Origin of the sequence: Desulfatibacillum alkenivorans DSM 16219 (assembly GCF_900142135.1) — a bacterium.
Taxonomy (GTDB): domain Bacteria; phylum Desulfobacterota; class Desulfobacteria; order Desulfobacterales; family Desulfatibacillaceae; genus Desulfatibacillum; species Desulfatibacillum alkenivorans.
The window spans coordinates 1-57671 of sequence record NZ_FQZU01000009.1; the positions used below are offsets into that span (position 1 = coordinate 1).

Genomic DNA, 57671 nt, shown 5'->3' on the forward strand with positions numbered 1-57671 from the left:
AAAGTTATTGAGTTTTTGAGAGACGTCCCGCTAATCCTGATGGCGACTGCCGATGATGAAGTTAGTCAATTAATCAAAGACGTCCCCAAAAACACAAAAACACAGGACTGGCGGTTGAGCCTGCTGCCGATGACGATGGAGTTAGTCAAATAATCAAAGACGTCCTCAAAAACACGTTTGCCCTGGCTTTCAATCTGCCCATACATTTTTAAAAAAAGAATCCTTACGGACCCCGGCAGCATAAAACAAAGACGCTGCCGCGGCCACCCTACTGACAATGCCGGCGCTTGCCGCGCCCGCGTAGGGGCGATCCTTGTGATCGCACAAATTACCGCCGTTGTTGGGGCGAATACAAGATTCGCGCCCTACTGCCTGGGCGAACACAAAATTCATACCCTACGTAATGCGCCTCTGTAGGGGCGATCCTTGTGATCGCCCTGGAGGATGACGGGCGACGGGAGCAATCATTAGCGGATGGAGAGGGCGCCGTCCTACCAAACGGCGCCTTCTCGCTATCCATGTCCAGGCTGAGTAATAACCGTTTTAGGGGACGCGTTTTAGGGGACGTCTTTGCTTAATTGACCGTTTTAGGTTTTAGGGGACGTCTTTGCTTAATTGACTAACTTGGGAATTACGTTATTGCGAGGCAATAAATTACTTGTGGCTGTATACCGCGGCCAGGCGGACCAGACCTTCGGCCCATTGGGGGGCGCCTAACGCGTGGATGTGGGTGTAGGTGGCCAGGACGTTTTTGTATATCATGCCGTCCCTGCCGTTATAGAGGCCTCTGCCGCGGACCATGGAAAAAGCCAGGTCCGACTCCTTGCCGTTGAACTCCAGGACCGAGGAGTAATGGAACTCGTGGCCCTTTAGCTGCGTGCCCGACTCGTAATAGGGATTGGTTCCGTCCACCTTCACCACGGTGTATCCGTGGCCCTGGGGCTTTTTGGAAAGGCCGAACACAATGGGCAATATCCCGGCCATGGGATAGCGCTCTTCCTCCAGAACCAGTTCCTTTCCCAAAAACATAAGTCCGCCGCACTCCGCATAGATGGGTAGTCCTGCGTCGGCCAGGGCTTTGATTTTATTTCTGCCTGCGCTGTTGGCGGCCAGCTCCTTGGCATGGGTTTCGGGAAATCCGCCGCCTATGTACAAACCGTCCAATTTGGGTATCGGCTCGCCGGATACCAGGCTGAAGGAAACCACCTCCGCGCCGGCCTCCTCCAAGGCCTCCAGGTTTTCGGGATAATAAAACTGAAAGGCCGAATCCTGAACCACGCCGATCCGGGGCCTGTACCCGTCCAGCTGAGGCTTGGGTCTGGCCATGGGCAATTTGTCCGTGCGAGGCACGGCGACCAATGGGCTTCGGGCGATTTGGCGGACCATGTCCAGGTCAAGATACTTGGCGGCGATGTTTCCGGCTGAGTCCACGGACTCATAGGCCCAGTCATGCTCGGCCGTGGGAATGAGCCCCATGTGCCTTTCGGGAAAATCCTCGGAAGTCAGTTTGGGGATGGCTCCTATCACGGAAATTCCGGTGAATTTCTCGATGTTTTTTCTGAGCTTGGATTCGTGCCTGGCGCCGGCCACGTTGTTCAGGACCACCGCGCGTAAATCCACGTCCGGGTCGAAATGGGAGCACCCCATGACCAAAGCGGCCATGGTGCGGGTGCTTTTGGTGCAGTCCACAATCAGGATTAAGGGAGAAACCAGGAGCTTGGCCAGCTCAGCCGTACTGGTGGATCCGTCCGGATCTATACTGTCGTACAGGCCCCGGTTTCCTTCGATGATGGAAATGCCGTCTTCTTTGGAGTGGCTGACAAAGGATGCAACGGTGGTGTGGGGATCTACCAGAAAGGCGTCCAGATTGTGGCACGGCTTGCGTGCGGCAAGGGCGAGCCAACCGGCGTCTATGTAATCCGGTCCCTTTTTAAATGGGATGACATTCTCGCCCGCTTTGGACAAGGCGGCTGAGAGGCCGACGGAAAGTATGGTTTTCCCAGATCCTCCGCGCAGGCCGGATATTGTGATTCTAGGGAGTACCATATTCCCCGCTGAATTCTTTTTAGCGCTTGGGACATGAAAACGGCCTAAGCCTAAGCCGTTTTCATGAATATCCCAGTTGATTAATCTTCGTCTTCAGCGTGAGCTTGTTTGCCGACGCCTTTGAGCCCGATCAGGGTGGTGCTTCCGGAAGACCAGTACTCCAAGGTTCCTTCGGATACCATGGTGTTGACCAGCTTCTTCACCGTACGGGGTTTTTCTTCCGGGAAAAATGCGTAGAAATCTTTCAGATAAAACTTGGATTTTCCTTTTTTACCCTTCAATTTCTCGACAATAATGTCTCTGGCTGCAGCTTCGTCCATTTTATTACCTCTTTAGTTTTCTCCTGAAAGGGCGGCCCAAAGGCCGCCCTCCAGGAAAAGTTGTTCAATATTTTAGAACTTGAACTGAGAGGTCTGGCGCCACGTGTAGTAGGCCGGATCCCTGAAGTCGTCGATCAGGTGATGGGTGAACTCAAGGCCGGTTACGTCGAAGAAACGTTCCCAACCAATGCGCTCGGCCCATTCGCCGAAACGTTCGTACTTGTTGGCGCCAGCAGCATAGGCTTCCACCATGTTCTTGATGCAGTCGGTCGTGGACTCCCAACGCGGTACTTCGTTGGGCAGGAAGGCGACGACGACCTTGGAGAACTTGGGATAGCTGATGCGGTTGGACACCTTGCCGCCGGCCATGATGACGATGCCGTCACCTTCGGTGTCAGCCAGGGGCATGGAGGGGCACATGGTGTAGCAGTTGCCGCAGAACATGCAGCGTTCCTGCTTAACGGCGACGGAATTCAGTTTCTTGTCGCCGATTTCCACCTTGGTGGGGCGGATGGCTGCCGTGGGGCATGCGGCCACTGCCAAGGGGATTTCACACATTTTGTCCAGGTATTCATGGTCCAACATGGGCGGCTTGCGATGGTAGCCCAGGATGGCGATGTCAGAGCAGTGCACAGCGCCGCACATGTTCAGGCAGCAGGCCAGGGACACGCGCAGGTGAGCAGGCAGACGCATGGATTTGAAATCGTCGAACAGAACGTCCATAGCCGCCTTCACGGGACCGGATGCGTCGGTCGCGGGAGTGTGGCAGTGGATCCAGCCCTGAGTATGAACGATGTTGGTGATGCCGGCGCCGGTGCCGCCAACGGGGAACTTGTAGGATCCGCCGGCGAACTTGCGGCTTTCCAGATCGTCGATCAAGGGTTTAACCTTGGCTTCGGCGTCCACCATGAATTCGATGTTGTTACGGGTGGTCCAACGGACGTAGCCGTCGCAATGTTTATCAGCGATTTCACAGATTTCACGGATGTGGGTAACGCTCATGAGACGGGCGCCGCCGCAGCGAACCGTGTAAACTTCGTCTCCGCTTTCAGCCACGTGCTTCAGCACGCCAGCCTGCAGGACTTCATGGTATGCCCATTTGCCCTTGTTGGCCTTGATGACCGGCGGGTAGAATTGTTCGTAATGTTTGGGACCAATATCAGTGATCCGGTTCTCCATGGGTTTTTCGGGATTATATCCTGAGGATACAAATGCCATTATGGTCACCCCCTATCTCTGATGGTATTTTCTGAATTCATTAACGTCACGCTGCCAGCCGCCGGGAACTTCGTCTTCCTTCCAGAAGATGTAGGGGTTGGAACGAGGTTCTTTGACGTGTTGCGGAACAGGATCGATACCGACGGCGTCCAGCATTGCCTGGAAGCCCTGGCGTTTGATCAGTTCGCCCAAACGCTCGCGGTTCTTGCCTTCTTCCATCCACCAATCCCAGATAGCTTCGATGACTTCGGTGATTTCCTCGTAAGGTTCTTCCACCTTGACGAAGGGAACCAGCAGGGAGCCCATCTGAGCGCCGTCCAGAATAGGAGCCTTGGCGCCGACCAGAATGGACAGGCCGGTTTCTTTGCCTTTTTTCAGAGCGCGAGGCATGACGTTGATGCAGTGCATGCAGCGGGTGCACTCTTTGTTGTTGATTTCCAGCTTGCCGTCTTCGTACTTCATGCAGTCGGTGGGGCACAGGTCGATGACTTCCTTTTGGATGTCGAAGGGTCCCCAGTTGCCGTCTTTATGAGCGCCGGCGTTGGGCGGGAACTCGCCGCCGACGTAAGCGGCGACAGCTTCCTGATCCACTTGGATGTCGTCGCGCCAGGTGCCGATGAAGGACATGTCGGAACGAGCGATGGAAGCCACGCAGCAGTTGGGGCAGCCGTCAAACTTGAACTTGAACTTGTACGGGAAAGCCGGGCGGTGCAGTTCGTCCTGATACTCATTGGTCAGGAAGTGGCACAGAGCCTGGGTGTCGTAGCAAGCATATTCGCAACGGGCTTCGCCGATGCAGTCAGACGGGGTGCGCAGGTTGGAGCCGGAGCCGCCAAGGTCCTGCCCATGCTTGTGAGTCAGTTCAAAGAAAATTTCCTCGAGCTGCTCGGTGACGGTTCCCAAAAAGACGATGTCGCCCGTGGAACCGTGCATGTTGGTGATGCCGGAGCCGCGGAATTCCCACAGATCGCAAAGATTGCGGAGCCATTCGGTGTTGTAGAACTTACCGGCGGGCTGGTTCACGCGGATGGTGTGAAAGTGAGCAACGCCCGGGAACATTTCGGGCTGGTCGCAGTAACGGCCGATAACGCCGCCGCCGTAACCGAAAACGCCGACGATTCCGCCGTGTTTCCAGTGAGTCCGGCCATGCTTGTAAGAAAGCTCCAGTACGCCGAGAATGTCTTCGCAGACATCCTGTTTTACCTGAAACTCTACGTTGTTTGCATTCTTGGCCCGGTTTTCAGCCTCCTGCTTGATGTCGGACACAAAGCTAGGCCAGGGCCCGCTTTCCAGTTGGTCCAACAATGGAGTCTCGTGTTTTGCCATGTTTACCTCCAGTTAACAGTTAATTGTGTTTATGGGTCATGCTAAATACTATAAGGGCTTTGGCCTGCCCTTAGACGCCAAAAACGTCACCTCCTCTCCAAAGTCTTTGTATTTATTATTTATATTTAATTTTTTCTAATTCTTATCCTTTTTTAGGTTCAAGTGAAAAATCGTACAAATGGGCAACATTTATAAAAGCACGGCCCCTTTGTCAACAAAAAACGGGTCTTTTCGGCTTTTGAAAAAAGCCTCCACAAGGGCTTGGGCGTGCTCCCCGCCCCGAGTCAATAAAAACGGCCGGTCCGGCGACTGGGGGGAACTGGCGGCGACAAGCTGAAAGCAGAGCTCCTCCCAATACTCCCGGGGCATCTCACGGCAAATGCCCAATAACGCCGCAGCGAATTCCGGGTCCTGGCCCGCATCCAAGCCGCGCAGGGCGAACCCCTGAAAGGCCCCCCGCAACGTGGGGTATACGCTGGCGCCGTCCGCCCAGGCAAGGTCCCCCACGCCGTCGATCCGGTCCAGGCGCATGTGCATGGTCAGGTTGACTAGAAAATACAGGGCGGCTTCCAGACGGGTTTCCGGGTCCGTGTCTCCTTCGGCCTCCAGCATGCCTTGGTATTGCCTCACGGTGATCAGGCGCACGTCCAGGTCGTCCTGCAGGGCTTTCACCACAAAGTCGCCGGCGGCGTGGTGCCAGGGAAAGATCTGCCTGAAATCGCCCGGGTCATAATAATAAGCCAGGATAGCTGCGGCTTTTTCGTATAACGCCGCGGCCTGGCACGGCTTCATGAAAAAATGGCCATGGGCGTTGTCCCAGACCACGATCTCCTGGGCCTGGCTGGCGGGATTGCACGAAAGATGGAACTCGCAATAGCCCTCGTACCACTGGCAGAAAAAAGCCTCCGCCTCCACCACGCCTCCCTGGCTTAACAGGCAGGGAGCGCGGCCCTTGCCGTAAGCGGCCGGCGTGAAAGAGCGGGAGAATCCCCTGCCAAGGCTGTCCAGCACCTCAAACTCTCTGGACGCCGCCGCGATGCCTGAATCGGATAAGGCCACATTGGCCGCAATCAGAGCGGTTCCCCTGTCCGTGACAGCCTCCACCCGCGCGGGGTGGTAAAAAGCGCCGTGCTTCTCGGCGACCACCCGCCATTCACGAACCTGGTCAGCCTGGGCGTCCTCCCCCAACTGGTGGCGCACACCGGCCAAAGGCAGGGCGAAATGGTTGTCCGAAAGCATTTTTCCCAAGGATTGGAAGTAGCCTCCAAAAGTGACGGAGGCCTCCGCCGGACGCTCCCGCCCGCTCCGCTCCATGGGCAACAGGGTCCGGGCGACTTCGTCGTTTAAGGGAAGCTCCCCTCCGGGCATTGCCACATAGTACGAAATGGAAGGCGTCCGGCTCATCTTATCTGTGCGCCTTCAATTCTTCAAGAAGCCCGGGATGCACCTCAAACCCCATTTCCAAAGCCTTGTCGCAATGCTCAATGGCCCGGTCGTATTCTTCCCTTTCCAGATACGCCAAAGCCAGGTTGTTGTGCGCCGGGGCGAAGTTGGGGTTCAGCTCCAATGCCTTTTCCGCGGCGGCGATGCTTTCCTCCACCAGCCCCTGCGTATAGTACACGCTGGCTAATGTGGTGTAAGCCTGGATGAAATTCTGGTTGTAGTTGATGGCCTTGCGCAGATTCCGCACCGCCTCGTCGAAATCGCCTTTTTGAGCCAGGCAAAAGCCGATGTTGGCGAATCCCTCGGCAAAACCCGCCCGCGATTTGATGGACTGCTTGTTCCAATCCAGACATCCCTCCAAATCCCCGCGGTCCAGGGCGATGCCGCCCAGGGCCACATAGGCTTCCGCCAGGCTGGGGCTGCAGCTGATGGCTTCCTTTAACTCGATTTCCGCTTCATTGAACAGCCTTTTGCCAAGCAGGCCCATGGCCAGGTTATAGTGGGACTGGCCGCATTCGGGATTCATGTCCACGGCTTGGCGGTATTCCGCAATGTATTGATCGATGTTTTCAAACTCTTTATACTTCGCCATTAGTTAACTCCTTATGGTTTTTTGCAAGAATATCATGCAGGCCCATTTGTTTTCGGACTTTTTGCCTGTGCATTCAAAGCCGTATTCACGGGCTCTTTCTTCCATAGCATCGCTTTCATGCCTTTGTATGCCCGTGACGATCATATGTCCGGGCCGTGAAATTACCCGGTCAAAAACCGGCATCGCCTCCATTAGGGTGGGCAGCCGAAGATTCGCCAGGATCAAGGAAAAACAGCCCTGTATTTCAGGGATAGGCGTGTCCGAAACGGACAGCCTATGCTCCATTCCATTGAGTGCGGCGTTCTCCCGGGTGTCGAACACCGCACACGGGTCGATGTCCGTGGCAACGCCTTTGTCCATGCCCAAACGCAATGCAGCAAGGCCGAGAATTCCGGTTCCTGAGCCGACGTCCAGGACCCATTCCCCCGGCCGAAAACGCGTCCGGCCCTGCGGGGCTAAAATGTCTTCAATTGCCGCTATCGCCATACGCGTGGTCGGATGCCGGCCCGATCCAAAAGCCGCGCCCAAGCGCATGACAACCTCCGCTTCCCCCGGCTTCAGCATTGAATTACTGCATAGCGGGGGAATGACAACTATGATCCTGCCCAGGCGAGTCAACCCCATGTAAGACTCGCACACAAACGAAGTGCCCAGTTCATAAGTGTACATGAGCCGGCCGTCTTCTAAAAGGTCCCGGATGATCCTTCGGATCTCCATGCGGCTTCCCAGTGCAGCCCCGACCGCTTCCTTTTCAAGCAGAGGCTGGGGGATGCGCACCGCGCGAGCTACGCGCTCCAGGATCCATTGGGGAGCGCCCAGGTCAGTCTGTATGGCCTTCACGCGTTAGAAGCTCCTGGTACCACACGGCGAACTCAAACATGCCTTTGATGCGTTCTTCTTCGTTCACGATGCCAAGGGCCATTTCCAGGGCGCCTCCGGAATACGAGTTGTTGTGAACTCCGTCAGGCCGCGTTTGCAAAAACTCCCTGACCAACTGCTGGGTCGTGCGCTTGGATTTATCTTTGCGGATGTCAATGGGATCCTTGGGCTCCTGGAATGGGTCCCATTGTTCAAATGTCATTTTTTTGAGGACGCCCTTTTTACGCCTTTCGGACATGGCGTTCCAGATGGCGAGTTTGCGTTCCTCTTCCTGTTCGGGAGTCAGGTTGCTCATGGGCTTATTCCTTCTCCTCTTTTTCCTCTTTAATGCCCAGGTACTCCTTGTTGTACTCGGTCAACAAGGCCATGGACAACGGCACCAGCATGTCCGCCATGCCCACATACTTGGTGGGAATGCTCGCCACAATCTTTTGGCTTAGCTGGTACAGCATGGCGTTCAGGGAGTCCAGATTCACCGTGGGGTAGGGCTTGCCTTCTTCAAATCCCGACTCTCCGCAAGTGTGCCCCTTGCCGCCGATGGCCGTGGGAATGCCGTACAAACGGCAGGTGATGGGCCGCTTGTCGTACAAAATGCACTTTTCGTCGTCGTCCAAAAGAGGGCACCGCACCCGCTCCCAAGCGACGCGGGACAAAATCTCGTCCGTCTGCCTGCCCTTCTTGGTGGCCTGGTAGGCTTCCTTTTTGATCATATGGATTTTGCGGTCCGCCCGGTCCGCCCTCTCCAGCAGCCGGTCCTTTTCCTTGCCTTCAAAACGCTTGTTGAAGTGATGATTGATGTACAACGCTTCCACCAAACTCAAGTCAAATAAGGCGTAACAGCAGTCGGAACAACCTGGCTTGCACTTGACGCAGTCGGAGTGAGCCTCTTCCACGGTCTTGAAGGCTTTGTCCACGCCTTCCACCACTTTTTCATATTCTTCAAATATTTTTGAATGATCCAGTTCCATCGTTGCGACTCCATAAATAAGTTGACGGGCCAATCTGATTGGAAGCCCGGTTTCGGCTAAACCGAATTTTTAATTATGCCCGCAATATAACACATCGTCAAGGACTTCCAAACAGGGGCGGGGCGATTGCCTTGCCCCAAGCCCCCAAACCCCAAGCCGGACCGGAGCCGCAGCGCTTTATGATGGGGGGTTAAGACCTTTCCTCCCCGCCTGCCCGGGGCGGCCCCGGGCGAAAAAAACGGACAATGCGGTTTAAAGCTCAAAATTTATTTTTACTCAAAAATTTTGAATAATATTTATCTAAACTTAATTTCGCCCTTACCTATATTTATACCTATATAAACGTTTGACACAAGCCTTCGGGTCTGCTACTCACTGTCCCGTCGCGACTCCCGCGCGCCCTTGAGTGATAAGTGTTTAGAGCGATCAAGGGAAAAAAAACGCAATTTATCCGACGTGGCGTATTGGTGACCCGGTGGCGAAACTCTTTAATTTCAAAGACAATAAACCATGGGCCCAGGATATGACCATTGTCATGCAGTTGGGCCTGACCATGGCCGGCTGCATAGCCTTCTGCTTCTGGGCCGGTTATGAACTGGACAAATGGTTGGGGACCAGGGGGGTCTTCATCACAATCGGAACCTTGTTGGGAGTGGCTGGCGGAGCGAATGTCTGCTATCGCGCGATAATGGATTTAACCCGGGATTCCGGGAAAGGGGACGCGGGCGAAAAACCGCCCGAAGACAAACAGGATGGAACAGGTTAATGAACTGCGGAGGCGTTATTGCCCCAGGGCGCTGGCTCTGGCGGTTATGGCAGGCGCCATCCTGATTGTGCTGGACATGAAGCCCATCGGTAAGGGGATCATTCTCGGGACTATATTCAGCATCCTCAATTTTCTCATTATGAGCCAGGCCTTGCCAATGGCTGTTGTGCAGGGCGGAAAAGGCAGCGTGCTTCGCAGCCTGGGGTCCGTTCTGGTCCGGTTTGTGTTAATGGCCGGGGCCCTGTTTGTAGGCGCGAAATATGATGCCTATAATTTTTTCGCCGTGGCGGGGGGGCTGTTCGCCGTTCAATTGGTTATTTTGGCGGATCATTTGCTCAAGGCGCTGCGGAGGCAAATCTGAATTTTTCAGTGTTGAATTTGGGTGCGGGCCATGATAGGGATGCGCGCCCTTGGGGAAAATTTGACGTAAATAAATAAAGACGGGTTTCGAGATTATGGATGAACTTGGGAGAATACATCAGTTGCTTGTGCCGCTGACGGATGGTTATACAATGACCTTCAATTTGGAAGTCATTCTCATGACCTGGATCGTCATCGGCATTTTGCTTTTATTCGGGTTCCTGGCCGTGAAAAAGCGCGGCGTGATTCCCAACCCCATGCAGGTGGTGGGCGAGCTTTTCGTCAAAAATCTGTATGATCTTGCGGACGACGCCTTGGAAGAGGAGTTGGGCAAAAAGTACGGTCCCATGATTTGCGCGCTGTTCCTTTTTCTGTGGATGAGCAACATGCTGGGCGTTTTGCCGCCCTTGGGCTTCATTCCGGAATTTTCCGAGCCCACCAAAGATTTAAACACGCCGTTGGGGCTGGGCCTTATGGGCTTTTTCATAGCCCACGCCGCCGGCATCAAGGAAAAGGGCATCAAGGACTACCTCAAGGTGTACATTGAACCCTTCGCCTTCATGCTGCCCCTTAACCTGATCGGCGAGCTGGCCAAGGTGGTTTCCATCTCCTTCCGTCTGTTCGGCAACATCATGGGCGGCTCCATCATCATCCTGGTGGTTTCCCACCTCACGTACTCCATACTGCTTCCCCCGGCCCTGTTCGGCTTCTTTGGGATCTTTGTGGGCACCATCCAGGCCTTTGTATTCACCATGCTTACTACGGTTTATATTTCTGTCCAGGTGAAATAGTTATGAATGATATTACGATGTGGGCCGAAGTGGCCGCGTTTGTTGGAGGCGGATTAGCGATGGGCTTTGGGGCCATTGGCGCTGCGGTGGGAGAGGGATACGCTGCAGCCAGCGCCAACGCCGCCATCTCACGGAATCCCGAAGTAAGCGGAGAGGTTTTCAAGACCATGCTGGTGGGCCAGGCGGTGGCCGAGTCTGCGGCGATTTTCGCCTTGGTCGTGGCCATGCTGCTGGTTTTTGCCAACGTAGGGGAAAATGCGTCCTGGATGACCGTGACCGTGTTCTTGTCCTCGGGCCTTTGCATGGGACTGGGCGCCATCGGCTCCGGCGTGGGCTCGGGATTTCCCGCAGGCGCCGCCTGTGAGGGAACCGCGCGTCAGCCGGCAATGGGCGGGCGGCTGGTGACCAATATGCTCATCGGCTCCGCCGTGTGCCAGACCCCGGCGATTTTCGCCCTGGTGGTCTCCTTTATCCTCATGTTCACCAATTTTTCCGACAGGCCGGTCAACCCCACATGGGCGGCCATCTTGGGCGCAGGCCTGGCTTCGGGGCTGGGCGCCATCGGCTCCGGCCTTGGCGGCGGCCTTGTGGCTCAGGCAAGCTGCGAAGGCGTGGCCCGTAAGCCGGAAGCCGCAGGCACCCTGACCAACGTCATGCTTTTGGGCCAGGCGGTCACCCAAACCACGGCCATTTACGGCATGCTGGTCTCCTTTATCCTTATGTTCAAAGCCTTCGACCCTGCAGGCACGACCTTGGCGCCGGCCATGGCCCTGCTCTCCGCAGGCATCTGCATGGGCATCGGCGCCATCGGGCCGGGCGTAGGGGAAGGCTTTGCAGCACAGAGCGCAGTAGGTTGGATTGCTAGGAACGAAAACGCCACGGCGGAACTGACCCGCACCATGCTGGTGGGGCAGGCCGTTGCAGAGTCCACGGGCATTTACGCCCTGGTGGTGGCGTTGGTACTGATATTTGTTGTGTAAAAATATTATTTCTTTTTCTCAGGAGGTAGGCAAATGGCAATCGAAGGTGCAGACATCATCAAAGCAGCAGGTCTTTTGGGCGCAGGTTTATCCATGGGTTTGGGAGCTATCGGGCCCGGCGTCGGTGAAGGTATGGCGGCGGCCAAGGCTTGTGAAGCCATCGGACGCAACCCCAAGGAAGCCGGTCTGTTGACCCGTACCATGCTGGTCGGCCAGGCTGTTTCCGAGTCTACGGGCATCTATTCTCTGGTTATCGCGCTCCTTTTGCTCTTTGTGGTCTAATACGGGGAAGAATTCATGGAAGTTGTCAGCAATATCGCCTTAATCAGCATCAACGAGACGTTGGTCGTCCAGGTGATCTCTTTCCTGATCTTCCTTTTTATCGCCAAAAAGTTCATTTTTACTCCCCTGCAGGATTCCATGGGCGAAAGGGACTCCCAAATCAAGGGCGCCCAGGACGATATCGCACAGGTTAAGCAGGAAATGGACGCCATGGCCGCAGAACTTGCCAAGCACGAGGCGGATGCCAAAAGCAAAGCCTTGTCCTTGAAAAATGAATTGGAAGATGAAGGCAAAAAAGAGGCCCTGGACATCGTGAACGCCGCTCGGAAAGATATTGAAGGCATGCGCGCAGAAGCCGCCGCTCAGGTGGACGATCAAATTGCGCAGGCGCGCCGGTTCTTTCAGGCTGAGTCCGAGGCGCTAAGCATAAGCATTATGGAAAGCATGCTGGGCAGAAAGGTTTCTTGATCGAAGCCGCCCTCCCGGCCCTTTCAGGTGCAATGAGGATTTGACGGGCTAAACTTATCAGAGTCCGGCGGGCGCTCCCCAATCCCCCATCGGGAGGGTGAGAGCCCGTGGACTCAGGCCCACGAATATTGGAGAGGCTGATGAAACATTCGGCGCAAAAGATCGGGTTGTTCGCAGGCGTGCTGTTCATGTGTTTCGCCGCGAACGCCTTTGCAGCGGAAACTCAGAGTTGGAGACCGACCTACGACTTTGTCATGCGGTGGGTCAACTTCGCTATCATGGCGTTTTTGTTCTTTAAATTCGCCTGGGGACCCCTTACCCGCTGGCTGCGGGGGCAGGGCGATGAAGTGGCCGCCCAACTCAAGGATATGGAAGAAAAAAAGCAAGCGATCCTGGAAAAAATGGCCGAAACCAAGGAACAGATCCAACAGCGCTCTCAGTACCTGGAAGAACTTATGGCCAGAACCACGGAAAACGCCAGGAAGGACAAAGAGCAGATTGTGGAGCAGGCCAAGGCCGAAGGCGCGCAAATGATCCAGGACGCGAAACAACGGGCCGATTACCAGATCGCAGCAGCCAGGAAGCAATTCCGGGCGGAGCTTATTGACGAAGCCGTGGAACTGGCGTCCCAAAAACTGCCGGGGATCATTTCCTCTGACGACGAAAATAAGATCCAGACGGATTATCTGGAAAAAGCCCTGCAGTAAGCCGCCCTCCGTAAGGCGGACAGGAAAAGGCATTTCCTGCTGAAAATGCATCCAAGGCCTCACCCATGTTTTTGGGCGGGGCCTTTTTGCATTCCAACCCTACACCACGTCCGTATCCCCCAAGCTCAAACGCCACCTTAACGGATCCAGCCATAATTTTGCGCCCCCCCCTTTAAAACGGCCTGCAAGATGGAACACCTTGGGCGCCGCCGCTTTAGGCACAGGGTAAAATCCCAACCGGGAGGCCAATCCATTCTTTCCAATGGGAAACAGGGCCGTGAGCATAAAACATCCCCACGAAGCCGCGCGGATCTTGGCGGCTTTTACAGCCTGCTCCGCGGCCTCCGGGCAATCCAGGGGAAAGCAGTCCACGAGCACGCACACTTTAAGGCCGGAAATCCACTGAACCCGGAGCGTGTAATAGCCCGCCAAACGCCCTGACTTAAACAGCCCGAAAACCTTGTAGCCAAAGTCAGGCAAATCCAGGTAGCGCCATTGCAAATAGGCTCTATCCCTGACCTGAATGATTCCTTCCAGGGGCCTGTGCGCCTCCCAAAGATGGTCAAACTGGAGACTGAGCCTTTCCATGGGTGCTTCCTCCCAACCCCGGTCCAGTCTCGGGGATGAGCCGGCCTTAAGCAGCGCGGAAAAAGAGGTGAATCCAACCCGGGCCAGCAGATCCCCGACGCGGCGCCACCCTAAACTCCCGGTAAATCCGGGCATGGAGTTTTTGTTGGGAAACCCCCAAACCATGGTTATTCCGTGCTCCGACTCCATATGCGCATAAACCTGCCGCGCAAGGCCCGTAAAGACGCCCTGGCCCTGATACCGGGGATGCACCATGGTGTCGCAGGAATAGCCGCAAAGGGTCTCTACGCCGTCCACAAGCATTCTAACGGGTATGGCGGCGTACTGGCCTACGATCCTGCCCTGATCCTTAGCAAGTGCGATAAAGCCCGGTCCGGCCGGGTTATTAAGGAATTGCCATTTCCAGGCGTTGAGCCTGGCGCGCACAGGGTCCACCTGGCCGAAAACCGCCCTTCGAAGAGTCAGGATGCCGTGCTCGTCGCCGGCTTTATAAAATTTTGCCTGCCAGGTCATGGGCGCCTCTTGGGTGGTAAAAACCGGCTCGCAAGGGGGTTTTAGGCCAAGTATTACTTAAAAAGCATATTTTGTGAATTTTTTAACATGTCCCCTAACACATTAAAAATCGGCCTCGGCCGCAAATAAAATTTCAAATAGGCCTTGTGCAGCATTTTTTTGAGATTTTGCAGGTCATGATCGAAAAAATTGTAATGCGGATACTGATGAGCGGGAAATGTTTCCGGATTCAGGCCGCAATTGCCGGCTAAAATCGTGCCGGGAAAGGGCACGATCAAATGAAAAGCGGCGTAATCGGGATCAAGGCTTAAGGCTAACTTAATGGTTGCCTCCATTTCGCAGTCATGTTCGCCCGGAAAGCCGAAATTCATGAATAGAGCCGTCCTTATCCCGAATAATTTACAAAGCCGGACCGCACGGCGGCAGTCTTTAACCCGAATCCCTTTGCCTGTCTGCTTTAAAATCCGATCCGTCCCGGCTTCCACGCCGAAATGGATGAGGCTGCACCCGGCCTGAGCCATGGCTTGGGCGACCTCCTCGTCCATGTCGGTAACCCTGGTCTGGCAGCACCAGTTCAGGGATAGGCTGCGACTCTGCAGGCCCTGGCAAAATTCGAGGACGAACCTTTTGTTGACGGCAAATTCCAGATCCATGAAATAGAGGTTCTTAAGGCCTAACTTTTTAACCGCCCATTCGGTTTCATCCAGAAAACGATCCACGCTTTTTCGGCGAACCCGGCGCCCGTACATTCCCATATAGCAGAAATTGCACTTTCCCGGGCAGCCCCGGGAGGCCTCCAGAATCCCGAAGGATTTTCCCATGACGGGAAAATAGTGGTAAGCCTTCATGTCCAGTAAATGAAAGGCCGGGTAGGGAAGGGCGTCCATATTTGTGATGTACTCCCTGTCCGCCGATTTTTTGAGGCGCCCGTTATCCAACCATGCCAGCCCGGGAATCTGCTCCAAATCGTCCGGACTTTCAGCGCACGCGATATCCAGCATGGTTTGCTCCGGCTCGCCAAGAATTGCGCCTTTTGCGCGGGATTCCCTTAAAATGGCCTCCGGCCGTTCCGTAACGTGGGAGCCCAGGATGAACAGTTTGTCTTTGCTGATAGGTTTTAGCGTATCAAAGAAAAAGCGGATGTCCAGGGACGGGCACTGCCAGCGGTCGTATGGCGTGGACGTGACGAACACCCTATCGTATTGTTCAGCCAGGATGCCGATTTTTTCCGGCGAACAGGCTTTAACCTGGTTGTCAATGATGCGCACTTCCAGGCCTCTCTGCTCCATCATGGCGGCGGCCAAAGCAAGGGACAAGGGGGGCCACAGCCTTTTAAACTGACGCTGCTTCTGGTTTTGTATCCCGGTCCAGTTAGGATTGATCAGCAGGATGCGTCTATGGTCCATTAGGCAAACTCCCTGAAAGAGCCCACCCTGACCCCTTGTTGATCAAGAGCCTCCTTAAGGGACGGGTCAGTGCACAGGTCCATGTCGTTTTTCCAGGAGTAGCCCCAATGGGCGTATTTTTCCGCTGTGTAAGCGTCGCCGATCCCGGGATGAAGCATGATCTCCAGCGTTTTAAGCGAGGAGAAATGCTTCAGGGACGACAGGACCGCTTCCACCGTCATGCGGCCTCCGGCGTTAAGAAACCCCGTGCAGGGAATGACCGGCAAGTTTTTGGGGATGCGGGGCTTCACGTAAAACATGCTCCATGTATTCAGCATACCCCATTGCAGGCGCCGTTTTAGACCGGCGCCTTTTTGCATTGGCTCTTTCACCAGGGTGCGCATGAAGGGAATTTTGTATTTTTTTTGAATGTCCAGGCATAGAGGAAATACGCCGGGCAAAAGGTGCACGAATTGATGGCTGTCCAAGTGGCTTGGCTTTACGCCTGCGTCAAAAACCTTTTCCACCTGGGCGCATAGCTCTCTTCTGGCATGTTCCGGATCAAATCTTCCGGTTGCCAGCGCCATGGTCAGGTCTTGGCGGGAAGGCATGCACTCCCCGGGAAAATAACCGGGGCCGGGCAATAGAGGCTTTTCGTCCGTCAGCGTCAGATGCACCCCAATGTCAAGGCCCTTATGGCAAAAGGCGGATTGCACGGCGTGGTCAAAAGCCTCTCCCGGCGCTATCAAGGAAGCTGCTCCAAGCAGACCTTTGGAATAGGCCCGGACAATCCCCTGGTTTACTCCCTGGGTGAGCCCTAAATCGTCTCCGTGAAATATCAAATGCATGGCTGCCTGTATGGATTGCAAAAGGCTATTGGGCGAAAAATTCGTATTCCTTGGCCTTTTTCCTGAGCACGCGCTCCAACTCCCCCCGCCTGGATTCCAAACCGGGAATGGCGATTACATGCCTGGCGCCGTCCTTCTCTTTTAGAACCAAGGCGAAGTCGTCCTCTTCCCCCTGATACTCTATGGACTCCACAGTACGAAAGCGCACCCGGCGCTTGTCCTTGGGACCGGTGCGCCACTTGATGGAATCGATGTCCACCAGCAAAGACGGCGCCCTGCGGCGGGTCCGTTCATACAACCAGGCGGTCAAGGCGTATAGGATCAGCGGAAAAATCGCAATAAGGGCGAATACGCCGTTTTGAAGGCAGTAGACCAGGCCTAACATAAAAAGCATGGAGTCCACCGTGAACAAAAACAACCATAACCCGGGATTGCTGTATACGTGCCTGAACTCAACAACTCGGATTTTCATAGCCCGCCTCCTGACGGGGAAGGCCTTCTATATAACCATTTCACCCTTTGTTTAACTCCCAGGAGCGTTTTCCCATTTTTTTTTGCATACCGGCCAGCAAATTGTACAGGCCATGAGGCGCCCTTATCTGCTTGCCGAATATGCTGACGGTTATGAACTCGATAACAAACCCGCACTGCTCCTTGGCGTCCATGTACGCAAACTCCACGCGGACCGGTTTGGAAGCTATGCGGCCCCGGACCCATAAAGGACAGCCGGCCTCCGTCAGCTTTTCGGAGGCTGCATCCACGTCCGGAACCATGAATCCGAGGTGGTGGACGGTCATGCGGCCCAGAGGATCAAGGGCCTGCCTGTAAAAATTCGACCCTTCTCCAGGTTCCAGCAACTCCAGTTCCGCGCCCTGGTAGCTTGAAATCCCAATCCGCCCCCTAAAATCCCGGTCCTTGCCGTTTTCCGTCCACATTTGAACAGGGCCGCCGGCGATGAAGAAAGCTTGCAGCCCCTTTTGCTCCAAACGCCTGGAGGCCGCCTCGGCGTCGGCCGTCACAACGCCCAACTGGTCAACTGGCCCCAGCCCGGCCTCCTGCAGAAAAGGCCGCCCCAAGGACTGAACGGCTTTGGCAAAATCGTCATGGACGAGAAGATCATCCAGGTAAACCATACCCTCCCCCGTTACATCTTCACATTGTCAAAAAGATCGTCTGCCTACTTCATACAAGGCTATCCACGGGGGAATCAAGGCAAATTTCGGAGATAAGAGCATCGCGCGGATAAAATGAGGCGACCCACGCCGAATTTGAGGGAAAAACGGAAAGGGCACTGGGAAGTTGGCGCCTTTTTCAGTGATTTTTATCCGGTATTTCAGGAATGCGTCCTGAAAAATCGGAAAAGCAGCATACCAAAGTATGCCGACCGGTATAAATATTTGGAAATGTATATTTTTCCGATCGTGTAAAACCTTTTGCAAAAAGGCAATAAACGAAAAAAGAGCGAAAGCTCGCTTGCATTTCCGGCCTGCCAAAAAGGGCCAATTTGGGAGGAATCGCCGCAACGTGCTGATATCAGACAACATGGGGAGACAAAAAAAGCCGCTCCGGGTCGGAGCGGCTTATTCTCTTTTTGTCCTGAATTTCAGGATTAAAAAGGAGGGTGACGGGGCGAGGGTCCCTGCAATGTCTTTTCAGGGAGGGTGGAGGGGGGGGTACACTGAAAACACAGTAGCATCTGGACCCTCATCAAACCGGTTGCCCTGACTGGAGGCCTTGGATCCAGTCGGGTGGGCGGTCGGTTCTTGCCCGCGTCGCCATCTGACGTCTATAGTAAGCACATTTTATGCCATTTGCAACAAAAAAATATATGAAATATTTCACAAGCTCCTGAGCCCGCATTATAGGCGGATGGATGGAGCCCGGGGCCTCAGCCGGCCCTATGCGCTTACTACCTGCAAATCGCTTGATTTTCCAAGGGTGTCAATAATCTACCGTTTTCGTAAAAATTATGACGCCTGTTTTGTAAGCCGGGGGGAGCGCTCCTGAAGCTCGGACGCGCAGCCTCCCTGTCAAGCGATTGCATAGCAAAAGGCCCATTCAAAAAGAGCAAGGGGCCTTTTGGCAATGACAAAATTGTATTTCCTGGTCTGAAAAACCGACACTTTTGTATGCCGGCCGTACTGCATGAACGAAAGAATCAGTGGCCGCCGCGCTTGGAAGCCTTCAACGGGTTGATCTTCACGCCTTCCTTGGTCTCGCGGGCCACGTGGGTCGCCAGGTTGCAGTTGCCGTTCTTCCATTTAATGCCCGGCTCGGGGCAGGCGGTGCAGTACCAGCCGCTCTCCAACTCCACCACGCGGGTGCAGCCGGTGCACTGTTCAACAAGCGTAAAGCAGGCCCCGCCGTTGTAGGAGCAGCCTTTTTTGGTCATGAAAGGACATTCTTGGCCTTTTTTGATGGTGGTGCAAAGCATAGGTGAAATTCCCCCTTGCATTTAAATTTTGTTTCACCCTATTCATATAGGGCTTTTAACGTAATCGGACAAAAGAAAAGCCAGCTTTAAGCCAAAAAGCCGGCGACTATTTCATTGGCGCGAAAAAAAAGAGCGCTTCGTACTTCTGCCTGCGCCCTTTTAGCCGCGTAACAAAAGAAGCCTAATATAGAGCCGGCCCGGGCCTGTGTCAAGGAAAAATGAAAGACGGCGTATTTCATCAATAATCGTCAAAAAGCCGTCAGCCTGACAAAGGGCGCCGCCGCCTGCTTCACCCGGACCTTTTGGCCAGATATATCTTAAACCACAATTCTGTATTTTCTGGGGAAAACATCCCGGGGCCGCCTTTCCCTCCGCCGGGGCCGCCCCCCCTTCCGCCTCCGGGGACGCCAGGGCCGCCGCCCATGGCGTTCAATGCGCCGGGGGGGCCGCCGCCCATGCCGGAACCTCCGCCTTGGGGGGAAGTCAGCACGCCCATGCCAAGGGGGGCGGCAATTTCACCGCCGCCTAAATGCTGCAGGCTGATGCGCGCTTCGTACACAAACAGGTCGTGGGAGCGTCCGATGCAAACCCGGATGTCCTCCAGGGCGTCGGCGTCCTCCACCTCCAGCAGGCGCTCCTGATCTTCTTCCGGCCCCAGGATTTGCACCTCGCCCGGCATGAAAGGCCTATGCTCCCGGCTGCCTATGTCGTTGTTGCGGGGCCGCTCCATGGCGCCTGGCATTCGGTCCAAGCCTCCTTCCGGCCCGTCTTCCATATCCCGGCGGACGCCCATGGCGCCCACCGGATAGCGAACGCCGAATTCCTGGTCTTGGCCTCCGTCCAGGTCAAACCATAAAGCCAGGCCCGAACGCATAGCCTGTTGGGCGAAGCCCCGGTTTCGCGAAGAAACCCGCACGTACAAATAGTGGTCGTTATTGTATGCGCCCACCAAAATCCGGCTGTCTTCGTCGTAATACAAAAGGCATTCTTGCCAATCGTCATCCTGGCCGTCAATGGCGAGGCCTCCGTCCAGCCATTTACTGTGAAGCTCAGGCCGGGCGCATCCCGCGCCGCCCATGGCCAGGATCAGGCAAAAAAGCAAGCAAGGTTTTTTCATGATTGCATATCCGCGAATCAAGGTTTTCGTGAGGCCCGAAAGGGCCGTTTCCGCCTTGATATTGGGTCGCGGACATGTTGGATGGGGTTACAAACGCGATTAATATTCTTGGGCGTCAGGGGAGGCCGGCCAGCTTTTTGAGGATCAGGATGGCTTCCTCCACCCCGGCCCTTCCATCGCCGTCCATGTCGTATAGGGGAAAATTTCCCACGCCTCTCGCTCCCGCCTGGATTTGCAGGCAGAACAACGCGTCTTTCAAGGTCAGAACCCCGTCCTGATCCGGATCTCCGGGCCAGGGCGCCGTATAAACGGTGGGGTCGGTTCCGGAAAGAAACTCCTCCACGTTGGTGTATGCGTCGCCGTCCGGGTTTTCCTGGCTGTCGTCATACATGGGATCCAGGCCGTATGTCACTTCCCAGCCGTCCCACATTTGATCGCCTTCCGAGTCCTTCACATTGGGGTCCGTCAAATAACGATATTCTCCGGCGTCGCTCAGGCCGTCCTGGTCCTGATCGCCGGTTCCGTTGGAAACCCCCAGGGCGCCGAAATGCTCCCTTTCATAACTGTCAAAAAGCCGGTCGTTGTCCGAATCCTCGCTAATGGGCATGTCCAGGAGTACGCTCACGTCTTCCACCCGAACGGTCCGGGTGACGGGAAAGGCCAGCCCTCCGCCTGTAAAGGTCACGTCATACCTGCCGGAGGCGAGGATGGGCACGGCGAACCCGCCGCTGGGCGGGGTCACTGCATAGTAATTTCCACCCACGGGGGTGACGGTGACATTGCCGCCGATGCCTTCCCCGGAGTCGTAATAGTCGTTGCCGTTCAAGTCCTCCCAGAGCGTGCCCACCAAAAAGCGGTTGTAGTGGTCTGCGGGATCCGTGTAGGCCCGGGCGAAGTTTTCCGTCACTACAAGAGGGCCTACATGAGTGCCGGAATCGTTTTCGGGAACCACGGCGATGCCGATGTTGTACATGTCGCCGGCTATAAAATTGCCGTAGGAAACCTTGATGGACATGGTGTTGTACCGATGCCCGGGAGGCACTTGCATGCCGCCTTCTCCGTAACCCCAGTCGATGTTAAATCCCGCATGGCAGTATATTCCGTTTTTGGCGTAGGCGTATACGCTGAGGCCCACCCTGTTCCATACAAAGCCGGAGGCGTCAACCCGGTCCAACTGCCCGGTATGGGTTTGGTTGTCAATTGAGATCATATACTGGCTGTGCTCATAGGCCGCGCTGTACAAACGATTGTCAAAGGCGCCGGGCGGCTGGGCGGGCAGGGCGTCAAACTGATCCTGCATCATGTCCAGGTCCACGCTGAAGGCGGAAATGGCGCCTAAAGTATCCGGGTCATCCAGGTTTGCCAGAAAATACCCCTCCTGGGAGGGATTGGCTCGGGCGCGGTTCAACAGCCACAACTGCTGCTGTTCCAATCCGTTGGGGTGCTCGTCGTTCGCCGTTTTGTGGTACGTCCATTCCACGGCGGCGCCCCTAAAGTCCCTGGGTTCCTCAAAAACCGTGGAAACGCCTTCCCGTTCATATACTGGCGGATTTTCTTCAGGAATTTCATTAGCGTACAAGGGGGGAGGGCGCATCGCCAAAAGACTGACGGCCGCTGTCAAAACTATTAGGCTCCATGCTGCTCGGAATAGGTTTTTAGGGCATTCCATGGCCACAATATCCTTAAATTAAATACTTAAGAATATTCCAAGCAACATCCGTTCCAATTACATTATTCGCTTATTCTTCGGGCCTATGGATCGGAAGCGACACCGTAAAGGTGGTCCCCTCCCCGGGAACGCTGGAAACCTTGATGTCGCCTCCGTGGTCCCGGATGAATCCGTAGCACACGGACAGCCCCAGGCCCACGCCCTGGACGCTGCCCTTGGTGGTGAAAAAGGTGTCGAATATCTTGCTGAGGTTCTCCTCGGGAATGCCCACGCCCGTGTCGGCCAGGTCAATATAAATAAAATCCCCCTGGGCCCGGCTGGTTATGGTGAAGGTCCCGCCCTCCGGCATGGCGTCCCGCGCGTTGGCGATTACGTTCAAAAACACCTGACGCAATTGATTCTTGGAGGCCATGACAGGCTCCAGCCCCTCGGCCAGATCGCGGACCACCTTGACGTCGTTTTCCTGCAACTGCCTTTCGTGCAGTAAAAGCAATTCCTCCAAAATGGTGTTGATGTCCGTGATCTGACGCTCCTCCTGGTCCGGCTTGGAAAAGCTGAGCATCTTCTTCAGCATTTCGGAAATCCGTACGGTCTCGGATAAAGCCATGTCCAGGATTTTGCGCCGCTTGGAAGTTTCGGGGATTTCCGTCTTCAATAGTTCCAGGGTGTTCATAATGCCGAACAGAGGATTGTTCAGCTCGTGAGCCAGTTGACTGGTGAGTTTGCCCATGGCGGCCAGCTTCTCCGACTGCAAAAGCTGCTCTTTGACGTTGTTCAACTTTTGCTCCATGCTGGCCCGCTCCCGCATATCCACCATAATGCCCACGGAAGCCATTTCCCTGCCCTGGGCGTCGTAAATGATCGCCGCCGACATGTTGGCCTCGATGAACTCCCCCTCCCGGGTTCTGGCGAGCAACGGATACGACCTTACTAAACCGCGGCCTCCATGCTCCCGGGAGCGCATCATTTTCATAACCCTTCTGGCCATGCCTTCCGGGTAGACGTCCACGATGTTCATGCGTCCGATAACGTCATGGGCCTTGTAGCCCAAAAGCTCCTCAGCCCCCCGGTTCCAGATCAGGATGTTGCCTTTCATGTCCGCCGCCATAATCGCGTTGGGCGAGCTTTGGATCACCTTGTCGAAAAAGTCGTGAGCCTCCTGGACCTCCCTTTCCATGAGCTTGCGTTGGGACTGGTCCACGATTATCCCTTCGTATCCCAGGACCTCGCCGTGATCGTCGTAGCGCACGTGGCCGGCGATAATCACCGAAACCGGCTTGCCGTCCCGGGTTTTGAAATCCACCGCGTAATTGGAGACCATGCCGGATTTTTCGATCATCTCCATGAACTTGTCCCGGTCTTCGGCGTTCAGGTAGATGTCCCTGGCTATGTCCATGGCCAGAAACTCTTCCTTGCTGTCGTAATTCAGCATTTTCAGCAAAGCCGGATTGGCGTCCAGAAAATTGCCTTCCTTGGAGCTGACATAGACCCCGCAGGGGACCTGATCGAACAGCCTTTCGTAATCCTGCTTGTGGGAGCGGATTTTTCGCTCCTGCTGCTTGGACCGGGTGACGTCCCGGAATATGCTCATTTTGGAGATGCTTTGATCCGCGTTGGTAAGAGGCAGTTCAGTGATGCGAAACACCTTGCCCACCCGTTCCAGGTCCATCTCATATTGGACCGTGGCCTGCTCCTCAAACACTTCTTTGGCACGGCACCAGGAGCACGGCGCCTGGGACTGAATAAGCATCTCGTGGCATTTTTTGCCCGTATGGTCCCCGAAAATGCGGATCATGGCTTCGTTCATAAACTCCACCGTGTAGTCCGCGTTGACCACGTAAATTCCGTCCTGCATAGCGTGTAAAATAGAAATCAAACGAGGAGTCTCCCTGTTTTCCATGGCGCACCTCAATCCGGTTAATCTGTTTATTAACAGGATTCCTGATCGCTCCTAAACAAGTCAAGCAAAACCCGGTCCATTCCATTCCGAATTTGCAGTTTTATCCGAAATAATGATATGGTTTTTTCGCCAATCCCGAAAACCCGAACCACCGGCCTTGGAAGGAATCCGCCATGAAACGCCTGTTTTCTCTGTTTTTTACTTTGATATTCGTTCTAACCGCCTATTTATTGTTTTGGCCGGTTCCCGTGGACCCGGCGGCGTGGCAGGCCCCGGAGGATCTGGGCTATACCGGGCCGTTTTCCGCCAACAACAAACTGGCGGGCCTGGAATACGTGAACATAGGTTCCGGAACCGGACCCGAAGGCGTCGCCGTGGATGCACAGGGCCGCATTTACACGGGCACGGCCCAGGGCTGGATTGTGCGCCTGGACAAGGACGGCAAAAATCCCCAAAATTGGGTCAATACCGCAGGCAGGCCCTTGGGTATGGCCTTTTCGCCCGACGGAAATCTGATAGTCGCCGACGCCATAGAAGGCCTGTTGTCCATCGGGCCGGACGGGCAGGCCGCCGTCCTGGCCAGTAGGGCCCAGGGAGTCCCCATCGCTTACGCCGACGACCTGGACGTCGCCCGGGACGGAAAAATCTATTTTACCGACGCATCCGTCAAATTCAACCCCTCCACCGTTGGGAATTCCGTGGACGCCAGCATGCTGGACCTGGTTGAGCACGGCGGAAACGGCCGTTTGCTCATGTACGATCCAAACACAAAAAGGGCCTCCGTGCTGGTCGACGGGCTGCAGTTCGCCAACGGCGCGGCCGTGTCCCACGACGGCATGTCGGTTTTATTCAACGAGACCGGCGCATACAGGGTCATGCGCTATTGGCTGGAAGGGCGTCTAAAAGGCCAGGTCACCCCGGTTCTGGAAAACCTTCCGGGTTTCCCGGACAATATCACCCGGGGCATGGACGGCCGCTACTGGGTGGCCCTGGTGGCGCCCAGGAACGCCTTGCTGGACAAGCTCTCTGACCAGCCCTTTGCGCGGAAAATCATCGTCCGCCTGCCAAAATTCATTCGCCCCAAGGCCGAGCATTACGGTCATATCTTCGCCATCAACGACCAGGGCAAGGTGCTTGCGGATCTCCAGGACCCGGCCGGCGTATTCCCGGCCAACACCAGCGCCCTGGAAACCCAAACCCACATCCTCCTGGGCAGCCTGGAAGCCCCCCACATGGCAAGGTTGGATAAAGGGAGAATACCTGAATTCAGAGAGGAGGGAAGGAGTATAGTCCCTCAGAAGTGACTGTGGATGTTTTCGCTATTTGGCTTGATCGGAGGCGACCACCGTCCGGTTTCTGCCTTCCTGTTTGGCCCTGTACAAAGCGTCGTCCGCCGTTTTGACAAGAACGTCGGCTTCATTTCCCACCTCATCTCCGGAAATCATGTCCAGGGACGCCACACCCACGCTGACGGTGACGGGAATGCTTCGGCCGTCCGGGATGTTGAATTCCGAGGACTCCACGTTCCGCCGGACTTTCTCTGCAGCCATCCTGGCCTGGGAGACGGTGGACTCCGTCAATATCACCGCAAATTCCTCGCCGCCCCAGCGGGCTGGCACGTCCGCTTTGCGCACATTGTCTTTTAACAGCGCGGCGAACTGGGTCAGCACCCAGTCCCCAGCCTGATGCCCGTAGTTGTCATTAACCTTCTTGAAATGATCGATATCCAGAATCATCAGGCTTATGGGCGAGTTGTAACGCAAAGAGCGAGAGATCTCCTCCTCCAGGCGGGTTTCGAAATGCCTGCGGTTATGCAACCGGGTGAGTTCGTCCGTAATGGACATGACTTCGATGGTTTCGTAGGCCGTGGTTAAGCGCCGGGCCAGCCTGGACACAAGAAACCAGATCATGCTCAACAGGCTCAGGGAAATGGCTGCGGTCAGGCCGGATGCAATGAGCGTGTTGGCCCGCATTTGGGTATAAATGTCCGTTACGTCCAATGCAACGCTGATGCCGCCGCGCACCTCGCCTTTCTTGTAGCCTTGTTTGGCGTGGCATTTCAGGCAGGATGCCTCAACAAATAAAGGCGCCATATACTGAAAAACCGTTCGCCCGTTTTTTTCGATGGTTTCAAATGACTCCTTCACGCCACTTTCAAAGGAGAGCAGTGCGGCCGTCTCAAAATCATTGGCGTAATTGTCTGGGTTTAACGGCCTCAGGCTGGTTATATGATACCGAAAATCCTGGGCCTTTTCCGCGAAAACAGAAATTTCTCGCGTCATAAGCGCCGGGTTTTTCATGGTGTACACCTTGCCGTCCACGGTGTATATGTCCGGATTCTCCAGGTACGGATTGGACTCGATGCCGGCCGCCTTTTCGACAAAGACCCCGCCGTACTGAGCGTTCCATCTCCTGGCAAGGACGATGTTCTGGAAGTGGGACCTGGCCGTAACAACTATTTGGTTGTGGATAATCTGGTTGGTTCTGAAGATGAAGCCTAATAATATTACCGTCAAAAAAATGACAATAACCAGGCTCAGGTTGATCAGGAAAATTCTCCACACTCTTTGCTTTTTCATGCCCGCTATGTCCTTAACCTTACGGCTTGTAAATCAATCCGCCGGGGGTCATCTTCTCCGGCTGATAGAGGCGCGCTTAAACGCCGGAGCCGCCTATATCGCCGCCTCGACGTTCAACAAGGAACAATCAATGCCGGTTGGCCCCGGGTTAATGCTTAAGTTGAGTAAAAGTCCTTGTATTCATGCGACAATTTTTAAGAATGCATGAAGCGTGCAAAAAAAGGATTTGCGAGCGGTTGCGGCGACACGGCGCCGCTTTATCCGCCAGATAGGAAGCGGCTTTCTCGGGGCGTCCGTCCGCCTGGCTCTATGCCGGCTGCCAGCCTTTTGAATGCAATGAAATATATCAATCAGTAAAAAATCTTAAATTACGATTTTATATGTATTGTTTGGCAGGAATTTTCCTATGCCGAGGTCAAATGTCGCATTTTTATCCCTGCAGGGTTGACTCCCATCCAATAGGCAAATATTCTTCCCAATCATTTTCGGCACAAAAAAATACAGCGATTCAGGCATAAAGCATTGTTAAGGACACCCCTCGCCCGCTCGTAATCGCCGTCCACGTCTTTATTCTTTGCCAAGGCTGCCTGAGCCAAAGGAGTAGACCCATGCCGCGCCCTGGACTTCGACCCTATTCCATGATGAAAATCGCCGTTGTTATCAGCTTTGTCCTATGCCTGTTTTCCGCCTCCGTCCATGCAGAGGGCTGGAGCATTGAGCCCGCCGGTTCTATTGGCGGCTGGAGAGGAGCCATTGCGAAATCCGGCGACTACGCTTATTTCGCCGAAGGCCAGGCTCTGCGGACGGCGGATCTGACCGGCGACGCTCCCGAGATTGTGGCCAGCCTCTCCTTATCCGGAGAACCGGCTGCGGTTTTGGCTTCCGGAAATTACGTGTACGTGGCCGGCGTCAACCAGTTCGTCGTGGTGGATGTTTCCGATCCTTTGTCTCCCGAGGAAGCGGGCTCTTGCGAGGTCCTGAGCGAAGGCCTGGGCAGGGGAGGCGTCTCCATGGACGGGGACAGGATATACCTGGCCTTTGACGTTTCGGGCGCGGACTTCACCCTGCAGGTTGTGGATATCAGCACGCCGGACGCCCCCTCCGTCATCACTTCCACCACCCTGATTCCCGCGGACAGAATTCTGGTTTCCAACAACCTGCTTTACGCAGCCTGCGAGGATACGAACTTCCGGATTTATAACGTGTCCGACCTGGACAATATTAGCGAGTTGGGCGCGTACTCGCCCGTATGCCCGGGCTACACCATGGCGAAAAAAGGGAGTTTCATTTACATCAGCTGCGGCTATGAATCCCAGGGAGGGGTGCAGATAATCGACGTTTCCGACACCGGCGCCCCGTACAAGGAAAATGAATACGCCTATACGGACATGAGAGCCTACGGCGTGGATTTTAACGGGAATGTCACCTTTATTGCGGGCAATGACGCCGGCATGGTCGCGGCGGACCTGACCGACCCTGCGGCCCCGGTTTTTCGGGGGCAGTTCGACGAAGGATACGGGATAAGCAACCTGATTGTGGACTACCCCTACGCATACCTGATTTCAACCAAGGACCAGGCCCTCACCAAAGTGGCGATTGACGACCTGAGCGATATTACCGCCAACGGCTCCGGTTTTTCCCCCAGTTACGCCAACGTGCTGATTCTCGACGGAACCACGCTTTTTATGGGAGCGAGCCAAGCCTTATGGGCCTACGACATGACGGACCCTGACCTTCCGGTTTTAATCGGGCGTTGGACCGACTACGCAAACATTCAGAAGATGGCCGTGGAAAACGGCAGGCTGTATGGGCTGATCAGCAATGACCTTTACGTCCTGGACGTTTCGGACCCTGCTTCGGGCGTGTCATTGCTGGGAACCTACGATCCGGGAACCTACCCCGCCAAAATGGCTGTCTACAACGGCGTCGTCTATCTGGTGGAAACCGACGGAGACATGCTGGTAATCAATGCGTCCGCCGCACCAACTTTCTCCGTGGTGCAGGACGCGACCCTGTATGGGTCGGTTCAGGATTTGTACGTAGACGAGGGCCTTCTCTTATTGGCGGGCGCACCCGGTTCGTCCGGCCAGACCGCCGTTTACGAAATTGACGAAAGCGGCGCCTTGATCCCGGACGCGGTCATACCAGCCGATTACGGCAACGTTCGGTGCGCTGTGAAAAATGGATGCGTCGCCGTGGCCAGCCACACCGGATACGCCGCCTCGGGCACGGCGAACGGCTCTTTGGGGCTCTACCGCATCGTCCTGGGCAGCGGAACTGAAATGGACAAAATAGCCATCCCGGGCATGCAGTTTGACGACTTGTATGTATCGCCTTTGGAAGGCGAAGATCTTTTGGTTCTCGCCTCGGGGTATTGGGATAACAACGCCCGTAAAAGCACTGGCGACACCACAAACGGAACCCACACATTCACCTATGCAAGCGAGACGCAAACCATCACCAAAGAGGACGTCTGCAAATCTCCTTATCCCACCGGCATGACCGTCGTTCCAACGCCTTCAGGGGGCAGCATGCTCACGACTTGCGACATGTCCTACGGCAATTACACCCAGACAGTTAAGGTGGGCGACGGCCTTTGCTGCCTGACAACCAAAATTCTGCCCGCTGAGGCGAAACAGGACGGATGCACCGTCACGCCTGCGGAATGGGGCAGGGGGGAGTGCGGAACCGTGGTGACGCTGACTGCTGACGAGGTTTCGCCATGGAACTTCAAGGAATGGACCGGCGCGGCTTCCGGCTCGAATAGGCAAGAGGACGTTACCGTAAGCGGAGATTGCTCGGAGGCGATCGCCAATTTTGTCTCGCCCGTCCTGACCCTGGCCGCCGGAGGAGGCAACCCCGGTTACAACGAAGTCTACGGCCAAAACCCGGATAATGAAAAAGAAAAGGTCGCGGCCGTCATCAATCTTTCCGTGAATGACGTGGACGACTGGCGCGTTAATTCGGTTTCCTTCACCGCCTCCGGGACAGGCAATGAAAAAGACGACATCGCTGCTGTTAATCTGTATCTGGGCGGTGTGGGGGGAAACCTGCTTTCCTCCGGGGCTTACAATGCAGATAACGGCGTGGTTGCTTTAGCCGTCAATCAAGTCATCAACAAAGGCGAGAGCATCACCCTGACCCTGACCTATCTGTTCAACGAGGACAAATCCTGCCCCTGTAACGATTATTCAACGAGCATCAATGTGTCCCAGGTGAACGCCCTGCCCCTGGTTTACCCCAATTACAAAAAAGTCCCGCCCCTTCCCCAAGGGGTTTCCAGCGGCCCCCTTACCATCAAGCCCGGCATTATGGACGTAATCGACGGCGACAATCAATATGGCGAGAAAAAAGAGGCTCTGCCCGAGCCTTTTAAACTCCAGGTCACGCGCCAACATCCTGACTGCATTGAAAAAGTTCATTGGGAGCTTATGCCGGAAGCCATCGCCAATGGCGCCAAACTCTCCGGCGGGACTTCCATCGACACCCAGGTGGATGCTTCCGGGAATACCGAAACCACCCTGACTGTGGGCGAAAAAGTCGGCATGAAAAATCCCTATGTCACCAACGCCTATCTCTACAGCAAAGGCGCCGCTTGCTATTCATCCAGCGCAGGCAAGGTCTTCACCGCTTACGGCGCCGGCGTGGACGTGGCGCTCACTCCCGAGCATGACGGAACGGAGGGCTCCAGCGTCGTCTCCACCTTTGTTTCGGACATTCCCGCAACCAATAAGATGACCGTAAAAATCGACATGGCGCCCACCGACTTTGCGGAGGTTCAGCAAGTTAAATACGACATTGGCGGCGCCCTAAAAACCGGAACCATGGTCACCCAAAATAAGGAGTATTATGCAACCTACGACATGAAGGACTTCAGCAAGACCGAGCCCTTTGTGGTCACGATAGTCATGGAAAAGGACGGAAAAACCGTCGAACAGGAGGAAAACTATGAGCTAAAGGCCTTGAAGCTCCCAAGCTGGTTCGGCTTTCTGGAAAGCATCAGCGAGCAAATCAACAAGGACTGGAACGCCGGCGACGAATATTACTTCGTTACGTTTGAATACCCCACCAATTTCATCTGGAACGACTATGTCCCCTCCAGCATGGGCTTTTTGGGCGGACTGGACTTTGATTTGGGCGTGGAGTTCGTGGGAGAGGCCGACTATTTCATCACGGAAAAGTCCCGGTTCAGCGCCAAATGCAATTCCGAACCCAAGTTCCTGGGCCAAAAGATCTCTTTAAAGGGCGAACTGGTGGGCAATTTTGACGAGAAGTTCCTGTTCCAGCGCGGGACCGGCAAGATCGAAGCAACCACCACATTCGACCTGCCGTCCAAAGGCTTTTCCAAAACCTTTGTGGTTTACGCTGTGCCCATCACGGTGTCCGTGGACATCTCCGGCAACGTGGAAATTTACGTCAACGGCAACGCGGTCCTGAACAAGAAACTGCAGATTGAGCGGGCCGTGGTCACGCCGGGAACCACCATCACCGGAGATTTGACCTTGTCCCTGGCTGCGGTCCTGGGCCTTGCCAAGATTTCCGCCACAGGCTCTCCGTCCGTCAACATGGAAATCACTATAAATTATAAAAACTCCGCAGGCGTGGACACAACCTGGGGCGCGGAAGTCAAAGTGCCCATCAAAATTTGCGGCTCCCTGTTCTGGGGCCTGGCCAGTTCCGAGCTCTATTCCACGGAGCTTGGCCCCTGGTCCTTTAACAAAGGCCGCAAAGGCCTTTTGGATTACCCCCATCTTACCGTGGACGATATCAGCGTGCCCAGGCTCATGACCACCTCCGGCCTTTCCGCCAATTCCTCCGGCCGGCGGATCGCCGTCTGGATCGACGACGCTGAACCCGGCGAGGCCGAACCCAACCCGGACGTCTTCTTCCGGTATTTTGACGGAGCAAACTGGACTTCCGCAGCCCCCCTCATCGGCCTGGACAGCCCCAACAGCGAATGGGAAACCGATCCCCGGGTGGTCTTCATGGACGGGAATTACGCTCTGGCCGCCTGGACCACCAACGACGGCGATCCCAGCCTGGATAACCTGAACGACATCCTGGCCGCCCAGGATATTGACTACGCCGTATGGAACGGCTCTAACTGGTCCGTCCCCGCACGCGTCGTTGACGACGACAACGCGGACGGCTCCGTATCCCTGGCCTACGATCCTATAAACGCCAATGTCCTGGCCGCGTGGGTGCACGACATGGACAATTCCAACAGCGTCACTTCGCGCACGGACTGGATCATTCAATACTCGGCGTACGACATCGCCGGCGGCGTCTGGCCGGCCCCAGCCGCCATAACGGGAACCGCCTCCGGCACAGCCGACTTCTGCCCGGCCCTGGCGGCCAATGCAGACGGCCAGGGGCTCCTGGTCTGGTGCCGGGACGACGATGGCCTTTCTTACACGGAACTGGATGAAATCACAGACGGCTCAAACGTGGATTACACCAACACGGACGCCAATGTGTATTGGTCCTATTGGGACGGGGCGGGCTTCACGGCAGGCGCGGCTCTGACGGCCCCGGACTCGGCCACGGAAACCGCCTGCGACGTGTCCTGCGGGCCGGTGGATCTGGTTTATTCCAAGGAGGGAGGGCCGGAAACCTATACCCTGGCCATTGCTGTCTGGACCTCCAGTACGGCGGACGCCAAGACCCTCCACTACTCCGTGTTTGACTTTGACGCCATGCAATGGGGCGAACCGGGAATCATAACCCAAAACACCTCCTACATCGAGGATCCCAAGGTCGTGGTGGATTCCCTGGGCGCAGCCTCAGTCATCTGGCGGGCCGCCGACGGCGTGGAAGGCGACCTTTACATGAGCAAGGCCGGCGACCTGACCAATCCCGTTTGGAGCGAGCCGAAAAAAGTCACGGACGACCAATACGTGCAAACCAGCCCCTCCCTGGCCGTGGGCGCCAACGACGAGGTCGTCGCCTCATTCAACTCCTACGACATGGGCGCAGGCGCTTCCGTATCCGGCGCGGGATTCAGCGGCTCCATGAACGTGGCTCCGGCAAACCCCGAAACAGCCTCCCTGGCCGGAAACTGGAGCGACGCGGGCCAGGATCTGGATGTGGACGGCCTGTACGAGGCTTTGATTGTGTCCCTGGATGCGGCCGTCGTTCAGGCGGGCGACTATGAAGTGCGAGCGGATTTGTATTCCGATTACGGCAAGATCACGGATGCCTCCGCCCAATTCACCGCGGCCTCCGCCCTGACCGAAACCGTGCAACTGGCCTTTGACGGCGCCTACATAGGCGACCAGCAAGTGGACGGCCCCTATTACATACGGAATTTCAGAATTCTGGATAACAGTGCATCCTCCGTGCTGGCGGCTTCGGACTCGGCGCCTTACACCACCACGGAATACGCATACACGGACTTCATTTCCGGCCCCTTGTCCCTGGATAAGGAGGAATACCTGGGAACCGAAGACGCCATGACCGTCACCCTCATCCGGGCCGCCTTGAACGCCGATTCGGGCGTCGCGGAAACGGCTCAGGTCAAGGTGCTCAGCAGCATGGAGCCCAATGGGATCACCGTAGAGTTGAGCGAAACCGGGGCCAACACGGGAATCTTTGCGGGAACCGTCTCCTTCACCCTGGGGCAGTCCGTCTCGAACCCGCCCGCCATCTACGTGCTGGACCATAGCGTGGTCCAGGCAATCTGGTATGATGAGTCCAATTATCCCTGGAAAGCAACCGGCGTGTGGACCGCAGACATCCTGCAAGGCGACCTGGATCTGAACGGAGTTTCGGGCATGGCCGACGCCATTACCATCCTGCAGGTTTTAAGCGGGCTGGACCCGGAATTCGACATCAAGGGGTATACTTCCGCAGAGCCCTGGCTTGGCGAGGAAGAAGCCCTGTCAACCATGGACGCCCTGTATATTCTGCAGACCGTCGCCCAGGAATAAAAACAAAGGAGGGAAGCGCCTTCCACGGCCTTCCCTTCTTTTGACCACTTTTATGATTCGCGTCTTGCTACTGCCCGTTCCCATGCTTCGCGTAGGAATGTATGATTAACTATCTGAAACCATAATGTATATTTGTTTGGTCTGGCGGCCCGAATCCCTTGCTTAATCACCCTTGAGCTTGGGCTTCCGGGTGTTGATGCGGGTGTATATGTGCTTGGAGGTATACAGCGCAGCCAGGGGATTGTGCGCCAGCACCCGGTCCTTGACCGCCAGCACGGTCACCGGCGCCTTGGAATGCTTGATGAACAAGGTGTCGTCCCCTACGCACAAGCCGAGAAGAATGCTCAGGTCCACCCCTTCATGATCCAGAATTTCCGCCTGCCCAATGGGATTGCATAAAGGCTGGCGATGGCCGGGAAAGATTTTGTCCTCCTCAGGCAGGTCCACCTCGTCCGAACTCAGCGCCCCGCACATGCAGCAGACCGTGGCGATTTCAAAGCCTTCATTCAGCAGATAATTGGCGAACTTTTCGGCCTCCTCGGACAAGCCCACGCAAAAGGCCACGCCGAGCTTCTTGTATCCCTGCAGCCGGGCGAAGAGCGCGGTTTCCTCCACACGGGTCAGCTTGCCGTAATCCTTCCAGGTTTTGGCTACGTTTTGCGAGGTCGCCTTGTTATCTTCCTTTGCCAACTCCTCTTTGGAATGGGCGATCTGTTCTTCTCTGTGGAGTGACGGACAAAACTCCGGCGCCTGGCTGAGATCCCCCAAAAAACACCTTTTCCGTCCGCAATAACTGCAAAGAACTCCTTTGTCTGACATTGCCGCCTCCATAATTTGAATTTTTGTCTAAGGCTCGAAAAATCAAGGTTTATAGTTTATAAACATGGTGTTGAATGGCTATTGAAAAACGGTGAAAAAATGCCTGGCCTGCCCGGCTTTTGTTTTGTAAGCGCGCGCAGCGCAGTTTGGATAAGACGCTTCAATATTACACGAACTCCTCGGAAAAGTACATATAGGCCGGCATTGTCTGATTCGATTAACGAACGTCAGCAACGTTGCGAGGCTTGCTTGGCGTTCAGAAAAGAGCTACGTGCGACCTTGGCGCAGTGTTTTGTGATTGGCCTGGTTATATTGCTTTTCAGTTCTCTGGCCTTGGATGGGGGCTTTTTTTCAGCCTTATTTTGATATTGACGCCGATACACTGGTCAATAATTTTTGTTTTTCGCCGAAGATTCTTTGTGTTTCCCTTTAAGGCCTCAACCCGCGCTGCCTTGCTTTGGCTGTTTTCCTGGCCTGTTGCGGCGTTGCTCCTTACGGCTATTACGGGAGTCGCCATCTTTTTGCATGGGTAAAGCGGCGACGGCGGAATATAAGAGTATGTCAATGCCTGAAAAGCAAATCCGGAAGTCTCCCGAACCCCCGGATGAAATCATTTCCTTCATTAAAAAGCAGGACCAAGCCTCCGGCGTGCGGGGGCTGCAATGAATCCCGTTCTGAAGATGGTTGATTTTAAGCGTCCGTATCGTCTTTGGGGGCGGCGGGCATGGGGAACTTGACGAAGTTCACCCCTTCTTTTGCCAGGAGTTCCTCCTGGGCCTTGGTGCTGGTGCCTCGGATGTTGCGGGGTTCGGAGGCGCCGTAGTGGATTTTCAGGGCCTCATCCGTAAACTTGCTTCCTACATTATCAAAATTCTTATCTACATATTCAGCTAATTGTTTGATGATTTGCTCTTCGTTCAACTGCGGCGGCGGAGCCTCTTCCCGGTACTGGCTGGAGGAGGTCTTGATTCCAAAGGTCGAAGGCACGCGCACGGCTTCCGTGGAATCGCAAACCGGACAGCTCACGAGTTTCCTGGACAACTGGTCTTCCAGGGATTCCAGGTCGTCGAACCATCCCTCGAAAACGTGCCCGTTAATGCATTGCAGGTCAAAAATAATCATAGCTGGCAAATTGCTTTGCAAAGGTTGTTCTAAAAAACCATCCATGTTCCCATGGCGGCCCTGTTTTAATAATATAACACAGCCCGGCGGGATTTCAACGTTTATATTGACAGATTCGCTAGTTACCCATATCCTCATTGACTTATAAGGCGGAAAATCCCCGTTGCAGGCCAGCCGAGCCTGATCGGTATCTTTTAATCGCCAATGCTTTGGAGTGAATTTGATGAGACGTTATATTTTGGCTGCCATCCTGTTAATCTTGTCCGGAACCTCTCTGTCCTTTGCGGACACAATATACATAGGTGATATTACAAAAATAAACATGCGCAGCGGAAAGGGAGTGGACTACCGGATCATCGCCATGCTGGACACGGGCCAGACCGTGGAGCTTCTGGAGCAATCCGACGGCTGGGCCAAGATTCGGCTTGGCGACGGCAAGGAAGGCTGGGTGCTGTCCCGGATGCTCACCGACCAGGAGCCTTGCGGCCTCACTCTGGAAAGGACGCAAAAGGAGCTGGCCAATCTTCGGGAGGCCATGGCGGAACTCACCACGGAAAACAGCCGGCTGTCCGAGGAAAACGCCCTCCTGGGCCAGGAAAATACCCAAAACAGCCGGACCGCGTCGAATCTTCAAAAGGAATACAACTCTCTCAAGGCGGAATCCGCAGACTTTTTCACGGTTAAACAGCAGTTGGAAGCTGCACGCCGCGAAACCGAGCGGCAAAAGAATATTGCGGAAAGCGCCGAAGCGGAGTTAAAGGAACTCAGAAGGGATACCCGCTGGAGATGGTTTCTCTCCGGCGCCGCCGTCCTTTTGACGGGAATCATCCTGGGCGGCGTAAACAGAAAGCGCAAGTCCGGTTCCCTTTTGCGTTAAGCCCTAAGAAAGGGCGTTTTTAAATTCAAGGAGCCTAGTGCATGGAATACAATTTTGATTTTCTGGTCATCGGCAGCGGGGTGGGAGGCTTGACCTTCGCCCTCAAAGCCGCCCAACACGGGAGCGTGGCCGTCATCACAAAAAAGGGCATCACGGACACAAGCACCGAAGCGGCCCAGGGAGGCGTGGCCTCCGTTTTCAGCAAGTTGGACAGTTTCGACCTCCATATCCAGGACACCCACGCCGCCGGCGACGGCCTGTGCGACGAGGAAGTGGTGGAAATGGTGGTCAAGGGCGGGCCCGACCGTATTCGCGAATTGATCGACATGGGAGTTCAGTTCAACCTCAAGCAGGAAAAGGAAGGCGAAGGAGAGCCCGAGCTGAGCCTGGGCCGCGAGGGCGGCCATTCCCGTCAGCGCATCGTCCACGCCCAGGACATGACCGGCCGTGAAATTGAGCGGGTCCTTGTGGAAACCGTTCGCGAGAATGACCGCATCACGGTTTTTGAAGACCACATCGCCATCGATCTGGTCACTTATTCCATGCGTATGAAGCGCGGCATTGTAGTTACCTCCCACGAAGAAGCCTGCTGCGGCGCCTACGTCCTGGACGCCAATACCAACGAGGTTCACACATTCTCCGGCAAGATCACCTTGCTGGCCACCGGCGGCGCGGGCAAGGTGTATTTGTACACCTCCAACCCGGACATCGCCACCGGCGACGGCATCGCCATGGCTTACCGGGCCGGAGCAAGGGTGGCCAACCTGGAATTCGTCCAGTTCCATCCCACGTGCATGTATCACCCGGACGCCAAGAACTTCCTCATTTCCGAGGCGGTGCGCGGCGAGGGCGCGGTCCTTTTGGATTCCAAGGGCAATGCCTTTATGGAGAAATACGACCCTCAAAAAGACCTGGCCTGCCGCGACGTGGTGGCCCGCGCCATTGACACGGAGCTGAAGAAAAGCGGCGATGACTCGGTCTATCTGGACATCTCCCACAAGGACGCGGCCTTTGTAAAAGAGCGTTTTCCCAATATTTATGAAAAATGCTATTCCTTTGGGGTGGACATGACCAAAGAGCCCATCCCGGTCGTGCCTGCAGCCCATTACATGTGCGGCGGCGTGGCCACCGACCTGGACGGCAGAACCGACATCGCCCGCCTTTACGTGGTGGGGGAAACCGCCTGCACGGGCCTCCACGGCGCCAATCGGCTCGCCAGCAACTCTTTATTGGAGGCTCTGGTTTATGCGGATCGGGCTTCCAAAAGGGCCATAGCGGAACTGGAATCCGGCGCCCTGGCGCCTTATCCCGAACTTCTCCCCTGGGACGAAGTGGGGACCACGGACAGCGACGAGGCCATTATGGTCACGGCCAACTGGGACGAAATCCGCCGTTTCATGTGGAATTACGTGGGCATTGTGCGCTCCAACAAACGCCTGCAGCGCGCCCAGAACCGGGCCGAGAACATCGCCCAGGAAATCAACGAATATTATTGGGATTTTAAGATCACCTCGGATCTGGTGGAACTGAGGAATCTGGCCCTGGTGGCCAAGCTCGTCATCCGGTGCGCCATGCGCCGGCAGGAGAGCCGCGGCCTCCATTATAACATCGAGTACCCTGAAAAGAACGACGAACGCTGGAAGAAAAACACGGTTTTGAGACGACCCTTTGTTAACTGATTCCTGAATCGGGAAACTTTGTGAGCTTCCGCTTTTTTTTCTTCACAATCAGCCTGTTTTGGTTGGGCGCCGGACTCATGGTGAGCGCCGGCGCCCTGACCGAGGCCTTGAGGCAGGCTTTCGACCCTTATTCTCCACAATGGTTATGGATTCAGGCGGCATGCCTGTTTTTCCTGATTCCGGGGGCGTTCCTGCACGACGCCGTGGTGCGTCCAAGCCTCAGGACCGACGGAAGAGGCCTGGCTGCAGTCTTTTTGGGCGCCGCTCTGGCCGCCTGGGTGCTTCCTTTTCTGCTCTATTCCCTGGCCGGCGTAAAAGCCTCCTTGATGGCCGGATGCACCGTGTCTGCGGCTTCCGCCGCCGGGCTGTTTATCTTCCGGCCCCCCATTGAAGCAAAGGCCGCTGCCACTAATGCGGACGTGCCATATTTTGGTATATCATTAAAAACATGGCTTTTTCTGTATGGTTGGATTCTCGCGATTTTCTTTCTTTGCTCCCTGCGATACTTAAGCCCGCTGTTTGGCGGATATCTTCCGGCCTTGTATATGGCGGTCTCCATGGCATGTCTGGGGCTGGCTCTGGGCGCGATCTTTTTCGCCTGGAAAGCAACAGAGCGGGGCGCCTCCCCCATCGGCCCCGGGTGGGCCATGCTGCTTTTCGCCCTTTGCGTGGGAGGGATTTTTGCGGCGGGGGACGGCCTCGCCGTATTGGCCGCCCTGCTCAGGCCCTTGGGAAGACTGGGGCCGCCGGGAAACGCGGTCGCCTGGACCGCGATCTCCCTGATCATCGTTTTTCCCCCCTCCGTGACCTTGGGATACAGCCTTTCTGCACTGCCTGCCCTAAGCCCGAAACCTAAACCAAAACTCACGCCTTGGATCGCGGGCGGCCTGTTAGGCGGCTATCTCTCCTTTTATGTGATTTTCCTTCCCTATTTGGGGACCGTGCACAGCCTGCGAGCCGCGGCTGCTTTAGCCTCAGCCGTGTTTGTCATTTTGATTTGGCGCAAGTACAGGACGCCCGGCCGGATTTTCGCCCTTGTCGCCGCCGGCTTGGCCGCCGCGGCTTTGTTTTTCCCTGGCCCCGGCGCTCTCTGGAAGCACGGCGCCCCAGGCCTGGGCGGCATGGATTTCGAGGGACTATCCAAAAACGAAGCCGTGGACCTGACCAACGGCCTGCGGCGGGGCCTGATTTGGGAGATGGAGTCTCCCCAGGGCTTTGTGGGCCTGGATATCCGCAGCGGCCAAAGCATTATGCTAAACGGCGCTCCTCGTACTTTTGCGCGGCAGGAGGAATTCTCCCAGGGCATGCTGGGCTTTTTAGGGCCGATTCTGCACCCGCAAGCTGAGCGCCTGTTGATCGCGGGTTTTTCCAACGGGGCGGCGCCTGCCTGGGCGTCCCTGCCTTCGTCCGTCAAGGCCATTGACCTGGCTTGCGACGAAGGCAAGATACGCGCTATGGCAAGGCATGTAGGCGGCCTTCCCGAGCAAATCCTGAAAAATTCTAAAATCAAGATTCTCAACCAGGGGCCTTTGGCGGCGGTGCGCAAGGGATCACAAAAATACGACCTTATCCTATGCGATCCTGCCCAAAATGCGGTCTCCGGCATGTCCAGGCTGTACACCCCGTCCTATTATCAGGCGGCCGCCCAAAGGATGAACCCGAACGCCCTGTTCATCCAGCATATCCGCCTGAACTCCTGGGACGCCCGGTCCTTGAGCATTCTTTACGGATCGTTGTCTTCCGCTTTTAACGAAGTCCAAACCTGGATGATCGATCCGCATAATCTTGCCTTGGTCTGCTCTCAGCAGTCGATCGTCCTGGATGCGGACAACCTGAACCGCCTGATCGCGTTAGAACCCTATAGATCCCGGCTCGCCAAGGCATGGAGCGTCACGGACGTTGAAGGCCTGCTGGCCCGCTTCATCGCCTCGGACAAACTCGCCGTCTCTGCGGGAGATAAAGCCCTCTCCCGCAACTGGATTTCAACCCGCGATTTGCCGGCGCTGGAAGCTGCATTTTCCCAAGCCTGGGGCAGACCGTCGGGCCTGGAGATCAACGATCTGTTTGAGGCCGCAGCGTCAATTGCGGCGGACCAACCGCTCGTCAGCGGGGCCTCCCTGGATTGGGAAAAGGTCCATCACAACCGGCTGTTGGCCTTCTTTCTTTGCCGTGAGAAAGCGCCCGAATTGCCCGGCCTTTCCTCCTTAAACGAACGAAAGAGGGAGTCTTATGACGCCCTGTTGGACGGCGATGTTTTTTTATACTACTCCCAACAGGAGAGGCTTTTTAGAGACTCCCCTTATCCAACGGACATTTTTTCCTCGGGCATGGCCCTGGCCGAATACGGCTCTCCCCTGGCCCAGAAACAGGCGAATCGCCTGAACGGCTTGTGGCCTGTGGGCGCCCAAATAATCAGGGCGCGTTATCATTGGAAAACCGGCGAGCTGCATAAGCCGGAAAGGGATTTGCTCGACATCCTGGCTGCGCTGCAAACGGATCGGACCGCCCATCCTTTGGAGCTGTTCTCCGCCCTGGAGCACGCGGCCCAGCTCTCCAAGGAAGGAAAAACTTACGCCAAGCAGATTTTAGATGGTTTGGAAACGCCTTTCGCCGGCATGGCCTCGGACGAATCCCGCAGGAAGACCATGCTGTACGCCGCGCTGGCCATTGATCAGAACAAAGCCGTTCCTGTGCTGAAATCCTTTGAGCCATACGTTACCTGGGAGTTGGATTTTCTGGACAATCGCCTGGCCTGCTACGGGTTTGTGGAAGATCCGCTGCAGGATAAAGCCGCCGCCGACCTGCAAAAATTTAAACATTGGAGCCCCAAAAAACCATGACCATCGACCTGCACAAAACAGCCGGAGCTTCGCCTGATTCCGGCGTGCAAACCGCCTCTTGGTGGCGGCTGCCCGCAGCTTGCGTCATGTCCGGCCTTATGACGGCCTGCGGCGCCTTTGTGTGCATGGTCCTGTATTTTCAATTTTCCGTCTACATATCCGGCTTTACGGCGTCCGCGATTTTAGCGCCTCCCATGCTGCTGTTTTTTTTAGGCTGGGGCGCCTGGCTGGGCGGACGCCTTGTGCAAAAAAGCTCCACGCCCATGCTGTTTATGGCCAGGCTTGCCTTGGCGCAATGCGCCTTTGCAGCCCTGGCTTTTTTATGGACCATGCCCATTAAGGCCCTGTATCCCGTAATCGGAAAAGCCGGGTGGGCCTTTCCCGGCGGCGCAGCCCTGGCCGGCGCTGTGACCGTTGCCCTGGCCGCCGCCCCCTCCGCCATGATGACCGGCGCCGTGCTTCCCGCTTCCGCGGCCCTGCTGGAGAGAGGCAAACCGCAAAGCAGCCTGCTTTCAGGTATTTGGCTGGCCGGCGCAGCCGTGGGATTGGCTTTGGGTTTTGGGTTGAATCTCGCCCTCACAGGGCCGGGCTTGTGGATACCGGCCGTCTTTCTTGTCATGACCGCCATTGGCGTCAATAATCTGGCCAGAATGTCCCCTTTGTCCGAACCCGCACCCCAGGAAGTCCGGCTGCTGGACAGGCGGGGGCTTTTATTGCTGGCGGCGGGGTTGGGCGTTGCACTCATGGGGTGGACCCTGATTCGGATGATGCAGCCTTTGTCTGCGCTGCCCTTTCCCGCAGGACTGACCGCGCTTTGCTGCCTCCTGCTGGGCGCGGCAGGCGGATGTATTCTGTTCCGCCTGCGCAGTTCCCAAGGCGCGACCGGCGTGGCAGCGTCTTTGGGCCTCGTGGGGTTTTGGTTGGCCCTGGTTTGGGCCGCCGGGGACAAGCTGGTCATCCTCTCGGACGCCTTGGGGCTCATCAAGAGCCAGGGCATGACCAATTATTATGCTGTCCAGGCCGCTGTAACGAGCCTTGCCGCTTTTGTTCCCGGAATCGCCGCCGGTTATTTAGCATGCGGCCTACAATCTCAAAGGAAAAGCGCGGCCTTGCCGGTTCAAGTAGGCAATGCCGCAGCTTGCCTTGCCATGGGAGCAGGCCTTGGCCTGCTGATTGCCTCCGGCCTCAGTTATTCGGGCGTATCCATGGTTTCCGTACTCCGGGGCGTCGGCCTTACGGCGATGCTGCTTGCAGCCGGTTTTTCCGTCATAATTTTTGTAAGAAATCGAGAACCCGCTTCCCCTGCTTTGATCCTTGCTCTTTGCATGGCGTCCCTGGTGATGCTCAGGCAGCCCGGTCCTTCCACGGTTTGGACCCAGCACGATCCTTTGAAGGAAATCGCCTCCCTTCAAGATCAGGATTTTAATTCCGTCCTGAACGGCATGCGCACCGTGCGAAGGCAGGTCAAATGGGAGGCGTACAGCCCCAAAGGCGCCACGGCCATCAAGGCCGGGGATGGTTCGGAGTTTGTGGAAAACGGCGCCGCCCGGCTCAATCTTCGCTTTGATGCCGCCAGTGAGGTCATGGCCGGGCTGGTTCCGGCCTCGTTGCATCCCAACCCCAAATCCGCCCTGGTTTTGGGGTTGGGTGCAGGGGGCACGCCCGGCTGGCTGGCCAGAGAGAGCGGAATTCAGGAGATCTTCGTCGCGGAGCAAAACCCTTATAGCCTGGAAATGGCCCGGCTTTGCGCAGCCGCCAACCTTCAGGTCCTTGAAAATTCCAAGGTGCGCGTTCAAACGGCGGAGTTTGTCCCGTTATTACGTTTTGAGGAAAAACAGTACGACTTGATCGTACAAAAAGGCCAGGCCGCGCCCCTGGCTTCCAATCCCGGATTGTACACGGCGGAGTTCTTTCAACTGGCAGCCCGCAGGCTCGCCCCCGGAGGCGTCTTCAACCTTTCCGTTTCCATCCGGGGCATGGACCCCATCGCCCTCCAATCCATCTACGGCGCTCTGGGGGACGCGTTCCCGCATGTGCACACCTTCCGCCCCCAGCCCGACGCCCTGTTTCTGGTTTGCTCCAAAGAAGCGCTCTCTTTTAACGAAGACGGACTGCGCGTCAGGTTGGCCGGCGAGCCTTACGCGCCGGCCATGACCGCTGTGTGGGGGACGTCCGGCCTGGAAGGCCTGTTCAGCCGCTACCTGGCCGGGCCGGGGTTCAGCCGCATGCTGTCCGGCATGGCGATCTGGCATGGAATCACCAGCCGGGACGATCAGCCCCAGGCCTACGCCATCATAGCGGGCGCCCAGGGGCGGACAAACCCCCGGTCCGTCATTGGCATGCAGGACGCGGAAGAGCGGCAGCATTACCGTAAGCCCTTTTTCGCCCAGGGAAACGTGGATTTGCTCCGGATCAAAATGCAGCAGGTGGAAATGTTCGTCCTGGAGGGTAGCCCTGACCTTTCGCCGGACCTTTTCTCCTCCAATCTTGAGCCGATTGTCCGGGCCTGCTTGTCCTTTCAACAGAAAAATTATTTAAACTTCCTCGGCCAATGGAAGGCTTTGGGCATAGAGCCTGAGTCTCCCCTGGAAATCGCCATGAACGCCTACGCCCTGGCCGCCCAAGGGCATGAAAAATCCTTGGATCTGTGTAAAGCGTTGGATGAAAAATGGCCCGATGCTTCACAGATTATCCGTGCTGAATATTTTTGGAAAACCGGCCAAAACGGACGATCTTTAGAGCATTTGGAACAGGCTTTTTCAGGCATAAAAACCCATCCCTGGACCTGGCCCGCCGCCCTGCAATGGGGGCTGGATTTGGCAATGGAAATGGCCCGGGAAGATGAAAATGCGGCGTCGGGGGTGCTGGCCATGACAGCCTCCCCGTTTTGTCTGATGCAAGGAGAGGAACTGCGCCTGCAAACCCGGCTGGCCGCAGCCCAAATGGCGGGCCTCAAGGAAACCCTGGCCGCTGTGGACGCATTCGGCCCGTATCATCCCTGGACCCGGGAGTTTTTAAAGCAAAGGCTCATCGCCTATCGCGCTGCCAAGGATCCGCGTACGCCTCGGGCCCTGGCGGACATGCAGGCCTATCTGTCCAACGACTTGCTTGAATTTTCCGACGCCCTGGTTTACGACTGATCACTATTGTTTTGAAAATTTGAATCTTATCCGAATTCATTATTTAAAAGGGGGGACTATTATGAGCCAAGCCTACGACTATGTTTGCACCGGCCTTACCATCCTGGACATTTTGGGCAGGCATATCGCCCAGATTCCGCCGGGAGGCAAAACCGAAATCATTGAGCAAATCCGGATTACCGCCGCCGGGACCGCAGCAGGCCCGGCCGTGATCGGCGCCAGGTACGGCCTGAAAACCGCCCTGGTGGGCGCTATTGGCAGCGACGACATGGGCTTCATTTTGGAAACCATGCTGAAAAATAACGGCGTGGACGCCTCCCTGCTCCAGCGCAGGACCGACATGCCCACCGCAGCCACCATGCTGGCCGTGGCCCCGGACGGTCAACGGCCCAATTTTCACGCCATCGGCGCGTCGGTCATGCTGGAGCTGGATCAGGCCCGTACAGACGCCATTGTCAACAGCCGTTTCGTCCATTGGGGCGGGGTGGGGACCATGCTCATGCTGGACGGCGGTCCGGGCGCCCAAGTCCTTAAGCAAGCCTCCGAAAACGGCGCGGTGATCACCTGCGACTTCATAACCCCCGGCCCCGGAAGCCTGGACGCCCTCAAGCTGGTTATGCCTTATGTGGATTATTTCATGCCCAGCCTGGACGAAGCCATGGAAGTCGCCGAGACGTCCAATGCCGACGACACCGCCAAGTTTTATATGGACGCGGGCGCCAAGGCCTGCATTTTGAAGGACGGCGCCAAAGGCTCGCTGCTTTACGCCAACGGCGGCAAAACCCGCATACCGGCCTTAAAGGTGGACGTGCTGGACACCACCGGCTGCGGAGACGCCTATTGCGCGGGATTCGCCGCGGGCCTGGCCCAGGGTTGGGACCCGGAAAAAGCCTGCCGATTCGCCGCGGCCGCCTCCGCCCTGGTAGCCACAGGCCTGGGCAGCGACGCCGGCGTTACGGACTTTCAGTCCACCCTGGACGCCATGGAAAACCTGGAGACCCTGGATTGATAACGATGAATCCCCGTTTCCGGGAGTGGGTCGCGATGATTGCAAAACGACAGCAATCATCCCGCCGCCGCCCTTCCCGGAAATCTCAAGCGCCCTGGAATTTTCGTTCACCTCGAAAAATCGTCATCCCGGCAAGGGCGATCCGCTTTTCAGGATCGTCCGCAAGCCGGGCCCCAGTGTCCTTTTGGACTTGCCATGGACCTTGCTTGAACGCAAGCTGGTATGAGGCGGCGAATGGCGCCAACTGCGGAGTCCATGGCGGCCGCCAAGTAATTAGACTGGGTGCTTCGGGTTATGGGGCCTCATCTCTCCAGCTTTCTCAAGACACGCACCATTTTATGCCTGGAGCGATACTCCTTGATAAGTTGCTGGTGGTAGGCAAGCCATTCCTTTTTCCTGCCCAAATCGCCGTATGTTTTCTTGAGCATCAGCAGGAATTCCCCCGCCTTCTGGTAGGCCTGGGAACTTTTTTGCTCAATGTATTCGGTGATTTGGCCCTGAATTATTTCAATCGCCAGCTCCGGATGGGATTTTGTTAATGATTCGGCAAGAGAGGCTCCGATCTCCGCACATCCCCCTTTTTTCTCCTTTTGGCAGCGCCTGTATTCCCGTATGGCGTCGTCGATGCGATTTTCCTGGACAGCCGTATTAATCAATAAGGAGTAATAGGGAAAGCCGGCTTTCCAGTTTTTGTTTTTTGGCAATACAAACCAGGGCTGTGGAAGCCCGCCGTCCTTATTCTCTTCGTAAAGGCTTTGAGGCCTTTTCCCGGTATCCAGGTATTCCAACAAACCCTTTTGCACGGAAGGCCAAACATTCAACTCCTCCGCCATGCCCCGGATGAATTCATACCCGTCCAAGGCTGGCCTGAAATAGAATTTTTCCACAACCAGGGCCAATGCCTGCAGTTCGTCTCCTTGCTCTTCCGCAATCGCAGCAAGGCTGTTGAATAGCGACCATGCTGCGGGGTTGGGCGTCTTCATCAGTTTTTTCAAGCCGGCGACAATGCAGTTAACGGCTTTTTCCGAATTGCCAGTGCTTTTATGGAAGGCAATCAGATGGGAATAGTTCCCGGTAGCTTGGGCGATGTACTCCAATGCCTTCTCAAAAATCCCTTTTCCGGCTTTATACCCGGAAATTTCAAGCCATTTCAATAACATGGCTTCCTTGTGCTCACGAACAAAGCCTTTTTCGTTCTTTGAGATCAGGGCTTTCAGCATTTCTTTAAGCGCGTTGGCTGCGTAGCCCCAGTCTTTCCTGGTGAAATCCCCTTTTTCCAGGACATACTCTTCTTCATCCAGGAGGCAAAGGGCATCTTCCAGGTACCTGTTGATGATCCAGACCAGCTTCTCCCCTGACGGCATGGATGACTGTATGCAGGCCTTTACGGCGACCTCCATGCAATCCGCCGTAAGCAGCCTGAAATAATCTCTTTGGTTGTCATCTTCAAAATATACGATTTCGGGGACTCTTTCCCATAGCTGCATGCCTAAATCGACAACCGCGTCCGCCTGTCCTGATTCCACCAGTTTTTCCATCAATTCCCTTAAGGAAATCAGTTCCCGGGCGACATCATCCGGCTCCCAAAGATCCTCAAGCAAATACATGAGTTTGTCCAGTTCACGGTCCAGGGCCTTTTCAATCCGGGCCGGGTTTCCGGACGCCAAATTCATGTGGTCAACGAAATCCTCGTAAATATCCTCGTCTAAAGAAGCGACTTTCACCACCAGGTCTATGATCTCCTGCTTTTTCATCTTCTTCAGGCTGTTAGCAAAGGAGGCGGGAGGCTCGAACTTTTCCAATTCATGGTAAACGCCCGGGACGTCATCCTCAGCTTCGTCGTTCCACTCGTCCTCGTCTTCATAGTCGTCCGGGGAAGAAAAAAGCAATTTGTCCATATCCAGCCCCTGGATGTCCAGTTGCGGGAGGCTCCGGCCTTCCAGGGCGGCCTCGCGGCAGGTCCATAAAAGAGCCGCGGCGTGTTCGCATGGGACGCCCCTGGGGGAGCAGGTGCACATCGTCAGGATATCCCCGGTCGGGGCCATCACAATGGAGACCCCATGGGGCTCCCCTTGGGTCAGTACTATGGCGACGGCGCCGCGATTCTCCACGGTCATCACATCTCTGAGCAGGCTCATTATCTTTCGGGCCTTGCCGGCTTTCTTCTCGCCCGCCCACTTAACCATTTCCTCCCAGGACAGCTTTTTTAAACCTTCCGTCCAGTCATAGGACTGCATGGACCTTTCTCCTTTTGATGCAAGCGGCGTCAGGTGGACGCCTTTTAGTCCTTAAAAAAATCCGGCTGCATTTCCACGGTAATGGGGTCCGAACCCGTCAGCCGGGGGGCCAGCGCCCGGGTCTTGGGCGTTTCATACGCGAAAAAGTACCGGAACGCATGGATTTTGCCAAGGTGGAATTTCTTCTCCGAGGCGGATTTGGCCTTTTTCAGCCCTACCTTAGCGGCCAATGCCTGGACCATCCATTGCCAGGCCGCCGCTGTTACGCCCATCATTTCCAGAAACAGGGCGGCGTCGGAAAGGAATATCTCCACGCCGCCCTTGCTTGCCGCGTCGATTAAATTAATCAACACGTCCTGAACCCGCTCCGGGCCTTGATTCAGGCGCATCTAAAATTGGGTTAATACGCCAGACAAGGATGGGTATGGACGGAGGAATAGGCATGAAATAATCCCCCCTATATGGTATGTACCTCAAAAGGCTTTTGATTGGCAACCCATGGATGTACGGCCCAAAACAAGGAGGGGGATTATGGAATTTGCACCCATGAACGGTAAGCAGCTTTACGGGATTCGGCGTCTGGCGGCCAACCTGAAAATCGGCATGCACCCGGAGCTGAAAGGCATGACCATCAAGCAAAAGCTGGCATTGAACCACCTTTCCGGCCAGAGCAAGCTGACCAAACTGGGCAGCGAATACTATTCCAACACCTTTACGCCTTATTTTCCCTCCCCGGCCTACGACCGGTTTTTGCAGGGGCTTCGATCCATTATCAAAAACAAGCCCTGGCCCGTGGTGACCAACTTCGCCGTCACCGCCAAATGCTGCTGCAACTGCTGGCACTGCTCTTTTGCGGACCGCGACAAAAAGGATAAGCTCACCCTGGACGTCATGAAAAACGCCGTCAAACAGGTGCAGGATCTTGGCGCCAGCGTCATCGGCCTTACCGGCGGCGAGCCCCTCTTGCGCAAGGACCTGGAGGAGATCATCGCCTCCATTGACGAACGCTCCATGCCCATCATGTTCACCACCGGGTTTGAACTCACCCGGGAGAGGGTGCGGGATTTGAAAAAGGCGGGGTTGAAAATTCCCGTCATCAGCCTGGATCATTACACGCCGGAAATCCACGACAAAGGCCGAAACCGCAAAGGCATGTTCGACACGGCCCTCAAAGCCATCGAGTTGTTCAAGTCCGAAGGCTTTTACACGGCGGTCTCCTTTGTGCCCAGCCGGGAGCTTGTGAGCGACCGCAAGGAAATTTTCAAGGTCATGCGCTTTTTCAAGCATATCGGCGTTAACGACATGCGCCTGACCTCGCCCATCCTGGCCGGCAAACTGACCGAGCACCCGGACGACCTCCTGACCAAAGAAAACGTCCAAACCATCTTTGAAATCCAGAAGCAAAGCACCAAAACGCCCGGCCTGCCCGGCGTGTTCGCCTACGATTATTTTGAAAGCAAGCATTTTTACGGCTGCGGAGCAGGATACAACTACATGTTCATCGACTCCCAGGGCAACGTGTGCCCGTGCGACTTCACCATGCTGTCCCTGGGCAACATCTTGGAGCGCCCTTTGGCCGACATCTGGGAGGAAACCAGTAAAAAGTTCCACAAGCCGGGAAACACCTGCTACGCCAATAAAATCGCAGCGGCCATCAAAGCCAAGAACCCGGAAAAATTCCCCATGAGCCGGGAAGACACCCTGGATATCATCCAAGAATGCCCGCCAGCCTCGCCAGACGAAACCCCCTGGCTGTACGAAAAAATGGGGGAGTGAGCCTTTTTAAGCGCGAGCCGGGTGAGAAAACATGATGGATTCAGTTCACATTATTGAGACGGCTCCGTCGGAAGCGCCCATGGATTTGCTTCTTCAGGCGGACCCCTCCGAATCGAAGATCAAAGTCTATTTAAACCGTTCCAGGTGTTTTATCGCAGCCTTGAACGGAGAATCCGTCGGGGCTTGCATTGTGCAGCCGATTGCACCGGGAGTGCACGAGTTGATGAATATCTCGGTCGCTCCGAGCCATCAAAAAATGGGCATCGGCGGAAAATTGCTGCGGCATGTCATCGAGTCCATTCGCGACGCAAAGGCTGAGCGGCTGGAAGTCGGAACGGGAACCTTCGGGTATCAACTGGCCTTTTACCAGCGCGAGGGATTCCGGGTGGATTCCATAGACAAGGATTTCTTCCTGCTGAATTACGAGGAACCCATCTATGAAGACGGGATTCAACTCAAGGACATGCTAAGGCTGGCGATAACGTTTACCAAGTAATCCCGGTAGAATATAACCATTATCGAGTGACGCGCCCTGTAGGGCGCAGGGCTTGCCCTGCCCGTTTTTTCCCGATTGCTCGGCAATCGTTGTTTCGGGCGCGGCAAGCAGCGCTCCTACCTGGCGCGACAAGCAGCGCGCCTGCAATGTTTCCGCAACCGGCAGGGGGTGGATTTGCTGTGTAGTTGCAGGCCCCCGTGCCTGCCAAAACGCGCTTAGCGCGTTGTTCGAAATAGTTTCATGAGTCCAAACAGGTTGAATTTTGTAGGACGCCCGAAAACGGCGCGGTAACGTGGCTAGCCCCGGCGGAGCAGTATCCTGCCGAGGTCGCAGAGCGGTATGTTGTTCGGCCTTTCAAATAGTGGAATCCAAAAATCCTTTCGCACGCGCCGCCAATACAAAACCAGATGAACACAGGAATTCGATTGACAAAACAAAGGGACCCATTTAAATAGTGGCGTGGTGACATTTCTGGCATAACGATGGGTTCGTGATGCCAAAATTGATATAATGAAACAAGCGGATTCGCCAAGGCCTTTATTCGTTTTCATAGAAGAAAGCGCGCAAAGGCGCTTTAAGAACAATCCAAGGAGAGGATGTCGTGAAACCGAGCTTTATCTTAAACGGAAGGACGGTCTCCTTTGTGAAGGGGCAATCCATCCTGGAAGCGGCGGAGGCGGCCAATGTGCCCATCCCCTCGCTTTGCCATATGAAGGGGGCTTCCCCCACGGGCAATTGCGGGGTGTGCGTGGTGGACATGAACGGAGAGGAAGTCCTGGCATGCTCCACGCCCGCCAACGAGGGAATTGCGGTTCGCACCCAGACTCCCGCCATCGTGGCTTTGCGCAAGGAGCGCATCAAGGAGCTTCTGGACTCGGGCAACCACAATTGCGCCATCGGATCGTCCGATAACGGCGATTGGGCCAATTTTCAGCAAAACGTGCAGGCCAGCGACGGCGCAACCGAGCTTTGCCCGGCGTGGGGCGACTGCCGCTTGCAGGAACTGGCCTACGAGTATCAGGTCACGGGCGGCGGCCATCAGGATTACACGGTCCGGCAATATCCCGAGAAAAAGGACGAGCCCCTGATCATCCGGGATTACTCCCGCTGCATCCGTTGCGGACGCTGCGTGGCGGCCTGCAATGAAATCCAGGTGAACCTGGCCATTGACACGGGCTTCCTTGAGGAAGACCCCTTTTCCAATCCGGACAAGGCGTATCCCGTGGCCAAGGACAACTGCGTATACTGCGGCGAGTGCATCCAGGCCTGTCCGGTGGGCGCCCTGGTGGAAAGAAAAGCCCGGTATCAGTTCCGTCCCTGGAAAGCGGAGAAAATCCGCACCACCTGTCCTTACTGCGGCGTGGGCTGCCAGCAGATGCTCCACGTGGTGGACGGCAAGATCGCCAAGGTCACGGGCGTGGAGGAAGGCGCTCCCAACAAGGGCCGCCTGTGCGTCAAGGGGCGCTTCGGATACGACTTCATTTATTCCGACGAACGTTTGACCAATCCCCTGATCCGAAACAACGACGGGACTTTCCGGGACGCCTCCTGGGACGAGGCCCTGGATCTGGTGGCGAACAAGTTCAAGGAGGCCATCGACAAGTACGGGCCTGACTCCGTGGCCGGCGTAAGCTGCGCCAGGAGCATCAACGAAGACTCGTACCAGATGATGAAGCTGTTCAGGTCGGTGTTCAAGACCAACAACATCGACCATTGTGCACGCACTTGACATGCCCCCACGGTCGCCGGTCTGGCGACAAGTTTTGGATCGGGCGCCATGACAAACTCTTTTGGCGAGTTCCACAAAGCCAAAATGTTCTTTGTCATTGGCTCTAATATGACAGAGGCCCACCCTGTGGCCTCCACCTTTCTTAAGAACGCCGTGCAAAGCGGGGCCAGGCTTATCGTGGCCGACCCCAGGGCTCACAAACTGGTGGATTTCGCGGAACTCCACTTGCCTTTGAAGGTGGGCTCGGACATCGCCCTGTTGAACGGGCTCATGCACGTGCTCATTAAGGAAGAACTGTACGACAAAAAATTTGTGCAATCCTGCACGGTGGACTTTGAAAACCTCAAAGCCCAGGCGGAGAATTATCCGCCGGAAAAAGCCGCGGAGATCACGGGCATTCCGGCCGAAAAGATCGTGGATGCAGCCCGGCGCCTGGCCTCGGTCAAGCCGGTCATGCTTTGCTACACCCTGGGCATCACCGAGCATACCTGCGGCAAGAACAACGTCATGTCCGTAGCCAATCTCCAGATGCTTTTGGGCAACATGGGCATGGAGTGCGGCGGCGTGAACCCCCTGCGCGGCCAGAACAACGTGCAAGGCGCCTGCGACATGGGCGCACTGCCCAACGTCTACTGCGGATACCAGGCGGTCACCGATCCCAAGGCCAAGGAGAAGTTCGAAAAGGTCTGGGGCGTGGAAGGCTTGTCCGACAAGGTGGGGCTCATGATTCCCCAGATGATGGACGGCCTGGTGGATAAAAAAGTCCGGGCCTTTTACATCTTCGGCGAGAACCTGGCCAACACCGAACCGGATATCCGCAAGGTGGAGCACGAACTGGCCTCGGCGGAATTCCTGGTGGTCCAGGACATCTTCCGGAACGAGACCACAAGATTCGCCCACGTGATCCTCCCGGGCTGCGCCTGGAGCGAGAACAACGGCACCTTCACCAACAGCGAACGCCGGGTGAACCGGGTGCGCAAAGCCAGCGAGCCCCCTGGAATCTCCAAGCCCAACTGGTGGATATTCAAACAGATCGCCAAACGGTTCGGACATGAATGGGAATCCAGCACCGGCCAGGAGATCTGGGATAACGAGGTTTCCGCGTTCTCCCCCAACTTCTTCGGCATCCGCTACAACCGGATCGAAGGGGACGGGCTCCAATGGCCCTGCACGGACGAATGCCACCCCGGAACTTCCTTCCTGCACAAGGAAGGCAAGTTCACCTGCGGCCTGGGCAACTTCCAGTCCGTGGAATGGACGCCCCCGGCAGAAGTGGAGTGCGAGGAATATCCCCTGGTTCTTTCCACGGGAAGGCGCTTGTACCATTATCACACGCGCACCCAGACGGGGCGCTGCGAAGGCCTGAACGACCTTTTGGGCGAGGAAACCGCGGACATCTCCCTGGAAGACGCCGAGAACCTTGGCATCGAGGACAAGGAGTACATCAAGGTCAAGTCCCGCCGCGGAGAAGTCACGGTGCGCGCCAGGGTGACGCCCGAAGTGCCCAAGGGCATGGTGTGGATGGCCTTCCACTTCAGGGAAGGCAACGCTAACTGGCTGACCAACCCGGCATTCGACCCCGTGACCCTGACCGCGGAGTACAAGGCCTGCGCCGTGCGCATTGAAAAACAGTAACGGCGGAAACCTCCGCCTATACAAACAACTTGACGATTGATCCCCAATCGGCAGGTCTGCTAAAAAAAGCCGGGCGGAGCGAGTTACTTGGCTCCGCCCGGGCTTTTTAATCACAATGTATTCGGCCAAATAACTAAATCATTTTGGGTTGATCCAAAGCTGCTTTTTTATAACCCTTCTGCCTCCCTCAGTTTCAGGGAGTGGTAGCTCGCCTTCACCTTTGAACTCAACCACTTCCCCATCTTCATAAGTGATTGTATACCTCCATTTTTGGGGGGCTTCTTCTTCAAATTCCTCATTATTTACCAAGTCTAAGGTTTCCATTTTGATGGCGGTGTAGCCGGTTTGGTCGTCGTGCCTGAAAATAATTTTGATATTTAGGCCTTTAGCGTTTTGTATTTCTGTTTTTAGCCCGCACTCAGGGTCCGCAAAGCAGTTATCAAATTTTTTCGCACGGTATCGACTGACAACCATACTTTCTAAAACTTGGAATGTTTCCCTGGCTTTCTCTGCATCCTCATGCTCTATAAATATGATCCTTTCAGGGAGATTGCACTCCATTTTGCCGTGTAAGTATTCAGAATTTTGCATGAAAAATATATCTGCTTCGATCCCGATATCTTCCAGATTAGCCAAACTACTATATTCTGATAAAATCTCCTTTTTGGGGTTCTCTATCAAAACACCGCCTGGATAGGCGTCTTGAATTTCGTACAAGGTCATGGACCAGTCCAACTCAATCAGGTCTTGGAAGGACATTTTGTGCAGCACAGGTTCGTTCTTTTCTGACAAGTTATCAGCCACAGCGCCTTTGGCGCTCAAACATGGAATTATGGCATTGAATAGAAAGGCGAGCAGGATGAAAACTCTAATCAGTCTCTTCATAGCTCCTTCCTCCAAAAATGGTATAGAATTGAACAACTTGCTACTCTTGATGGGAAAAATCCTCCACAATCTTGCCGTCCCTCATGACAATGACGCCCATGCCTGCCTGGCGGGCCCTTTTGCGGGCCAGTTTGCCTGCACGGATCAGGGCTGCCTCAGAAGCAGCGATATCAGGATCACGCTTTTTTTGATTGGAAGATTCCTGGTTTTGCTTATCCATCATTCCCTCCTTCTGAAAGCATCTTTGGGTAATTAGCTGAATTATCGTATAAAACCCATGCATCCACAATGGGTTTGTATATTTCTTCAAAGTTTTTCAAGCCAGCGGAAAATCGCCGCCTGACCACCGGTTCGGGGACGCTGTGGCCGTCTAAAGCTACCCTTATCCTTACCCGTTCAATAGCCAATTCCGGCGTGGGCAAGGACAGGAAGAATAGTTTAACGCTGTATCCTGACTTGCGCCACTCAGGAATCAACCTTGCGTAGCCTTTTCCCGCCAGGGCCGTTTCAAAACTGAAGCTCACCCCTTTACGCGCATATTCATGAATTTCCTGAAGCATCAAGCGCCCTGCCTTGATAGCGGCTTGCTCGGGAGCAAAGGGCGACAGTCCTGCTGCGATCAGGTCCGCATTGACAAAATTGGGACAGTCCGCATCCTTGGGCAGAAACTCCTCGGCAAAGGTGGTTTTTCCCGCGCCGTTCGGCCCGGCGATGATGATGATTTTCTTTTCGGGAATAGGATTCGCCATGAAATTCCAATCGTCCCCAAAACTTATAGTAACCCAATAAGTCGTCATCCCCGCAAGCGGGGACCCAGCGTCATCTTAATCAAGGCGCCGGCTAAGACAATGATAGTCCTGTTTACGCTTCAAAGTTAACCGCTTGAAATAGTATACAAGAACTTCCCCATAAAGCGCAAACGGGAAAAGCCGCCCCTTTTGGGGGAGGCCTTTCCCGTTATCATTTTCCACTTCAAGTTTTTTCGGCCGCGGCTGAAAGAAAAATCAGCACCCGATATACCGGGAGATGACGAGTCTCTGGATTTCGGACGTGCCTTCGCCGATGTCCAGCAATTTCTGATCGCGGTAGAAGCGCTCTACATTGTATTCCTTCATAAGGCCGTAACCGCCGTGAATCTGCACGGCGTGGTTGGCCACCCGGTACATGACCTCGGAGCAGTAGAGCTTGGCCATGGAGGCCAGTTTCTGGAACGGCCTGTGCTGGGACCGGAGCCAGCAAGCCTTATAAAGAAGGTTGCGGGCGCATTCGATTTCCATGGCGCAGTCCGCCAGTTTAAAGGCGTTGGCCTGGAATTTGGATATGGGCTGGCCAAACTGCTTGCGCTGCTTGGCGTATTTCAGGGCCAGTTCATAAGCGCCTTGCGCCCCGCCCAGGCCCATGGCGCCGATGGACAGCCTGCCGCCGTCCAGCGTCTTGAGCATTTGTTTGAATCCGTCACCGGGCTTGCCCAAGACGGCGTCTTCTTTCAGGCGCACGTTGTCGAAATACAATTCAGCCGTGCTGGAAGAACGCCACATGAGCTTTTTATGCATGGCCTTGGCCGTAAAGCCGGGAGTACCGTGCTCCAGCAAAAAGCAGGTGGTTTCCGGCCGGCCGTCGGCCCGGGTTCCCGTAACCGCCTGGACCGTCACGCCCAGGGAGAGTTCGCAGGCCGCGTTGGTGATGAAAATTTTGGACCCGTTCAGGACCCATTCATTGCCGTCCTTAACCGCTGTGGTCTTGGACCCGCCGGCGTCGGAGCCCGCCTCGGGCTCGGTCAGGCCGAAGCCCCACAGGGCCTCGCCCGTGCACAGCTTGGGCAGGTATTTCTTTTTTTGCTCTTCGCTGCCGAAATAATTGATGGGGCCGATTCCCAGGGAATTGCCCGCGGCCACCGTAGCGGCCTGGGACCCGTCAATGCGAGCCACCTCTTCCACGGCGATGGCGTAGGAGATGTAATCCATTTCCTGCCCGCCGTAAACTTCGGGAACGAACATGCCGAACAGGCCGATTTCCCCCATGGCTTTGGTAAGCTCCGGGGAGAACTCTTCCTTCTCATCCAATTCCAAAGCGACCGGAGCTATTTCCTTTTCGGCGAAGCTCCGCACCGCGTCACGGATCATTTCTTGTTCTTTATTAAGATCAAAGTCCACCAGACCCTCCTTTTCAGGTTGACAATGTACCGAGGTCACGACAGAATAACACGTTTGACAGTAACAATCCAAACAAAACAGAATCATGCCGGAAAAAAGTACAAAACAGAATAAACCACTCAGGTCTGAAAATAATATGGCTATCAACCAGTTAAAGTCCCTGCCCAAGGTGGATCGCATCCTGGATTCCCTGATGGCGGAATCCGGCGGCCCGCCCCGATCCGTGCTCCTCAAAGCGGCCAGAACCGCCATTGAAGACGCCAGGCGCAGCCTGGTCGCGGGCGAGGCCCCTTCCTGGATCGGCGACAGCCTGGAGCACTCGGTTTTGGAAAGGGCGCGCGCTCTCGCAGCCCTGGATATGCGGGATAACCTAAGGCGGGTTATCAACGGCACGGGCGTGGTGGTGCACACCAACCTGGGCCGCAGCCTGCTGCCGTCTGTCGTGTGCGACCACATCGTGAATGCGGCCGGGCGCTATTCCAACCTGGAATTCGATTTGGAGGCCGGCAAGCGCGGCTCCCGTTTTTCCATTGTGGAAGACCTCTTGTGCGAATTGACGGGCGCCGAAGCAGCCATGGTGGTGAACAACAACGCAGGCGCCGTGTTTTTAAGCCTCATGGCCCTGGCTAAAGGGCATGAAGTCGTGGTTTCCCGCGGGGAGCTGGTGGAAATCGGCGGATCTTTCCGCATTCCGGACGTCATGGCGTCCAGCGGCGCTATCCTCAGGGAAGTGGGAACCACCAACCGCACTCACATGCGCGACTACGAAAGCGCCATCGGCGAAGAGACCGCCATGCTCTTGAAGGCCCACACCAGCAACTTCGCCGTGGTCGGATTCACCGCCTCCGTCAGCCTGGAGGAAATCGTGGATCTTGGCAAAAAGCACGACCTGATCGTCATGGAGGACCTTGGCAGCGGCAGCCTGGTGGATCTCTCTCAATACGGCCTGGCCAAGGAGCCCACGGTCATGGAATCCGTGGCGGCCGGCGCCGACGTGGTCACCTTTTCCGGCGATAAAATGCTGGGCGGCCCCCAGGCCGGTATCATCGTGGGCAAGGCGGAGTCCGTCAACAAAATCAAGAAGCACCCCGTGGCCCGGGCTTTACGCATAGACAAGCTGACTTTGGCGGCCCTGGAAACCACCCTGCGGCTGTACCGGGATCCCATCAAGCGCATGGAGGCCGTGCCCACCCTGCGCATGCTGACCATGGACCCGGAAGTCATCAAGCGAAAAGCCAGGCGCCTGCAGGCCCGCATAAAAAAGCTGGGGATGGACAACCTCTCCGCCAAGGTGAAAGCCATTGACTCCAAGGTCGGCGGCGGCGCCCTGCCGTTGCAAAACCTGCCCAGCTTCGGCGTAGCTATTTATATTGAAGGCCGCACCGCCAATAGCGTGGAAAAGGCCATGCGGGAACTGGAGCTTCCCATGGTGGGGCGCATTGAGGACGACGTGTTCACCCTGGATATGCGCACCATCGCAGATGACGAAATACCCCTGGCGGCCCATGCAGCGGAACTGGTCGCCGGGAGAAGCTAAAAAGGCCTGCTTCGCCTTTTGACAAAAATTGACGGCAAAGGAGCATTTGTTTTTGGGGAACCGTAAAAATCGACATCTTACCGAAGCCTTTTTGTTTTCCGAGGCTGTACCGCAACTGGACCACGAAGAGGTCAAAGAAGCCCGGGAAGTCCTGCCCCCTGAATTGGCGGAGCTATTCCCGGACTTGAAGGCCGGTCAGGCCTTTATTGAGGCCTGCCTGGCTCAGGTCAAGCCTCTCCACGCCTTTGGCGCCGTTTCCGTCAAGGTGGACGCCTTGGACCCGCCGGAAGGGGAGGAATCCCCGGAATCCCAACTGGAAAAACTGAAAAGCACTGCCCAGGCCATGGAAAAAGCCTGCGCGGAAAAAGGCTTTTTATGGGGGCTTTTGGGTCGCGGCGTTTTCGCCCTGTGCCTGCCCGAGGGCTCCGATGCGGATTGCCGCGAGATAGGTTTGGCTATTCAGGACCGAGTCCGGGAGCATGGCCTGACCACAGTCACCATAGGCGCAGCCGTCTTCCCTACGGCGGATTTCAAAAAGGCGGAAATTTTCGACAACATACTCAAGGCCTTGGACCATGCGGAATTCTTCGGTCCGGACGTGTTTACGGCTTTTGATTCCGTCAGCCTGA

At 55.7% G+C, this 57671-nt stretch carries 46 protein-coding genes (1 of these 46 running past the window's edge); 19 read left to right on the forward strand and 27 right to left on the reverse strand.

What is annotated here, in order from left to right:
• Window positions 1-654: 654 nt before the first annotated feature.
• The 9 genes from BUE18_RS09480 to BUE18_RS09520 all read right to left on the reverse strand — a co-directional run bounded on the left by BUE18_RS09480 (window position 655) and on the right by BUE18_RS09520 (window position 8792).
• Window positions 655-2046 (reverse strand): cobyrinic acid a,c-diamide synthase CobB, encoded by a 1392-nt coding sequence (locus tag BUE18_RS09480; protein WP_073475157.1) that lies wholly within the window; start codon window positions 2044-2046, stop codon window positions 655-657.
• Between the two features lie 80 nt (window positions 2047-2126).
• A complete protein-coding gene (locus BUE18_RS09485; RefSeq protein WP_073475158.1) occupies window positions 2127-2366 on the reverse strand; it encodes a dissimilatory sulfite reductase D family protein in 240 nt (79 codons plus the stop codon).
• A gap of 72 nt (window positions 2367-2438) precedes the next feature.
• Window positions 2439-3584, reverse strand: coding sequence for a dissimilatory-type sulfite reductase subunit beta (dsrB, locus tag BUE18_RS09490; RefSeq protein ID WP_073475160.1), 1146 nt, complete (start codon window positions 3582-3584; stop codon window positions 2439-2441).
• A gap of 12 nt (window positions 3585-3596) precedes the next feature.
• Window positions 3597-4910 (reverse strand): dissimilatory-type sulfite reductase subunit alpha, encoded by a 1314-nt coding sequence (gene dsrA / locus BUE18_RS09495; RefSeq protein ID WP_073475162.1) that lies wholly within the window; start codon window positions 4908-4910, stop codon window positions 3597-3599.
• A 189-nt stretch (window positions 4911-5099) separates the two neighbouring features.
• A complete protein-coding gene (locus BUE18_RS09500; RefSeq protein WP_073475164.1) occupies window positions 5100-6314 on the reverse strand; it encodes a hypothetical protein in 1215 nt (404 codons plus the stop codon).
• Between the two features lies 1 nt (window position 6315).
• On the reverse strand, window positions 6316-6945 hold the full coding sequence (locus BUE18_RS09505; RefSeq protein ID WP_073475166.1) for a tetratricopeptide repeat protein: 630 nt from the start codon (window positions 6943-6945) through the stop codon (window positions 6316-6318).
• Between the two features lie 3 nt (window positions 6946-6948).
• Complete coding sequence (locus tag BUE18_RS09510) at window positions 6949-7785, reverse strand: 50S ribosomal protein L11 methyltransferase (protein ID WP_073475168.1); 837 nt, start codon at window positions 7783-7785, stop codon at window positions 6949-6951.
• Window positions 7766-8119, reverse strand: coding sequence for a hypothetical protein (locus tag BUE18_RS09515; protein WP_073475169.1), 354 nt, complete (start codon window positions 8117-8119; stop codon window positions 7766-7768). Before BUE18_RS09515 ends, BUE18_RS09510 begins: the two co-directional genes overlap by 20 nt.
• Window positions 8120-8123: 4 nt before the next feature.
• Entirely contained in the window at window positions 8124-8792 is a 669-nt protein-coding gene (locus BUE18_RS09520) for a YkgJ family cysteine cluster protein (protein WP_073475171.1), read from the reverse strand.
• Between the two features lie 523 nt (window positions 8793-9315).
• Here BUE18_RS09520 and BUE18_RS09525 point away from each other — a divergent pair.
• The 7 genes from BUE18_RS09525 (at window position 9316) to BUE18_RS09555 (ending at window position 13146) form a co-directional block, all read left to right on the forward strand.
• Window positions 9316-9558, forward strand: coding sequence for an AtpZ/AtpI family protein (locus tag BUE18_RS09525; protein ID WP_083610918.1), 243 nt, complete (start codon window positions 9316-9318; stop codon window positions 9556-9558).
• Window positions 9545-9919 (forward strand): ATP synthase subunit I, encoded by a 375-nt coding sequence (locus tag BUE18_RS09530; protein WP_073475175.1) that lies wholly within the window; start codon window positions 9545-9547, stop codon window positions 9917-9919. The genes BUE18_RS09525 and BUE18_RS09530 overlap by 14 nt, the downstream gene beginning before the upstream one ends.
• 151 nt (window positions 9920-10070) lie before the next feature.
• Entirely contained in the window at window positions 10071-10709 is a 639-nt protein-coding gene (gene atpB, locus BUE18_RS09535) for a F0F1 ATP synthase subunit A (RefSeq protein WP_015949035.1), read from the forward strand.
• A 2-nt stretch (window positions 10710-10711) separates the two neighbouring features.
• A complete protein-coding gene (gene atpE / locus BUE18_RS09540; RefSeq protein ID WP_073475177.1) occupies window positions 10712-11689 on the forward strand; it encodes an ATP synthase F0 subunit C in 978 nt (325 codons plus the stop codon).
• A 33-nt stretch (window positions 11690-11722) separates the two neighbouring features.
• A complete protein-coding gene (gene atpE, locus BUE18_RS09545) occupies window positions 11723-11971 on the forward strand; it encodes an ATP synthase F0 subunit C (RefSeq protein ID WP_073475179.1) in 249 nt (82 codons plus the stop codon).
• A 15-nt stretch (window positions 11972-11986) separates the two neighbouring features.
• Entirely contained in the window at window positions 11987-12439 is a 453-nt protein-coding gene (locus tag BUE18_RS09550) for a F0F1 ATP synthase subunit B (RefSeq protein WP_073475181.1), read from the forward strand.
• Window positions 12440-12579: 140 nt separating this feature from the next.
• Entirely contained in the window at window positions 12580-13146 is a 567-nt protein-coding gene (locus tag BUE18_RS09555) for a F0F1 ATP synthase subunit B (protein WP_073475183.1), read from the forward strand.
• Between the two features lie 99 nt (window positions 13147-13245).
• On the opposite strand, the gene BUE18_RS09560 is transcribed toward BUE18_RS09555, so the two are convergent.
• The 9 genes from BUE18_RS09560 to BUE18_RS09600 all read right to left on the reverse strand — a co-directional run bounded on the left by BUE18_RS09560 (window position 13246) and on the right by BUE18_RS09600 (window position 23576).
• Complete coding sequence (locus BUE18_RS09560; RefSeq protein ID WP_073475185.1) at window positions 13246-14247, reverse strand: GNAT family N-acetyltransferase; 1002 nt, start codon at window positions 14245-14247, stop codon at window positions 13246-13248.
• Window positions 14248-14300: 53 nt separating this feature from the next.
• Window positions 14301-15653 (reverse strand): B12-binding domain-containing radical SAM protein, encoded by a 1353-nt coding sequence (locus tag BUE18_RS09565; protein WP_073475187.1) that lies wholly within the window; start codon window positions 15651-15653, stop codon window positions 14301-14303.
• Window positions 15653-16480, reverse strand: coding sequence for a carbohydrate deacetylase (locus tag BUE18_RS09570; protein WP_073475189.1), 828 nt, complete (start codon window positions 16478-16480; stop codon window positions 15653-15655). Before BUE18_RS09570 ends, BUE18_RS09565 begins: the two co-directional genes overlap by 1 nt.
• A gap of 25 nt (window positions 16481-16505) precedes the next feature.
• Window positions 16506-16952 carry a hypothetical protein gene (locus tag BUE18_RS09575; protein WP_073475191.1) on the reverse strand — a complete coding sequence of 149 codons (447 nt, stop codon included), beginning with the start codon at window positions 16950-16952 and terminating at the stop codon, window positions 16506-16508.
• Between the two features lie 40 nt (window positions 16953-16992).
• Complete coding sequence (locus tag BUE18_RS09580; RefSeq protein WP_073475192.1) at window positions 16993-17613, reverse strand: VOC family protein; 621 nt, start codon at window positions 17611-17613, stop codon at window positions 16993-16995.
• Window positions 17614-18638: 1025 nt separating this feature from the next.
• Window positions 18639-18935 carry a PxxKW family cysteine-rich protein gene (locus BUE18_RS09585; RefSeq protein ID WP_342039440.1) on the reverse strand — a complete coding sequence of 99 codons (297 nt, stop codon included), beginning with the start codon at window positions 18933-18935 and terminating at the stop codon, window positions 18639-18641.
• A gap of 268 nt (window positions 18936-19203) precedes the next feature.
• A complete protein-coding gene (locus BUE18_RS09590) occupies window positions 19204-20031 on the reverse strand; it encodes a hypothetical protein (RefSeq protein ID WP_073475196.1) in 828 nt (275 codons plus the stop codon).
• 115 nt (window positions 20032-20146) lie between these two features.
• Entirely contained in the window at window positions 20147-21610 is a 1464-nt protein-coding gene (locus BUE18_RS09595) for a hypothetical protein (RefSeq protein ID WP_170868314.1), read from the reverse strand.
• A gap of 160 nt (window positions 21611-21770) precedes the next feature.
• Window positions 21771-23576, reverse strand: coding sequence for a PAS domain-containing sensor histidine kinase (locus BUE18_RS09600; protein WP_244549301.1), 1806 nt, complete (start codon window positions 23574-23576; stop codon window positions 21771-21773).
• 197 nt (window positions 23577-23773) lie between these two features.
• On the opposite strand from BUE18_RS09600, the gene BUE18_RS09605 reads away from it, so the two are divergent.
• On the forward strand, window positions 23774-24904 hold the full coding sequence (locus BUE18_RS09605) for an SMP-30/gluconolactonase/LRE family protein (protein WP_073475201.1): 1131 nt from the start codon (window positions 23774-23776) through the stop codon (window positions 24902-24904).
• Between the two features lie 15 nt (window positions 24905-24919).
• Here BUE18_RS09605 and BUE18_RS09610 read toward each other — a convergent pair whose 3' ends face one another.
• A complete protein-coding gene (locus BUE18_RS09610) occupies window positions 24920-26179 on the reverse strand; it encodes a diguanylate cyclase (RefSeq protein WP_073475202.1) in 1260 nt (419 codons plus the stop codon).
• A gap of 608 nt (window positions 26180-26787) precedes the next feature.
• On the opposite strand from BUE18_RS09610, the gene BUE18_RS09620 reads away from it, so the two are divergent.
• Window positions 26788-33108: an LVIVD repeat-containing protein gene (locus BUE18_RS09620; RefSeq protein ID WP_073475205.1), complete on the forward strand. Its 6321-nt coding sequence runs from the start codon at window positions 26788-26790 to the stop codon at window positions 33106-33108.
• A gap of 162 nt (window positions 33109-33270) precedes the next feature.
• Here the strand turns inward: BUE18_RS09620 and BUE18_RS09625 are convergent, their stop codons facing one another.
• Window positions 33271-33927, reverse strand: a complete 657-nt coding sequence (locus BUE18_RS09625) for a DUF1847 domain-containing protein (RefSeq protein ID WP_073475207.1) — start codon at window positions 33925-33927, stop codon at window positions 33271-33273.
• 690 nt (window positions 33928-34617) lie between these two features.
• Entirely contained in the window at window positions 34618-35049 is a 432-nt protein-coding gene (locus BUE18_RS09630; protein ID WP_073475209.1) for a DUF1178 family protein, read from the reverse strand.
• Between the two features lie 223 nt (window positions 35050-35272).
• Here BUE18_RS09630 and BUE18_RS09635 point away from each other — a divergent pair, with 223 nt between their 5' ends.
• The 5 genes from BUE18_RS09635 (at window position 35273) to BUE18_RS09655 (ending at window position 44594) form a co-directional block, all read left to right on the forward strand.
• On the forward strand, window positions 35273-35926 hold the full coding sequence (locus BUE18_RS09635; RefSeq protein WP_073475210.1) for a TIGR04211 family SH3 domain-containing protein: 654 nt from the start codon (window positions 35273-35275) through the stop codon (window positions 35924-35926).
• Window positions 35927-35967: 41 nt separating this feature from the next.
• Window positions 35968-37605: an L-aspartate oxidase gene (nadB, locus tag BUE18_RS09640; protein WP_073475212.1), complete on the forward strand. Its 1638-nt coding sequence runs from the start codon at window positions 35968-35970 to the stop codon at window positions 37603-37605.
• 20 nt (window positions 37606-37625) lie between these two features.
• A complete protein-coding gene (locus BUE18_RS09645; RefSeq protein WP_073475214.1) occupies window positions 37626-40445 on the forward strand; it encodes a spermidine synthase family protein in 2820 nt (939 codons plus the stop codon).
• Window positions 40442-43585: a spermine/spermidine synthase domain-containing protein gene (locus tag BUE18_RS09650; RefSeq protein ID WP_170868315.1), complete on the forward strand. Its 3144-nt coding sequence runs from the start codon at window positions 40442-40444 to the stop codon at window positions 43583-43585. Before BUE18_RS09645 ends, BUE18_RS09650 begins: the two co-directional genes overlap by 4 nt.
• Before the next feature lie 61 nt (window positions 43586-43646).
• A complete protein-coding gene (locus tag BUE18_RS09655; protein WP_073475218.1) occupies window positions 43647-44594 on the forward strand; it encodes a carbohydrate kinase family protein in 948 nt (315 codons plus the stop codon).
• Window positions 44595-44896: 302 nt separating this feature from the next.
• Here BUE18_RS09655 and BUE18_RS09660 read toward each other — a convergent pair whose 3' ends face one another.
• Entirely contained in the window at window positions 44897-46831 is a 1935-nt protein-coding gene (locus BUE18_RS09660; protein ID WP_073475220.1) for a hypothetical protein, read from the reverse strand.
• A 44-nt stretch (window positions 46832-46875) separates the two neighbouring features.
• Window positions 46876-47220, reverse strand: coding sequence for an acyl-CoA dehydrogenase C-terminal domain-containing protein (locus BUE18_RS09665; protein WP_073475222.1), 345 nt, complete (start codon window positions 47218-47220; stop codon window positions 46876-46878).
• A gap of 142 nt (window positions 47221-47362) precedes the next feature.
• On the opposite strand from BUE18_RS09665, the gene BUE18_RS09670 reads away from it, so the two are divergent.
• From BUE18_RS09670 to fdhF, 3 genes are all read left to right on the forward strand, one after another.
• Complete coding sequence (locus BUE18_RS09670; protein ID WP_073475224.1) at window positions 47363-48607, forward strand: radical SAM/SPASM domain-containing protein; 1245 nt, start codon at window positions 47363-47365, stop codon at window positions 48605-48607.
• 31 nt (window positions 48608-48638) lie between these two features.
• Window positions 48639-49103, forward strand: coding sequence for a GNAT family N-acetyltransferase (locus tag BUE18_RS09675; protein WP_073475226.1), 465 nt, complete (start codon window positions 48639-48641; stop codon window positions 49101-49103).
• Between the two features lie 601 nt (window positions 49104-49704).
• Window positions 49705-52467, forward strand: coding sequence for a formate dehydrogenase subunit alpha (gene fdhF, locus BUE18_RS27280; RefSeq protein ID WP_083610907.1), 2763 nt, complete (start codon window positions 49705-49707; stop codon window positions 52465-52467).
• Window positions 52468-52605: 138 nt separating this feature from the next.
• Here the strand turns inward: fdhF and BUE18_RS09690 are convergent, their stop codons facing one another.
• From BUE18_RS09690 to BUE18_RS09705, 4 genes are all read right to left on the reverse strand, one after another.
• Window positions 52606-53352: a hypothetical protein gene (locus BUE18_RS09690; RefSeq protein ID WP_073475232.1), complete on the reverse strand. Its 747-nt coding sequence runs from the start codon at window positions 53350-53352 to the stop codon at window positions 52606-52608.
• 40 nt (window positions 53353-53392) lie between these two features.
• Window positions 53393-53575, reverse strand: a complete 183-nt coding sequence (locus BUE18_RS09695) for a hypothetical protein (RefSeq protein WP_073475233.1) — start codon at window positions 53573-53575, stop codon at window positions 53393-53395.
• Window positions 53565-54101: an ATPase gene (locus tag BUE18_RS09700; protein WP_073475235.1), complete on the reverse strand. Its 537-nt coding sequence runs from the start codon at window positions 54099-54101 to the stop codon at window positions 53565-53567. Before BUE18_RS09700 ends, BUE18_RS09695 begins: the two co-directional genes overlap by 11 nt.
• Window positions 54102-54356: 255 nt before the next feature.
• On the reverse strand, window positions 54357-55505 hold the full coding sequence (locus BUE18_RS09705; protein WP_073475237.1) for an acyl-CoA dehydrogenase family protein: 1149 nt from the start codon (window positions 55503-55505) through the stop codon (window positions 54357-54359).
• A 136-nt stretch (window positions 55506-55641) separates the two neighbouring features.
• On the opposite strand from BUE18_RS09705, the gene selA reads away from it, so the two are divergent.
• Together selA and BUE18_RS09715 are read left to right on the forward strand one after the other, a co-directional pair.
• A complete protein-coding gene (gene selA / locus BUE18_RS09710; RefSeq protein WP_073475239.1) occupies window positions 55642-57042 on the forward strand; it encodes an L-seryl-tRNA(Sec) selenium transferase in 1401 nt (466 codons plus the stop codon).
• A gap of 52 nt (window positions 57043-57094) precedes the next feature.
• Window positions 57095-57671: the start of a tetratricopeptide repeat protein gene (locus tag BUE18_RS09715; protein ID WP_139264664.1), read on the forward strand. 755 nt of this gene lie beyond the right edge of the window; 577 of the gene's 1332 nt are visible here — the first part of the coding sequence; it begins with the start codon at window positions 57095-57097; its stop codon lies off the right edge, out of view.

What these genes read in the sequence shown, in the direction of transcription:
- BUE18_RS09700 (WP_073475235.1), bottom strand. Translation starts at nt 54,101, where the DNA reads ATGGCGAATCCTATTCCCGAAAAGAAAATCATCATCATCGCCGGGCCG.
- dsrB (WP_073475160.1), bottom strand. Translation starts at nt 3,584, where the DNA reads ATGGCATTTGTATCCTCAGGATATAATCCCGAAAAACCCATGGAGAAC.
- BUE18_RS09695 (WP_073475233.1), bottom strand. Translation starts at nt 53,575, where the DNA reads ATGATGGATAAGCAAAACCAGGAATCTTCCAATCAAAAAAAGCGTGAT.
- BUE18_RS09500 (WP_073475164.1), bottom strand. Translation starts at nt 6,314, where the DNA reads ATGAGCCGGACGCCTTCCATTTCGTACTATGTGGCAATGCCCGGAGGG.
- BUE18_RS09620 (WP_073475205.1), top strand. Translation starts at nt 26,788, where the DNA reads ATGCCGCGCCCTGGACTTCGACCCTATTCCATGATGAAAATCGCCGTT.
- BUE18_RS09520 (WP_073475171.1), bottom strand. Translation starts at nt 8,792, where the DNA reads ATGGAACTGGATCATTCAAAAATATTTGAAGAATATGAAAAAGTGGTG.
- BUE18_RS09550 (WP_073475181.1), top strand. Translation starts at nt 11,987, where the DNA reads ATGGAAGTTGTCAGCAATATCGCCTTAATCAGCATCAACGAGACGTTG.
- BUE18_RS09580 (WP_073475192.1), bottom strand. Translation starts at nt 17,613, where the DNA reads ATGGTTTACCTGGATGATCTTCTCGTCCATGACGATTTTGCCAAAGCC.
- BUE18_RS09575 (WP_073475191.1), bottom strand. Translation starts at nt 16,952, where the DNA reads ATGAAAATCCGAGTTGTTGAGTTCAGGCACGTATACAGCAATCCCGGG.
- BUE18_RS09650 (WP_170868315.1), top strand. Translation starts at nt 40,442, where the DNA reads ATGACCATCGACCTGCACAAAACAGCCGGAGCTTCGCCTGATTCCGGC.
- BUE18_RS09555 (WP_073475183.1), top strand. Translation starts at nt 12,580, where the DNA reads ATGAAACATTCGGCGCAAAAGATCGGGTTGTTCGCAGGCGTGCTGTTC.
- BUE18_RS09670 (WP_073475224.1), top strand. Translation starts at nt 47,363, where the DNA reads ATGGAATTTGCACCCATGAACGGTAAGCAGCTTTACGGGATTCGGCGT.
- BUE18_RS09635 (WP_073475210.1), top strand. Translation starts at nt 35,273, where the DNA reads ATGAGACGTTATATTTTGGCTGCCATCCTGTTAATCTTGTCCGGAACC.
- BUE18_RS09690 (WP_073475232.1), bottom strand. Translation starts at nt 53,352, where the DNA reads ATGAAGAGACTGATTAGAGTTTTCATCCTGCTCGCCTTTCTATTCAAT.
- atpE (WP_073475177.1), top strand. Translation starts at nt 10,712, where the DNA reads ATGAATGATATTACGATGTGGGCCGAAGTGGCCGCGTTTGTTGGAGGC.
- BUE18_RS09585 (WP_342039440.1), bottom strand. Translation starts at nt 18,935, where the DNA reads ATGCAAGGGGGAATTTCACCTATGCTTTGCACCACCATCAAAAAAGGC.
- BUE18_RS09665 (WP_073475222.1), bottom strand. Translation starts at nt 47,220, where the DNA reads ATGCGCCTGAATCAAGGCCCGGAGCGGGTTCAGGACGTGTTGATTAAT.
- BUE18_RS09660 (WP_073475220.1), bottom strand. Translation starts at nt 46,831, where the DNA reads ATGCAGTCCTATGACTGGACGGAAGGTTTAAAAAAGCTGTCCTGGGAG.
- selA (WP_073475239.1), top strand. Translation starts at nt 55,642, where the DNA reads ATGGCTATCAACCAGTTAAAGTCCCTGCCCAAGGTGGATCGCATCCTG.
- BUE18_RS09655 (WP_073475218.1), top strand. Translation starts at nt 43,647, where the DNA reads ATGAGCCAAGCCTACGACTATGTTTGCACCGGCCTTACCATCCTGGAC.
- atpE (WP_073475179.1), top strand. Translation starts at nt 11,723, where the DNA reads ATGGCAATCGAAGGTGCAGACATCATCAAAGCAGCAGGTCTTTTGGGC.
- BUE18_RS09590 (WP_073475196.1), bottom strand. Translation starts at nt 20,031, where the DNA reads ATGAAAAAACCTTGCTTGCTTTTTTGCCTGATCCTGGCCATGGGCGGC.
- BUE18_RS09605 (WP_073475201.1), top strand. Translation starts at nt 23,774, where the DNA reads ATGAAACGCCTGTTTTCTCTGTTTTTTACTTTGATATTCGTTCTAACC.
- BUE18_RS09625 (WP_073475207.1), bottom strand. Translation starts at nt 33,927, where the DNA reads ATGTCAGACAAAGGAGTTCTTTGCAGTTATTGCGGACGGAAAAGGTGT.
- BUE18_RS09570 (WP_073475189.1), bottom strand. Translation starts at nt 16,480, where the DNA reads ATGCATTTGATATTTCACGGAGACGATTTAGGGCTCACCCAGGGAGTA.
- nadB (WP_073475212.1), top strand. Translation starts at nt 35,968, where the DNA reads ATGGAATACAATTTTGATTTTCTGGTCATCGGCAGCGGGGTGGGAGGC.
- BUE18_RS09525 (WP_083610918.1), top strand. Translation starts at nt 9,316, where the DNA reads ATGACCATTGTCATGCAGTTGGGCCTGACCATGGCCGGCTGCATAGCC.
- atpB (WP_015949035.1), top strand. Translation starts at nt 10,071, where the DNA reads ATGACCTTCAATTTGGAAGTCATTCTCATGACCTGGATCGTCATCGGC.
- BUE18_RS09515 (WP_073475169.1), bottom strand. Translation starts at nt 8,119, where the DNA reads ATGAGCAACCTGACTCCCGAACAGGAAGAGGAACGCAAACTCGCCATC.
- BUE18_RS09610 (WP_073475202.1), bottom strand. Translation starts at nt 26,179, where the DNA reads ATGAAAAAGCAAAGAGTGTGGAGAATTTTCCTGATCAACCTGAGCCTG.
- dsrA (WP_073475162.1), bottom strand. Translation starts at nt 4,910, where the DNA reads ATGGCAAAACACGAGACTCCATTGTTGGACCAACTGGAAAGCGGGCCC.
- BUE18_RS09675 (WP_073475226.1), top strand. Translation starts at nt 48,639, where the DNA reads ATGATGGATTCAGTTCACATTATTGAGACGGCTCCGTCGGAAGCGCCC.
- BUE18_RS09630 (WP_073475209.1), bottom strand. Translation starts at nt 35,049, where the DNA reads ATGATTATTTTTGACCTGCAATGCATTAACGGGCACGTTTTCGAGGGA.
- BUE18_RS09505 (WP_073475166.1), bottom strand. Translation starts at nt 6,945, where the DNA reads ATGGCGAAGTATAAAGAGTTTGAAAACATCGATCAATACATTGCGGAA.
- BUE18_RS09480 (WP_073475157.1), bottom strand. Translation starts at nt 2,046, where the DNA reads ATGGTACTCCCTAGAATCACAATATCCGGCCTGCGCGGAGGATCTGGG.
- BUE18_RS09530 (WP_073475175.1), top strand. Translation starts at nt 9,545, where the DNA reads ATGGAACAGGTTAATGAACTGCGGAGGCGTTATTGCCCCAGGGCGCTG.
- BUE18_RS09485 (WP_073475158.1), bottom strand. Translation starts at nt 2,366, where the DNA reads ATGGACGAAGCTGCAGCCAGAGACATTATTGTCGAGAAATTGAAGGGT.
- BUE18_RS09565 (WP_073475187.1), bottom strand. Translation starts at nt 15,653, where the DNA reads ATGGACCATAGACGCATCCTGCTGATCAATCCTAACTGGACCGGGATA.
- BUE18_RS09560 (WP_073475185.1), bottom strand. Translation starts at nt 14,247, where the DNA reads ATGACCTGGCAGGCAAAATTTTATAAAGCCGGCGACGAGCACGGCATC.